Here is a 46,940-nt window from a genome sequence, read left to right on the forward strand (position 1 = left end):
AGCGCACGCTCGATCGCGCGAAGGCGGACGTTGGCGATGCGGTGTCTGCGCGTGGCGAGGCGCGCGAGGTACGTGAGTCGGCGGGGTCGATCGCCGCGGCGTTCGGACAGGATCACGCGTTCGGCGTGTTCGCGTCGGTTGCCTCGACCGTGAAGGGGATGAGCCGCGCGCGGGTCGCGGCGCTGCTGACGCGCGCGTGATGCCTTCGCGGCTTGCGCGTGTCGATCCCGTTCAGGGCGGCCCGCAACGACATGACGAATTTTTTTGTCGTTGCACTTAATCGATGGCGAGGTCGGGTCGTTCAGCTTTCTCGTAGCCGGTACGGAAACCGACGGCAACAGCGAGTCCACCCATCCTGACATCAAGGAACAATCATTATGTTGAGCCTGCACACCAACTCGGCAGCGATGTCGATCCAGAAGACCCTCGGCAACACGCAAACCGACCTCAGCACGTCGATGACGCGCCTCGGTACCGGCTATCGCATCAACTCGGCCAAGGACGACGCGGCCGGCCTGCAGATCGCCACGCGTCTGTCCGCGCAAACTCGCGGCATGAACGTCGCCATGCAGAACACGCAGAACGCATCGTCGATGCTGCAAACCGCCGACGGCGCATTCGGTGAAGTGTCCAACGTGCTGCTGCGCATGAAGGATCTCGCAACCCAGGCCGCCGATGCTTCCTCGAGCGACGACGACAAGACGGCGATGCAAGCCGAATACGACGCGCTCGGCAAGGAACTCGCGAACGTGATGGCGAACACCTCGTACGGCGGCTCGAAGCTGCTGAACGGCGGCAAGCTGGCCGCCGAACTGACGTTCCAGATCGGCGCGGCCTCGGCCGAAACCATGACGGTCGATTTCAGCACGCAACTGACGTCTGTCGATACCTCGCTGACGGCCGTCAGCGGCGCGTACAAGACCCCGGCCACGCCGGGCACCGAACTGACGACCGACGCGAACGCGCAGATCGACCTGCTCAGCAAAGCACTGAAGGATGTCGGCTCGCTGCGTTCGTCGCTGGGCGCGTCGGAAAACCGCCTCGAGCACGTGTTCAACAACCTCGGCAACATGTCGACCAACACCGGCGATGCGGAAGGCCGGATCATGGATGTCGACTACGCGTCGGAAAGCGCGAACATGACCTCGAAGCAGATCCTGATGCAGGCCGGCACGGCAATGCTCAAGCAAAGCTCGAGCATGACGCAGATGGTGATGTCGCTGATCCAGTAAGGGTCGCATCGCAACAATTTGCATCCCCGGCGGCTGCCGCGCTCTCCGCGCGGTGTTCCGGCCGGCCGGGGTCACCCACGTGCCACGTTGAGACTTCCTTGAGAGTACTCGCGTGGCCGTGTCTCCATCCCGAAAATGGCGTCATTCGCCTATCGGGACTCCATCTTGTCCACGCATTCCTCCTCAGCCCGTCGATCGACCGATAAGCGCCTGCCTGTTGTGCTGGATTCCTGCACGCTCGGCCGGCCGTTTCATTTGCTCGATACGTTTCATCAGGCCTTGCAGCGGCGGCTCGCTCGCTACCTGCATGCGCGTTTCAACCGTCGCCATGGTGCCGCGCTCGACGTAACCGGCGTCTCGGCCGTCGCGGCTGCGGCGATCTCGGACGATGCGCCGTGGCGAGCGTTCGTGGCGGCGCGCGATGCGCATGGGGGCCTGCCGGGCGGCACGTCTGGCGATGACGCGGGCGATGGCCGGATAGCGGTACGGATCGAACGCGGCCTGCTGACCGCGCTGCTCGCGTGGCATTACGGCGACCAGCCGGCCGCTGCGTCCGCCGGCTTGCCGGCGGAAACCGAAACCGAGCAGCGCTTCGGTGCCGCGCTCGCGCTCGCGCTGGCCGACGAATTCGCCGCGTGCGTCGCGCCGCTGGCGGCGCCGGGTTGCATGCCGTGTCCGTCGGCGCTGCCGGCGCGTCCCGCGCGCGGCGCGCATGTGGTGCGCGTGAACATCGTGAATCGCGCACACCAGCCGCCCGTGGCGCGCGAGGCAGGCACGCCGGAGGCGATGCCCAAGGTGCCCGATACCCTCGACAGCGCAGCAGGCGCCGACCGCTCGACCGATCCCGCCCCCGACCCCGTAGCCAAGCCTGCACCATCCGCCCCCATTGCCGGCGCGATCGAATTCGCGCTGGACGATCGCTGGCTCGCCCGGCTGTTCGCGTCCGTGGCACCGCGGCGCGGGCCGCCGGCGAAGGCCGCCGCGGCCGGCGCCGACACGGCGCTCGAGAGCCGTGTCCCGATCCGCGTGACCGCCCGGATGCTGACCCGCGATGTGTCGCTCGACGACGTGATGCGCCTTGCGCCCGGCGACGTGATGCCGGTGCGCCTACCCGATACCGCCGACGTGCTGGTCGAAGGCGTGTGCCTGTACCGGGCCGTCGTCGCGGAGCACGGCGGCACGCTTTGTCTCACCGCATTCGAAGAAATGGAGTAACCGATGAGCACGAACCCCGAACTCGATGTCGACGCGATGCTGGCCGATCTCGGCGACCACTCCGCCGGCCTGTCCCCCGACCCGGCTACCGCGCTCGCGCCGCGCCGCGCGTCGCCCGGCTTGTTGCGCAAGATCTCCGTGCGCCTGACGCTGGAGGTCGGCGGCGCGACGTTGCCGCTGTCCGAACTCGCCGCGCTCGGGCCGGGCTCGATCGTCGATCTCGACCGGCTGGCCGGCGAGCCGCTCGTGATGAAGGTGAACGGCGAGGCGATTGGCACCGCCGAGGTCGTGGTGGCCGGCGAGCACTATGGCCTGCGGATCGTCTCGCTCGACGATCTGACGGCGCTCGCGCGATGACGGGGGGGCGATCCCTCGCCGGCGTGCGTGCACGCGTGCTCGCGGCTGGCGTCGCGCTCGCGCTGTGCACGCTCGCGTCGCCCGCCTGGGCGGACGCGCTGACGCTGGTGAGCGGCGCCGCGAACGGCCAGCCGTTCACGGTGAAGACGCAGATCCTCGTACTGATGACGCTGCTCGGCCTGCTGCCGGCGCTGCTGATGACGATGACGAGTTTCCTGCGCTACGTGATCGTGCTGTCGCTGCTGCGGCAAGCGCTCGGGTTGCAGCAGGGCCTGCCTGCGAGAATCGTGACCGGCGTCGCCCTGGTGCTGACGATGCTGACCATGCGCCCGGTCGGCGAGGCCATCTGGAAGGACGCATTCGTGCCGTACGACCAGGATCGCATCTCGCTGCAGCAGGCGCTGCACAAGGCTGAGCAGCCGTTGTCGCGCTTCATGCTCGCGCAAACGAACAAGGCGTCGCTCGCGCAGATGGCGACGCTGTCCGGCTCCGCCGACGTCGCCAAGGCCGAGGATCAGCCGTTTGTCGTGAAGCTGTCCGCGTTCGTGCTGAGCGAGCTGAAAACAGCCTTCCAGATCGGCGCGATGCTGTTCATCCCGTTCCTCGTGATCGACATCATCGTGGCGTCGGTGCTGATGGCGATGGGCATGATGATGCTGTCGCCGCTGGTGATTTCGCTGCCGCTGAAGCTGCTGCTGTTCGTGCTGGTCGACGGCTGGGCGCTGACCGTGACGACCTTGATCACCAGCGTGAGGAGCGTCTGATGCTCACGCCCGACATCGCGGCCGATCTCGCAACCGATGCGCTGCGGCTCGTACTCGTCGTGCTGCTCGTGCTGATCACGCCGGGGCTGATCACCGGCATTCTGGTCGCGCTGTTTCAGGCCGCCACGCAGATCAACGAGCAGACCATGAGCTTCCTGCCGCGCCTGGTCGTCACGCTGGTCGCGCTCGCGCTGGCCGGCCCGTGGGTGGCGGATCGCGTGATGCACTACACGGTGGCGATCTTCCAGCGCGCGGCGCAGCTCGCCGGCTGAAATGGAGATCGTCCTCGACAGGCTGCTGCCGTTCGGCGTCGCGCTGCTCTGGCCGTTCTGCCGGATCTTCGCGGCGCTCGCGACCGCACCGGTGCTGGGCGAGGCCATGGTGCCGATGCGCGCCCGCGCGCTCGCCGCGCTGCTGCTCGCGTTGGTCGTGCAGCCCGCGCTGCCGCCGATGCCGACGCTCGATCCGTTTTCGTTCGCCGGCATCGGTGTGATCGCCGAGCAGATCCTGATCGGCGGCCTGCTCGGCTTCGTGCTGCATCTGGTGCTCGCGGCGATGCTGATGTTCGGCACGCTGCTGTCGTCGCAGATGGGCCTGTCGATGGCCGCGATCAACGACCCGGTAAGCGGCCAGACGGCGGACGTGCTGTCGAGCGTGATGATGGTCGTATTCATGCTGCTGTTCTTTTCGATCGATGGGCACCTGATGCTCGTGCAGGTGCTCGCGCGCAGCTTCACTGCGTGGCCGGTGGGCGCGTTCGCGTTCGATACGGACGCGCTCAGGCAGCTCGTGTTCGCGGTCGGCTGGATGTTTTCCGCCGCGCTCGCGCTGGCGCTGCCGGTGGTGTTCGCGACGCTCGTGGTGCAGGTCGGGCTGGGGCTGCTGAATCGCGCGGCGCCGTCGCTGAACCTGTTTTCGCTCGGTTTCTCGGTCACGACGATGTTCGGGCTGCTGCTCGTCACGTTGCTGATGCCGTCGCTGCCCGACCACTACGGCCGCATGATCGCCCACGCGCTCGACCTGTACGACCGGCTTGCGCCGGCCGCCGGAGCCGTGCGGTGAGCGCGCAGCCGGGCAGCGGCGACAAGACCGAGAAGGCCACCCCGCGCAAGCTCAGAAAGGCGAAGCAGGAAGGGCAGGCGGTGCGCTCGCGCGATCTCGCGACGGCGATCGGCGTGCTGGTGTCGATGAAGCTGATGATCGCGCTGCTGCCGGGATGGGTTGGCGACCTGCGTGCGCTGTTCGCGCTGTCGATGGCGGATCTGTCGCGGCCCGACGCGCTGCCCGATGCGGCATCGATGCTGTTCCCCGCCACGCTGCTGCTGATCGGCAAGATGCTTGCGCCGCTCGCGGCGGTGCCGGTCTGCATCGTGCTCGGCTCGCTGTTTCCCGGCGGCTGGGTGATCAGCGCGAAGAACGTGATGCCGAAGGCGAGCCGCTTGAGCCCGGCGGCCAACCTGAAGCGGCTCGTGTCCGGCCGCCATTACGTGCAGCTTGCCACCACGGTCGCGAAGGCCGCGGCGCTGATTGCCGTGCTGGTGCTCGTCTGCCGCGCGAATCTCGATCGCTTCCTGCAGTTGCGCGCGGCGCCGCTCGCGGATGTGCTGTCGAGCGGCGCCGCGATGTTCGTCGATTCGACGCTGACGCTGTGCGCGGTGCTCGCCGTGTTCGCGCTGATCGATGCGCCGCTGCAACGCATGCTGTTCCTGCGCGGCCAGCGGATGAGCAAGCGCGACATCAAGGACGAGATGAAGCAGACGGAAGGCAAGCCCGAGGTGAAGAGCCGCATCCGTCAACTGCAGCGGCAAATGGCGCGGCAGGGCATTCGCAAGACGGTGCCCGGCGCCGACGTGGTGATCGTCAACCCCACCCATTACGCGGTCGCGCTGAAATACGACGAAACGCGTGCACAGGCGCCGTTCGTCGTCGCGAAAGGCGTGGATGAAGCGGCGCTGTTCATCCGCGAGATCGCCAACCGGCACGGTATCGAGGTGCTGGAGCTGCCGCCGCTCGCCCGCGCGATCTATCGCACCAGCCAGGTCAATCAGCAGATTCCGGCCGCGCTGTATCGCGCGGTGGCGCAGGTGCTGACCTACGTATTGCAGATCCAGGCGTTTCGCCGCGGCGTGCGCCCATCGCGGCCCGCGCTGCCGGCCGGCCTCGACATTCCCGAGCCTCTGACGGAGATTCCATCGTGACGACTTCCCCCGCGCGGTTGCGCGCGAACCTGAAACGGATCCGGGTGGCCGCGCCGCTTGCGCTGCTGATGCTGCTCGTGATGATCATCCTGCCGCTGCCGCCGGTGGTGCTGGACATGCTGTTCACGTTCAACATCGTGCTGTCGATCGTGGTGATCATGGTGGCCGTCACGGTGAAGCGGCCGCTCGATTTCTCGGCGTTCCCCACGGTGATTCTCGCCGCGACGCTGATGCGGCTCACGCTGAACGTCGCCTCCACGCGCGTCGTGCTGCTCCACGGGCACACCGGCACGCATGCGGCCGGGCAAGTGGTCGAGGCGTTCGGCAACGTGGTGATCGGCGGCAATTTCGTGGTCGGGCTGGTGGTGTTCGTGATCCTGATGATCATCAACTTCGTGGTGGTCACGAAGGGCGCCGAACGGATCTCGGAAGTGTCCGCGCGCTTCACGCTCGATGCGCTGCCGGGCAAGCAGATGGCGATCGATGCCGACCTGAACGCGGGCGTGATCACGCAGGAACAGGCGCAGGTGCGGCGCCGCGAAGTTTCTTCCGAAGCCGACTTTTACGGCGCGATGGACGGCGCGTCGAAGTTCGTGCGCGGCGACGCGATCGCCGGCATTCTGGTGCTGGTGATCAACCTGATCGGTGGCCTGGCGATCGGCGTGATGATGCACGACCTGTCGATGGCCGATGCGCTGCATCAGTATGGATTGCTGACGATCGGCGACGGTCTGGTCGCGCAGATTCCCGGCCTGCTGCTGTCGGCGGCGGCGGCGGTGATCGTCACGCGGATCAGCGACGCACGCGATTTCCAGGAGCAGGTCGCGCAGCAGTTGCTGGCGTCGCCGGTGGTGCTGTACAGCGCCGCCGCGCTGATGGCGATGCTCGGCTTGATCCCCGGCATGCCTACCTTCACGTTCCTGTTGTTCGCCGCGATCCTCGGCTTTGCCGGCTGGCGGATGGCGCAGCGGCCGTCCGCCGCCGCGGCCGAGCAGATCCGCGAGGCGAACGAATCGGTGGGCGCCGCGCTGCTTGCCGCGCCGTCGGACGCGCTCGACTGGCGCAGCCTGCCGTATGTGGAGCCGCTGTCGGTGTCGCTCGGCTACAAGCTCGTCGCGATGGTCGACGAGAGCCAGGGGGCGCCGCTCGTGAAGCGGATTCGCGGCACGCGGCGCAGCCTGTCCGAGGCGCTCGGCTTTCTGGTGCCGCCGATCGGCACGCGCGACGATCTCGGCTTGCAGCCGTCGCAATACGCGATCGTGCTGAACGGCACCGCGGTCGCGCGCGCGCAGATCCACGCCGACCGGCTGATGGCGATTCCGTCGTCGACGGTGTACGGGGAACTCGACGGCATTCCGGGCGTCGATCCCGCGTACGACATGCTCGTCACGTGGATCGAGCCCGCGCAGAAGGCGCACGCGCTCGGCCTGGGTTACCAGGTGGTCGACGGCGCGACGGTGGTCGCGACCCACGTTGCGAAGGTGGTGCGCGACGCGCTGCCCGAGCTGTTCAGCTACGACAACGTGACCGCGCTGCTGGAGCGGCTGGCGGGGATCGCGCCGGTGGTGAGCGATGCGCTCGGCAAGAGCCTGACGCACGGCCAGTTGCGTCGCGTGTTTCGCCTGTTGCTGGCGGAGAGCGTATCGCTGAAGGATATCGAGACGATCGCCGCGACGCTCGTCGAGGCGGCGGACAGCACGAAGGATCCGATCCTGCTCGCGGCCGAAGTGCGCTGCGCGCTGCGTCGCCAGATCGTTGCGGATCTGACGGGCACGCAGCCCGAGATTCGCGGCTTCAGCCTGACGGGCGAGTTGGAAAGCCTGCTGCTCGGCTCGCTGGCCCGCTCCGAACAGGCCGGCGGCCGGGTGCCGCTCGACGATTTCGCGGTCGATCCGAACGTGCTCACGCAATTGCAGACGACGATGCCGGGCGTGCGCGATCAGATGAAGCAGGCGGGTGCGACGCCGGTGCTGCTGGTGATTCCGCGCTTGCGGCCGATTCTGGTGCGTTATGCGCGCTTGTTCGCGCCGGGGCTTGCGGTGTTGTCGTACAACGAGGTGCCGGAGGCGAGGGAGGTCAGTATCGTCGGCACGCTCGGATGAGCGTGGGCGTTGCGTGCCGCGCCCATTCAGTCGTCGACGATATCGATCGCGATCCGCTTCAGCCGGATGGTAAACCGGCTGCCGGCACCGGGCGTCGACTGCACGTCGATCGTGCCGCCGTGCCGCTCGACAACCGCCTTCACGAACGGCAGCCCGAGCCCCACGCCCTGGCTCGCGTCCTTCGCGTCGTTGCCGACCTGGAAGAACGGCTCGAACAGATGCGGCAACGCGGTGCGCTCGATGCCGATGCCGTGATCCTCGATGCGCACCGCCGCGCTGTCGTCGTCGGCATCGATCCAGACCTCCACCGACGTGCCCGGTGCCGAATACTTGATTGCGTTGTCGAGCAGGTTCACCAGCGCGCGCAGCAGCATGTCCTGATTGCCCAGCACGAACAGGTCCGGCCCTTCGTGATGCGGCCCGTTCAACTGTATCCGCTTCGCGGTCGCGCCGTGCCATACCTGATCGATCGCTTCCGCCGCCAGGTCGTTCAGCGACAGCGGCGTGCCCGCCTGCGGGTCGAAATGTTCGGCGCGCGAAAGCTGCATGAAATCCTGCGAGACGCGCAGGCTGTAGTTCACCAGCCGTTGCAGATCCGCGAGGAACGCGGGATCGGCTGTCGAGCTCGTGCGGCCGCGCGCCTCGACGAGTGCGAGGATCGACGAGAGCGGATTGCGCAAGTCGTGCGCCATGTGGCGCAGCGTCTGCCGATCGCTCGCCACCGCTTCCTTCAGCGCGTGGACATCGACGAAGCAGATCATGCTCGCGGTGCCCGCCGCGTCGTCGAACGGCGTGACCATCATCAGGTGATCGCGCTGCCGGAGCGTCATTTCGGCGGAGCGGATCTTGCCGGTGGCGTGCGCCTGCACGATCTCGTCATGCGCCAGGGCGAGGATGGCGGCGTCGCGCGCAGCGCCGTCCGGCTGCGGGTCGAGTGCCGCCAGCATCGCCGCGCCGCGCTCGTTGCGCAGGATCAGCCGGCCTTCGCGTTCCACGAAGACGGGGTACGGCAAGGTCTGGATCACGTCGACGTAGGTGGTCTGCCACGCGCGGATCTGACGCATCGCGTGCTGGAGCGTCGGCGGCCCGGCGCTGGCCTGCCCGACCAGCGGCGAGCTGGCGGATCGTTCGTTCAGCGAATGGAACTCGCCGAGCAGGAAGCCGCGAATGCGGTTCGCGTGCCGCCAGCCATACACCGCGAAGATGATCGCGCAGACCTGCACCGTCGGCCCGATCGGAACCAGGTAGTGCCGATCGATCAGCAGCAGCGTGGCGATGCCGATGTAGAGCGCGATCCAGGCGAGCGCGCAGCCGTACATGCGCCGGCCCGGCACGAATGCGCAGATCGCCAGCATGCCCAGCGCCGTTGCGAGACAGACGACGAGCTGCAGGCGTCGCGACGTGCGCTTGAGCACCTGGCCGTCGAGCAGGGCTTCCGCCACCAGCGCGTCGATCTGCACGCGCCGCAGCGGCTTGCTGACCGACGACAGGTTGAAGTCGCCCGACAGATCCGCCGTGATGTCGCCGACGAATACGATCCTGCCCGCGAATTCGGACGGGCTCACGCGGCCCTTCAGGACATCCACGTACGAGTACTGATCGAGATCGAAGTGCTGCGGGAACGCGAGCGCGAGGCTGTCCGGCACGATCCGGCCCATGGTCGCGACGTGATTCTGCAGATACGGGTGCAGATCGCCGACCGCCGGCTGCAGGCCGGCGACGCGCAGCGCCTCGAGCACCACGTGCGGGCGCCGCTCGCCGTGCGGACCGTCCGGGATGAACGGCACGATGCCGTACACCTGGTTATCCGCGCCGATCACGAAACTGCGCGGGCCGGTGGCGGCCGCCGCACTCGCGAGCGCGGGGGCGGGCGGAAGCTGGCTGCCCGGCGCGTAGCGCGCGTTCGATGCCGCCAGCGTCGGCAGCACCACGTGGCCCTGCTTGCGCATCGCCCGCGCCAGTACGGCATCGTCGGGCCGGCTGTCGGACAGCATGAAGTCGATCACCACTGCCGACGCCTCCGACAGCCGATCGAGCAGTTGCGCGTGCACCGTGCGCGAGAAGCTCGGGCCGGCGCCGAGTTCGGCCAGCGTGCGCTGGTCGACACCGATGACCGCGATTTCGTGATGGATGTGGTTGCGCGTTTGCTTCGCGACGAGATCGTCATACAGCCGGTCGAGCGGCGCGAATATCGATTCCGCCGTCGGCGTGGCCGCGAGCGCCGCGAGCACCAGCATGCCGGCGGCGAGCAGACTGCTGCGCCATTGCCGGACCGGCGCGGCGCTTCGGAGGGGCGTGAGCCATCGGCGCATGGTGGAGACAGGGTGAGGTCGGGACGGTCGGGGGTTCTGGCCGGCCCCGCTGCGCGAGACAGGCGCGGGGCGTGGTGTATCGCGTATCGGGAAGGGCCTGTCGATCATAGAGCAAGCGTGAGGCAGTCCGCCATCGGGGAATGGCGCCTTCAGGACTGCGATTTATCCGATTCGGCGGGCGGGCGTTGACAGTCTTTCAATAAGCTATCAATGCGGGATTCGCGTTGATCCTCTGTTGAGGAATATAGGTATGCTGACGAATTGGCGAATAATATTCGGCTTGCGGGGGACGCAGCCGATGGCTTGGCTGCGTGCCTGTTCTGATCACGCAATCAACCATGGATGGATCATGATCGTCGGAATACTCGAGGACGTCGTCGCGCAGGCGAACACGGTTGCCGGCTGGCTGGAGAAGGCGGGCTACGAGGCGCTCGTGCGCCATGACGGCGACAGCTTCATCGAGGCCGTTCAGGCGCAGCGTGTCGATGTGCTGCTGCTCGACTGGGACGTACCCGGCAAATCCGGGATCGAGGTGCTGCGCTGGGTACGCGAGACGTTCGCGGCTGCCCAGCCGGTCATCATGATGACGCAGCACGACGGCGAGAACGACATCGTGTTCGGGCTGAACAGCGGCGCCGACGATTATCTGGTGAAGCCGCTGCGCGAACGTGAGCTGCTTGCGCGGCTCGGTGCGCAGGTGCGCAAGTACTACCCCGAACTGCAAGCACCAAAAGTGATCCGCCTTGGCCGGGTCGTGCTGGATGTCGGCGCGCGTGCCGCGGCGGTGGACGATCGGCCGGTCGAGCTGTCGCAACGCGAATTCGATCTGGCGACGCTGCTGTTCGAGAACGTCGGGCGGATCGTGTCGAAGGACGTAATGAGCAAGCGGATTTGGGGCGCGGTGGATCGCAAGTACGACGCGACGCTCGCGACCTATGTGAGCAAGCTGCGAACGAATCTGGGGCTCAGGCCGAAGAACGGCGTGGTGATCTCGACGGTGTACAACTTCGGGTACCGGCTGGAGCGTAGCGGGGAGGAGTAAAGACGCTGGAGCGGTTGGCTGGCGGTGGCGAATGGGCTGAACCCGTCCACCTGCCATCCGGAGTTGCAAAAGGAAAAGCCCGCAACACTTTCGCGTTGCGGGCTTTTGAATTTGGTGGCGAATCAGGGATTCGAACCCCGGACCTGCGGATTATGATTCCGTCGCTCTAACCGACTGAGCTAATTCGCCAACAGAAAATCGATTATGAAGAAGTGGCCGAGGCCTGTCAACACCTTTCTGGAAAAATCTTCATCCGGCCCCGAACCACCCCTTCTCGCTTCGGCCTGCGCCGCCCGAGTCGTCGGTGCGCTCAGTCTTGCGCGTAGATATTCGTCCCCTTCGTCTCCTTGACGAACAGCAGCCCGATCACGAACGTCGCCAGCGCGATCACGATCGGATACCAGAGCCCCGAATAGATGTTGCCCTTCGCCGCCACGATCGCGAACGCAGTGGCCGGCAGGAAGCCGCCGAACCAGCCGTTGCCGATGTGATACGGCAGCGACATCGACGTGTAGCGGATTCGCGTCGGGAACATCTCCACCAGCATCGCGGCGATCGGCCCGTACACCATGGTCACGAAGATCACCAGGATCGTCAGCACCACGATCGTCATCGGCCAGTTGATCTGCGACGGATCGGCCTTGGCCGGGTAGCCCGCGCCTTTCAGCGTGGCCGCCAGCGTCTTGTCGAACGCGCCGCCCTTGGCCTTGGCATCGCCGGACTTGCCGTCGTAGGTGTCCACCGCCGTGTCGCCCACCTTGATCTGCGCGAGCGTGCCGGCCGGTGCCGCCACGTTCTCGTAGTTCAGGCCGGCCTTGGAGAGCGCCGCCTTGGCGATGTCGCACGAGGAGGTGAACTTCGCCGTGCCGACCGGGTTGAACTGGAACGAGCACTCGTCGGGGTTCGCGATCACCGTGATCGGCGCCTTCTGCGTGGCGGCTTCCATCGCCGGGTTGGCGTAGTGCGTCAGCGCCTTGAACAGCGGGAAGTAGGTCAGCGCCGCGATCAGGCAGCCGGCCAGGATGATCGGCTTGCGGCCGATCCGGTCCGACAGCGAGCCGAAGAACAGGAAGAACGGCGTGCCGATCAGCAGCGCCGCGGCGATCAGGATGTTGGCGGTGGTGCCGTCGACCTTCAGCGTCTGCGTCAGGAAGAACAGCGCGTAGAACTGCCCCGTGTACCAGACCACGGCCTGGCCGGCGGTCAGCCCGATCAGCGCGAGGATCACGATCTTCAGGTTCTTCCACTGGCCGAACGCTTCCGTGAGCGGCGCCTTCGAGGTCTTGCCCTCGGCCTTGATGCGCAGGAACACCGGCGATTCGTTCAACTGCATGCGAATCCACACCGACACGGCCAGCAACAGGATCGACGCGACGAACGGCACGCGCCAGCCCCAGGCGCCGAACGTTTCCTCGCCCACCGCGGTGCGCACGCCGACGATCACGAGCAGCGACAGGAACAGGCCGAGCGTGGCGGTGGTCTGGATCCAGGCGGTGTAGAAACCGCGCCGGTTGGCGGGGGCATGCTCGGCCACGTAGGTGGCCGCGCCGCCGTATTCGCCGCCGAGCGCGAGGCCCTGCAGCAGCCGCATCGCGATGAAGATCACCGGTGCCGCGATGCCGATCGTGGCGTAGCCGGGCAGGAAGCCCACCACGAACGTCGATACGCCCATGATCACGATCGTGACGAGGAACGTGTACTTGCGGCCGACCATGTCGCCGAGCCGCCCGAACACAATGGCACCGAACGGGCGCACCGCGAAGCCGGCGGCGAAGCCGAGCAGCGTGAAGATGAACGCTGCGGTGGGATTGACGCCCGAGAAGAAGCTCTTGCTGATGTAGGCCGCGAGCGAGCCGGCCAGATAAAAGTCGTACCACTCGAACACGGTGCCGAGCGAGGACGCGAAGATCACGCGTTTCTCGTCGCTCGTCATCGGCGAATGCGCGATGTGCCCGCCTACTGTCGCCATGAGTCGTCTCCAGTTCTTGATATCGGTATCAGTTCGCCATCCTGACGAACTTGCGACGATTATTGGCGGCCAAACTTACGGTGTTCTGACTGGAAAGCCGATCAGGGTTTATTGGGAGCGTCGGGCAAGAATGCAGTGAAATTGCGTCAATGTCGCCCATCGATACTCGATGTTCGCGTATTTCTGCGTATGGTTCGCAGCGCGGCCGTGCGGCTCAGGGTTATTCCGGGGCGGCCTGGCGCAGCGCGAAGCTGACGCGCACCAGCGTGCCGGCCAGGCGGGGGGCGGCCTGATAGACGTGGTCGTCGATCGCGATCTCGCCGCCGTGCTGCGTGACGATCTCGCGCACGATCGCCAGGCCCAGCCCGCTGCCCTCGCCATCGCGGCCGAGGATGCGATAGAAGCGTTCGAGCACGCGCCCGCGTTCGTGCGCGGGAATGCCGGGGCCGGTGTCTTCCACATCGATGTGCACCACGCCGGTGGCGGGGCGGTGGGCATGATGGGCGTCGTCGGCGAGCGTCGCGGTGGGGTCGATGGCCACGCGCACCGTGATCCGCCCGCCTTCCGGTGTGTAGCGGATCGCGTTGTCGATCAGGTTGCCGAGCATCTCGCGCAGCATCACGGGGTTGCCGTCGATGAGTGCAGGCGGCGAAGGCAGTGCGTTGCCGGCCGGTGGTTCGTCGGGCGGCTCGCTGTTTTCAGCGTCCGGCAGGTCGTCCGGCCCTTCGTAGCCGAGATCCATGCGTTTCGCGAACGCAGCCTGTACCCAGTCGCGCACGGTCACGCGCGCCAGCGCCAGCGGATCGACCGGCTCGAACGTCAGCCCGCTCGCGCGATTCTCGGCGCGCGCCAGCGCCAGCAATTGCGTGACGAGCCGCGCGGCCTGCTCGGAGCTGGCCGCGATCTGTTCGAGCGAGTGCCCGACCTCGGCCGAAACCTCGTGACGCAGTGCGAATTCGGCCTGGGTGCGCAACCCGGCCAGCGGCGTCTTCATCTGATGGGCGGCGTCGGCGATGAAGCGCTTTTGCAGCGCGATGTTCTGTTCGAGTCGGGCGAGCAGATCGTTGAACGAGGTGACGAGCGGCTCGATTTCGGGCGGCGCGCGTTGCGCATCGACGGGCGAGAGATCGTCGGGGCGGCGGTTGCGGATGTGCGCCTGCAGGGCGGTCAGCGGCGCGAGGCCGCGCGACAGCCCGAACCACACCAGCACGATTGCCAGCGGCAGGATCACGAACTGCGGCAGGATCACGCCCTTGATGATGTCGTTGGCGAGCGCGTTGCGCTTGTCGAGCGTCTCGCTGACCTGCACCAGCACCGGTTGCGCACCGCTCGCCCCGGGCAGCGCGACGGTGGTGTAGGCGACGCGGATGTCGTTGCCGCGCAGCAGGTCGTTGCGGAACAGCACGAGGCCGGGCGGCGGGCGGTCGTCGTCGCGCGGCAGCGGCAGGTCGGCCTCGCCGGCCACCAGTTCGCCGCGCGTGCCGAGCACCTGGAAGTAGACGCTGTCGACGTTGTCGGTGCGCAGCAGGTCGAGCGTGGCCTTGGGCAGCACCAGCTCGGCCACGCCGTTGACGGGCGTGATCTGCCGCGCGAGCACGTAGGCGTCGGTTTCGAGCGCACGGTCGAACGGGCCGTCGGCGATGGTTTTCGCCACCAGATAGGTGACGGCGATGCTCATCGGCCAGAGCAGCAAGAGCGGCGCCAGCATCCAGTCGAGGATTTCGCCGAACAGCGAGCGCGGCCGGCCGGTATCGGCGGATTCGCCCTCGTCGGGCGGCGCGAACGGGTTCTCGTAGCGCGCGTCGCGTTCGGCGTCGTGCGGATCTTGCGGCCGAGGCCTGGGCCGGGCGCGCGGCGGGCGGAACGGCGTGGCCATCGCGGGGCGCGGCGGCCCGTCAGCGCAGCGGCGGGAGCGCCGCCGGTGCTTCCGACGTGGCCGCGGTGGCCGTGGCCACACCTGCGGCCGGTTCGGCCGCCGCTTTCTCCATGCAGTAGCCGAGCCCGCGCACGGTCAGGATGCGCACGCCGCTCGGCTCGATCTTCTTGCGCAGCCGGTGCACATAGACCTCGATCGCGTTGTTGCTGACTTCCTCGCCCCATTCGCACAGGTGATCGACGAGCTGCTCCTTCGAGACGAGCCGGCCGATCCGTTGCAACAGCACTTCGAGCAGGCCGAGCTCGCGCGCCGACAAATCGAGCACGCGTTCGTTGGCGTAGGCGAGCCGGCCCACCTGGTCGAAGCTCAACGAGCCATGGCGGATCACCGTCGGGCCACCGCCGGCGCCGCGCCGCGTGAGGGCGCGTACGCGCGCTTCGAGTTCGTTCAGCGCGAAGGGCTTGGCCATGTAGTCGTCGGCGCCGAGGTCGAGGCCCTTGACGCGTTCGTCGACGCTGTCCGCGGCGGTCAGTATCAGCACCGGCAAGACCGAGTTGCGTGCGCGCAGGCGCCGCAACACGTCGAGGCCGGGCATTTTCGGCAGGCCGAGATCGAGAATCAGGAGGTCGAACGTCTGCATCGACAGCGCGGTATCGGCCTCGACGCCGTTCGCGACGTGATCGACGGCATAGCCCGATTGGCGGAGTGATCGGGTCAAACCGTCCGCGAGTATGCTGTCATCTTCGGCAATCAGGATTCGCATGGTGCGTGGCCGCGGCGCGCGAGGCGGCGTGCGGGCGCCTGCGCGGGTGTCTCCGGAGGGTCGGGATGAGTCGTGCGGAACCCGCAATTCGGGCTTGCACAAACTACTGTTTTTTTATACAGTGTCTGCATTCGTGCACCTAACGGCTTGTCGCCCGGTGTGCCCCAATCAGACGCTGCTCATCATAGCAAAGGACGATTCATGGAAGATAGTAAGAAAGGCGCCGGGCTGACCGCGGAAAAGAGCAAGGCGCTGGCGGCAGCGCTGGCCCAGATCGAGAAGCAGTTCGGCAAGGGCTCGATCATGAAGCTCGGCGATGCCGAGGCCATGGAAGACATCCAGGTCGTCTCCACCGGTTCGCTCGGTCTCGATATCGCGCTCGGCGTCGGTGGCTTGCCGCGCGGCCGCGTCGTCGAAATCTACGGCCCGGAATCGTCGGGTAAAACCACCCTCACGCTGCAAGTGATTGCCGAAATGCAAAAGCTCGGCGGCACGGCGGCATTCATCGACGCGGAACACGCGCTCGACGTCCAGTACGCCTCGAAGCTCGGCGTCAACGTGCCGGAGCTGCTGATCTCGCAGCCGGACACGGGCGAGCAGGCACTGGAAATCACCGATGCGCTGGTGCGTTCGGGCTCGATCGACATGATCGTGATCGACTCGGTCGCGGCGCTGGTGCCGAAGGCCGAAATCGAAGGCGAAATGGGCGATTCGCTGCCGGGCCTGCAGGCGCGCCTGATGTCGCAGGCGCTGCGCAAGCTCACGGGCACGATCAAGCGCACGAACTGCCTGGTGATTTTCATCAACCAGATCCGCATGAAGATCGGCGTGATGTTCGGCAACCCGGAAACCACCACGGGCGGCAATGCGCTGAAGTTCTACGCGTCGGTGCGTCTCGACATCCGCCGGATCGGCTCGATCAAGAAGAACGACGAGGTGATCGGCAACGAAACGCGCGTCAAGGTCGTCAAGAACAAGGTCGCGCCGCCGTTCCGCGAGTCGATCTTCGATATCTTGTATGGCGAAGGCATTTCGCGTCAGGGCGAAATCATCGATCTCGGCGTGCAGGCGAAGATCGTCGACAAGGCCGGCGCCTGGTACAGCTACAACGGCGAGAAGATCGGCCAGGGCAAGGACAACGCGCGTGAATTCCTGCGCGAGAACAGCGATGTCGCTCGCGAGATCGAGAATCGCATCCGCGAATCGCTCGGTGTGGTGGCCATGCCGCAAGGCGGCGTGGTCGCGGGCGCCGGCGCTGCCGAGGACGAGATCCTCGACGAAGAAGAGTGATGCGTCGCAGCCGGGAGCGCCCGGACGATTCGTCGGCCACGTCGTCGCGCGAGGATCGCGCGGCCGACGAACGGCAAACGAGCCACCCGGTGCGCTCCGGTGCTGCGCAATCGCAGGAGGGGCCGCCGGATGGCCGCTCCGCAACGAGGGCATCCGACGATGCCCTCGTTGCATTTCAGCGCGGGGTCGGCGCGCCCGGTGATCCTGCCGACCTGTTCGATCCCGACGAATCGTTCGACGCACACGATACGGCGCGCGGCATCCGCAGCCGTACCGTGCGCAACGGTGCAAGCCGGGCTGCCTCCACCGGCCTGTCGCGGGCGGGCGGCTCGTCCGCCCCGGCAAGCGGGGCATCACGACCGCAGGCGTCGCGTCGCGAAGCGCTGGCGTCCGAACCGTTCGAGCAGGCTGCCCGCGCTCCAGCCCGGCAGGGCCGCTTCGAAAATGCCGACGGCGATCAATATTCGCGCACCAGCGAGCAGGCCACGCGCCGCACGCGGCGGCGCACCAGCAGCCCGTTCGAGGCGCGAAGCGGCCGCGGCGAACGCGGCGAAGCCACGTCATCCGCCGATTCTTCCTCCGCTCGCGAAGCATCCGTGCCCGAGAACGACACGCGCCGCGCCGCGCCCGCGCGCCCGGCGCGCTCGCTGAAGGGCCGGGCGCTCGGCTATCTCTCGCGCCGCGAATACAGCCGCAGCGAACTGGCGCGCAAGCTCGCGCCGTACGTGGAGGAGGGCGACGATCCCGAGGCCTTGCTCGATGCGCTCGAGCGCGAGAACTGGCTGTCCGATGCCCGGTTTACCGAAAGCCTCGTGCATCGGCGCGCGTCGCGCCTCGGTACGGCCCGCATCCTGGGCGAACTGAAGCGTCATTCGGTCGATGGCGAACTGGTCGAATCGGTGACCGAGCAGCTTCGCGAAACCGAGTTCAGCCGTGCGCAGGCCGTCTGGCGCAAGAAGTTCGGCAGCCTGCCGGGCTCGCCGGCCGAGCGAGCCAAGCAGGCGCGCTTCCTGGCGTCGCGCGGCTTTTCCAGCAGCACGATCGTCAAGATCCTGAAGGGCGGCGAGGACGAGTTCGAGGGCGCCTAAGCCCTTGTTTCGTGCTCTCTTTTTAGCCGGGTCCGGCCCTCGATGCTGCACTGCATCCTGTTGCCAATAAGGGTCTAACCGGATATTCGTGGCGATGCGGCAAACCCTCGATAATGCTAAGATCGTGCGGTTTTCCTTATCGGCTTCAACCTTGCGCATGCCGTCATCCAAGCCCGTGTCACGCCCGTCGCGCTTCTGGCGCGCCGCTCCGGCGTTCACCGACCGACGGGGTGGCGTGTGGGGCAGCGTCATCGATCCATCGGTCCTGTCGCATTGCGCGGCGGCGATCAAGGTGATGCAGCCGAGTGGACAGCCGATCCATGAACCCAGGCCCAGCATGCGCTCCGATCGCGAACCCCGTGTCGCCGGCGCCGCCGCGTCGTCCGGCCGGAATTGCCGTTCCGATCGCAGCAGCCAAGCCGTCGTCCCCGCCTGCCGAGCACGCATCGCTCACCGCCTCTCCGCTTTTTCCGCTGTTCCCCGCCCCGTTTTCTCCCGCCGCTTCCCGCTTCGTTCCACCGTTCGATTCGCCGTTACCGGTTCGTGCCTTGCGCAACCGGCTGGGCGTCGTGCGGTGGAGTCGGGCGCCGCTGCGCGACGGCGCGGTGCGGCAGGGCGCGCGGTGCGATGCACGGCCGACCGGGTGCTCACTCCGACATGGCCCGGCGTGGGCCGCCTTGCGCCGGGTGGTGCGGGCGGCTCGCACGAATAATCGGAAACTATTAGTAGAAAGAAGCGACGGTCAATCGACTTTTAATCCAACTCTCCAGACTGAAGGAATCACGCATGAAGATTCACGAGTACCAGGGTAAGGAAATCCTGCGGAAATTCGGTGTCGCGGTCCCGCGCGGCAAGCCGGCGTTCTCGGTGGACGAGGCGCTGAAGGTGGCGGAAGAGCTGGGCGGCCCGGTATGGGTCGTCAAGGCGCAGATTCACGCAGGCGGCCGTGGCAAGGGCGGCGGCGTGAAGGTCGCCAAGTCGCTCGAGCAGGTTCGTGAATACGCCGAACAGATCCTCGGCATGCAGCTCGTCACGCACCAGACCGGTCCGGAAGGCCAGAAGGTCAACCGTCTGATGATCGAAGAAGGCGCGGACATCAAGCAGGAACTGTATGTCAGCCTCGTCGTCGATCGCGTGTCGCAAAAGATCGTTCTGATGGGTTCGAGCGAAGGCGGCATGGACATCGAGGAAGTGGCCGAAAAGCATCCGGAACTGATCCACCACGTCATCGTCGAGCCGTCGACGGGCCTGCTCGACGAACAGGCCGACGACCTCGCCGCGAAGATCGGCGTGCCGGCTGCTTCGATTCCGCAAGCACGCGCGATCCTGCAAGGCCTGTACAAGGCATTCTGGGAAACCGACGCATCGCTGGCCGAAATCAACCCGCTGAACGTGTCCGGCGACGGCAAGGTGATCGCGCTCGACGCCAAGTTCAACTTCGATTCGAACGCGCTGTTCCGCCATCCGGAAATCGTTGCGTATCGCGATCTGGCCGAAGAAGATCCGGCTGAAATCGAAGCGTCGAAGTTCGATCTGGCCTACATCTCGCTCGACGGCGACATCGGCTGTCTCGTGAACGGCGCCGGCCTGGCGATGGCCACGATGGACACCATCAAGCTGTTCGGCGGCGAACCGGCGAACTTCCTGGACGTCGGCGGTGGCGCGACGACCGAGAAGGTCACGGAAGCGTTCAAGCTGATGCTGAAGAACCCGGACCTGAAGGCGATCCTCGTCAACATCTTCGGCGGCATCATGCGTTGCGACGTGATCGCGGAAGGCGTGATCGCAGGCTCGAAGGCCGTGAACCTCGGCGTGCCGCTGGTGGTGCGCATGAAGGGCACGAACGAAGACCTGGGCAAGAAGATGCTCGCCGAATCCGGCCTGCCGATCATCTCGGCTGACAGCATGGAAGAAGCTGCGCAGAAGGTTGTTGCAGCGGCCGCCGGCAAGTAAGCATCGTTGCATTGAACACGCATGGCGGCGCGCAGACGCGACGCCGATCGAACAGAGGTCAATACATGTCGATTCTGATCAACAAAGATACGAAGGTCATCACGCAGGGCATCACCGGCAAGACTGGCCAGTTTCACACGCGCGCTTGCCGCGAGTACGCGAACGGCCGCGAAGCCTACGTCGCGGGCGTGAACCCGAAGAAGGCCGGCGAAGATTTCGAAGGCATTCCGATCTACGCCAGCGTCAAGGAAGCAAAGGCCGAAACGGGCGCAACCGTGTCGGTCATCTACGTGCCGCCGGCAGGCGCGGCGGCCGCGATCTGGGAAGCCGTCGAGGCCGACCTCGATCTCGCGATCTGCATCACGGAAGGCATTCCGGTTCGCGACATGATCGAAGTGAAGGACCGCATGCGTCGCGAAGGCCGCAAGACGCTGCTGCTCGGGCCGAACTGCCCGGGCACGATCACGCCGGACGAGCTGAAGATCGGCATCATGCCGGGCCACATCCACCGCAAGGGCCGCATCGGCGTCGTGTCGCGTTCGGGCACGCTGACGTATGAAGCCGTTGCACAGCTGACGGCGCTGGGCCTCGGCCAATCGTCGGCAGTCGGCATCGGCGGCGATCCGATCAACGGCCTGAAGCACATCGACGTCATGCAGATGTTCAACGACGATCCGGATACGGATGCGGTCGTCATGATCGGCGAAATCGGCGGCCCGGACGAAGCGACGGCAGCCGAGTGGATCAAGTCGAACATGAAGAAGCCGGTCGTCGGCTTTATCGCGGGCGTCACGGCGCCCCCGGGCAAGCGCATGGGCCACGCCGGCGCGCTGATCTCGGGCGGTGCCGATACGGCCGAAGCGAAGCTGGAAATCATGGATGCGTGCGGCATCAAGGTCACGCGCAATCCGTCGGAAATGGGTCGCCTGCTCAAGGCAGCGATCTAAGCGCGCTCGCGGGCTCGTCCCGCGGCATTGCGCGCTTCGCCAGAACGCCGGCCTCGTGCCGGCGTTTTTTTATGCGCGCGCGCAATGCGAACGTGCCGATGCGACGGGCCGCTACGCACCGCGCATAGGCCATCCGGCCGACTGTCCGGCGCGAGGCCTGCTGGCTACGATCGATCTGTCTGCCCTGTCGGCAGGCCTGTTTCGTTTCCGGAGCCCGTCATGTTCGAAGCGTTGTCCGTCACCCTGTTCCATCAATTCTCAAGGCGCCTGCGTCATGCGCCAGCCGGCATGTGCCGCTCGTGCCGCGTGCGTTTCGTGCCGCGTCTGCCTCGCGTGCGGCCGCGTGAGCCGTGCGGCTTCACGTTGATCGAACTGATGATCGTGCTGGCGATTGTCGGCGTGGTGGCGGCCTATGCGATTCCGGCCTATCAGGATTACCTCGCGCGCAGCCGGGTGGGCGAGGGCATGGCGCTGGCCGCATCGGCGCGGCTTGCGGTGGCCGAGAACGCCGCGAGCGGCACGGCCATGTCAGGCGGCTATGTGTCGCCGCCGGCCACGCGCAACGTCGAATCGATCACCGTGAACAACGATACCGGCCAGATCCGCATCGCCTACACCACGCGGGTCGCGCCGAGCGGCGCCAACACGCTGGTGCTGATGCCGTCGGCGCCCGACAACGCCGAAGCACCCACCGCGCGCGTGGCGCTCCAGCAGGGCCAACTGCAGGCCGGTTCGATCACCTGGGAATGTTTCGCGGCCGGCAAGACGGCCTCGTCGCTGCCGCCGCCCGGCTCCGGGCCGGTGCCGTCCGAAGCGCCGACGCTGGCCGGCAAGCTGTCGCCGCCCGAGTGCCGCACCTAGCCTGGCGTGGCGGCCACGAGCGCATGAATCGGGGGCAGACCGTGGCGTAACCGGCGATTTACTGTCGATGAGCCGACAGAACGGCACACGAGCGACTCAGCACCGGAAATTTTTTGTATAGTGCGCCGGTTGCTGACATCCGGTTCGCTCATGCCTTCTTCCGTTCTGCGTTCGTTATCGCTGATTGCGCTTGCTGTTGCCCTGATCCTGCCTTACGCGGTCACCAATCACACCTATCCGATCCCGACGTTCTATTCCGAATTCACGGCATTCGGCCTGTATGCGCTGCTCGGCGGGCTGGTGGTGCTGCTCGTGCGCGGCGAGCGAGCGGCGCAGCCGTTCGCCGCGCCGCTCGGCTGGGCCACCCCGCTCGCGTTCGGCGCGGTGCTGATCGTGCAGACGCTGGTGCTGCCGCTCGCGCAGCCCGCGATGAACTGGCTGGCCATCGGCTACCTGCTGGCGGCGCTGATCGCGATGCAGTCGGGCTATATGCTCGGCCGGGTGCATTCGGTCGAAACCGTCACGCGGATGATGGCGGGCGCGATGGTCGTCGGCGGCGTGTTCGCGGTGGCTTGCCAGGTCGTGCAGCTGCTGCATCTCGAACACACGTTCTCGCCGTTCGTCGTGAACTACGGCGTGACGGTCGAGCGCCGCCCGTACGGGAACATGGCGCAGGCGAATCACCTCGCCACCTACATCGCGTTTGCGCTTGCCAGCACGCTGTATCTGGCGCAGGCACGCCGGCTGCCCGTGTGGGGCTGGCTGCCGTTGTCGATCGTGTTGTCGGCGGGGCTGGCCTTCACCGTGTCGCGCGGCCCGTGGCTGCAGGTGGCGGTGATGGTCGTCGCCGGGCTCTGGACGGCGCTGGCCGCGGCGCGGCGCGGGCGCAGCCATCGCGCGGCATGGTTGTATCCGCTGGCGCTGGCGGTGGTGTTCGTCGTGGTCAATATCGTGGTGCGTTGGGCCAACCTGCGCTACCACCTCGGGCTGGCCGAATCGGCGGCCGAGCGCATGCGCGACGCCGGGCAGATCGCACCGCGCCTCGCGCTGTGGAAGTACGGGCTGACGATGTTCCGCGAGCATCCGTGGCTCGGCGTGGGCTGGGGCGAATTCCCGCTGCATCAGTTCGAGCTGGTGCGCGCGCTGGGCGGCGTGGAAATCGCCAACAACTCGCACGACATCTTCATCGACCTGCTCGCCAAGTCGGGCGTGCTGGGCCTGGGCGCGCTGCTGGTCACGCTGGCGTTCTGGTTCGTGCGCGTGTTGCGGGTGCCGCACACGGTCGAGCGCCTGTTCGGCCTGGCGCTGCTCGGCGTGCTGCTGATGCACGCGCTCGTCGAGTATCCGCAGCAGTACACGTTCTTCACGCTGCCGGCGATGTTCGTGATCGGGCTGCTCGAAACGCGGCCGATGCGCGTGCTGCCGGGGCGGATGGCCTATGGCGTGTTCGCGGTCGTGTCGGTCGCGGCGCTGCTGGCGCTGTATCCGATCCTGCGCGATTACCAGCGCGCCGAGGTGCTGTATTACGGTTCGAATCCGGCCGAGCAGTATCGCGAGTCGCCGTCGTTCCTGTTCGGCTCGTGGGGCGAATACGGTGCGGCCACGCTGATGCCGATCTCGCGAGACGACCTGCCGGCCAAGCTCGCCGCGCATCAGCATGCCATTGCGCTGCTGCCCGGCGAAACCGTGTTGCGTCGCTATGCCGTGCTCGAGGCGCTCGATGGCCGCGAGGGCGATGCGCTCGATACGGTCGCGCGCCTGAAGATCTTCGCGCAGGAGCTGCACGACTGGCCGGCGCAGCTTGCCGCGCTCTACAAGCTCCTGGATGCGCAGCCGTCGCTGGCCGGTTTCCGTCAATCGCTGGTGACGCGCTACGGCAAACCGGCCGGTGCGGCAAGCAGCGACGAAGACGACGACAGCGACGATTCCGACGACTGATCGGCTGGCTGTCTTGTCATGGCGCCGCGGCAGTCTCGCCGCGGTGCGTCGATGGCTGACGCAGTCACCCGCACCTACGCGCACCACGCCGGCGCGATGCAACGATCCGGTCGCCCAGCGCCCAGCGCCCAGCGCCCACCGCCCATTCCGTCAAACATCGTCAATCCCGGCCCCGATCCGCGACTCGCGACGCGGTTCGCCTCGGCGCTTCGGTTATGCTGGCTGCCGGCATTCCGGCACATCGTGAATGCCGCCGTCATCTCGTAACCTGGGAGGATCATGATGAAGATTCGTACTGGCCGGGCGATTGCAGCCGGCGCCCTGATCGGCCTGTCGCTAACGGCGACCGGTGCCTACGCCCAACTCGGCGACATGCTGAAACAAGCCGGCAGCGGCACCACGCAGAATTCCGGCGGCCTTGCCGGCAACCTCGGCGGCTTGAGTGGCCTGGGCGGCGCACTGGGCGGAGGCGGTTCGTCGTTGATGCCGTCGAGCCTCGGCAACGTCGCGGGCGTGCTGCAGTTCTGCATCCAGAACCAATACCTGGGCGGCGGCAGCGCCGGCTCGGTCAAGGATCAACTGTTGGGCAAGCTCGGCGGCAACCCGCAGTCGGACAGCGGGTTCACGAGCGGCAGCAGCGGCATCCTCGACGCCGGCAACGGCAAGACGCTCGACCTGAGCGGTGCGGGCGTCAAGCAACAACTGACCAAGCAGGTGTGCGACAAGGTGCTGACGCAGGCGAAGTCGCTGCTGTAAGCTGCGAGCTCGGCAGCACACGAAAAAATGCTCATTACCCGCCACGCGGCGCCGAGGCGCGCGATGCTCCGCCCAGCCGGGCGTCGTCGCGCTCCCCGGCGCCGTTTGGCCATCGCGCCTGACCAACGCGACGTTCATACCCTGGGGAAGCCTCGTCATGATTCGCCACGCGAAGTATTTCGCCTTGCCGCTCGTTGCCGCGCAACTGGCCGGTTGCGCCATGTTCCTGCCGCACGAAAATACCTTGTCCTGCAAGATTCCCGTGGCCATCTATCCCGACGATGCACGTCCGCTGGACCGTCAGGTCACGGTGCTGGTGCGCGCGCTGATCACCGCGGCGGGCGAACCCGAAAACGTGACGATCACGACCAGCAGCCGCAATCCCGCCGCCGACCGCGCGGCCGTGGCGGCGATGTCGCATGCCCATTGCACGCAGCAGGGCGCCTACGGTGCCACGCCCTCGCCGTTCACGCTGACGCAGCCGTTCGTGTTCGAGCCGAAAGGCGCGACGCAGAAATGACGCGACGCGCCGGGTTTGCGCCCGGCGCGTTGCCGTTCGATATTGCTGTGTATTTATCGATATTCGCTGCGTTAATCGATAAGCGTAGTCAATTTTCATTGTCGGGTTTTGCATTGAAAAGCTCCCGCGCCTTAAGCGCTCGGGTGCGGCAAGCCACGCCCTGAATCGCGTGATGAGTAAGCTGTTGCGCAACGGCGACACCGGTAATCGTGCCGAAAGCTCATTTCTCTAGAATCCCGTTCGCCATATTCATGAAGCGCGCCACCAAACCATTAACCATGCGTGCGCTTCACTCCTTGGGGAAATCATGAGAATCGCAAAATCGCTGATCCCGGCGTTACTGGCCGTTTTCGCCGGCACGGCGTATGCACAGAGCAGTGTCACGTTGTATGGCACGATCGATGAAGGTTTCGATTACATCAGTAATCAGGCAGGGCATTCGAATTACGTGCTCGCCAGCAATCTCCGGCAACTCGGCGACCGCTGGGGCATAAAGGGCAGCGAGGATCTCGGCAGCGGTCTGCACGCGATTTTCCGGCTCGAAAACAACTTCAGCGTCAGCACCGGCCAATTGGCGGATAGCGGCGAGATGTTCGGCCGCCAAGCCTACGTCGGGCTGTCGTCGGACCGCTTCGGCACGGTCACGCTCGGCCGCCAGTACGATTCGGTGGTCGACTATGTCGCGCCCCTGAGCGCGGCCGGCAGTTGGGGCGGCGGCCTGTTCGGCCATCCGTTCGACGCCGACAACCTCGACGAATCGTTCCGCATCAACAACGCGGTGAAATACACGAGCGCGGAAATCTCGGGCGTGCAGTTCGGCGGCCTGTACGGCTTCAGCAATCAGGCCGGCCAGTTCGCGACCAACCGCGCCTGGAGCGTCGGTGCGCGCTACAACGGCGGCCCGCTGACGGCTGCCGCGGCGTACATGAACGCGGGCGGCGAGGATCAGAACACCTCGGGCGCGGTGGTCGGCTCGCCTTATCACGCGGGCACGCAGCGCGTGGCGGCGGCCGGCGTGAGCTACGTGCTCGGCTCGGCCACGCTCGGCCTGGTCTACACGCACACGATCCTCGACGCGGCGCCGCTGGCCGGCGTCCCGCGCGACGTGAAGTTCGACAACGTCGAAGTCAACGCGAAGTACGACTTCACGTCGGCATTCTATGTTGGCGCGATGTATCTCTATACGAACTCGTCGGTGAAGATCGCGGGGCGCAGCAACGATCCGCATTACAACGAGATCGGCGCGACGGCCGGCTATCACCTGTCGCGCCGCACCGAGGTATATGCGCAGGCGCTGTATCAGCATACGTCGGGGAATCAGTTTGCCTCGATCGGAAGCCTGGGCGAGTCGTCCTCGCATAATCAGACGGTCACGCGCGTCGGGATTCGCACGGCGTTCTGATTGGCGCAGCGAGTGCTTGAAGAACCGGGCGGCATGTATCGCACATGCCGCCCGGTTTTATTTTGATATGAAAATTCGGCGTTGAACGATGGTGATTTTCAAATGAATTGGATAGGCCTCATGTAGCGAATGCGCTATCGCCGCACGAATATTCGCGCTGAATACGTTTTCAGTGCCTTGCCTTTCATTCCCGTCTGTGTAAAATCCGCGAACACATATTTACAACGGCACTACGGGGGGATTAATGGCGCATTCCGCAATCGTATTCAAGCATCCGACGTTCGGCTCGATCAAGAAAGCCCCGGTCGGCTTTTCCTGGACGACCTTGTTTTTCGGCTTCTTCCCGGCGCTGTTTCGCGGCGATTTCAAGTGGGCCGCCATCATCTTCGGCGCAACCTTCGCCATTTCGCTGGTTACGATGGGGATCGGCGCGATCGTCCCCGGCATCGTTTTCGCGGTGATTTACAACAAGATGTATATCCGCGATCTGGTGGCGAAGGGTTTTGAAGTGGAGCGCATCGAATCGTCGTTCACGATCGATCAACTGCAGTCGCAACTGGAAACCAAGCTCTCGTCGGCGCAAATCGCCTGAGTCGCGCAATACGGGTACGAGCCGCATCAAATAACAAGGCCGCTTCGGTATCGACGAAGCGGCCTTGGTTTTTTGTCAGGCGAGGCGGCGTTGTCTCACGCCTCGGCTTTCCAGTCGCCCGATTTTCCACCGCGCTTCTCGGCCACGCCCACGTCGGTGATGATCATCCCGCGATCCACCGCCTTGCACATGTCGTACACGGTCAGCAGCCCGACCTGCACGGCGGTCAGCGCTTCCATCTCCACGCCGGTGCGGCCAAGCGTCTCGACCTGTGCCGTGCAGCGCACGCCGGGCAGCGCGTCGTCGAACTCGAAATCCACGGCGACGCGCGTCAGGGCGAGCGGGTGGCAAAGCGGGATCAGGTCGGCGGTGCGCTTCGCGCCCTGGATCGCCGCGATGCGCGCGATGCCGATCACGTCGCCTTTCTTCGCACGGCCGTCGCGGATCAGCGCAAGCGTGTCGGGCAGCATGCGGATCGCGCCGCGCGCCACGGCGATGCGCCGCGTCTCCTGCTTGTCGCCGACGTCCACCATGTGCGCGTGGCCGGCCGCATCGAAGTGAGTAAGTCCTGACATGATTCGCTCCTGAGATGGGCGCTCATCATAGCAGCGCCCCGCCATTACAATGGCAGCCGTTGCCGCCAGCCGGGCCTCGGCGCGCTCTGCCCGAGGCTCGGCCGGCGTATCGATCGTTGCCGTTCGCTTCCGATCCGCTTCCGCGTCCGATGCCGCTCATGCGTATCTCGTCCCGTATCCCGTCGTCGCTGCTCGCCGTCTCGCTGTCGATCGCGATGGCCGTGCCGCCCGGCAGCCCGGCGCATGCGGCCACGTCCGACCCGCGCACGCCATCCACGCCCGGCGCGCCGCTGCCGCGCCTGCTCGACGGCCTCTCCAGTGCGCCCGAGATTCCCGACGCGATCGCCCCCGGCGTGTTCGGCACCTATGGCGGCGAGCGCGCGCGGCTGTCGGGCACGCCGGCCTCGACGCCGAGCCTGCGCCGCCCGTTGCAGACGCAGCAGTTGCCCGACCTCGGCGACGGCTCCGGCGGCGCGCTGACGCCGCAGGCCGAGCGCCGGCTCGGCGAGCGCGTGATGCGCGAGGTGCGGCGCGATCCCGACTATCTCGACGACTGGCTCGTGCGCGACTATCTCGACACGGTCGCGGCGAAGCTGTCGGCCGCCGCGGCCGCGCAGTTCATCGGCGGCGAGCGTCCCGATTTCGACCTGTTCCCGATGCGCGATCCGCAGATCAACGCGTTCTCGCTGCCCGGCGGTTTCATCGGCGTGAACAGCGGCCTGGTGATCATGACGCGCACCGAATCCGAGCTGGCCTCGGTGCTCGGCCACGAGATGGGCCACGTGTTGCAGCGGCATATCGCGCGGATGATCGGTGCGAACGAGAAATCCGGCTACGCGGCGCTGGCCTCGATGTTGGTGGGGGTGCTGGCCGGCGTGCTCGCGCGCAGCGGCGACCTCGGCAGCGCGATCGCGCTGGGCGGCCAGGCCTACCTCGTCGACAACCAACTGCGCTTCTCGCGCGGCGCGGAGCGCGAGGCCGATCGCGTCGGCTTCCAGTTGCTGGCCGGTGCGGGCTACGACCCGTACGGCATGCCCGGTTTCTTCGAGCGGCTTGACCGCTCGACGATGGGCGACGCCGGCGTGCCCGAATACGTGCGCACGCACCCGCTGACCACCGACCGCATCGCCGACATGGACGACCGCGCGCGTCGTGCGCCGTATCGGCAGCCGCGCCAGTCGGCCGAGTACGCGTTGGTGCGCGCGCGGCTGCGGATTTTGCAACCGCATACGCCGTCCGATATCGCCGCCGAGGTGCGTCGCATGCGTGGCGAGCTCGACGACCGCGTCGCGCCGAACGTGGCCGCGAACTGGTACGGCATCGCGCTGGGCCAGATGCTGCTCGGCAATCTCGACGAGGCCGACCGGGCGCTGGCGGCCGCGCGCGAGCGCTTCGAGACCGTACAGCGCGACGAGGGCGCGGTGGCGGCCGCTATGCCGAATGCATCAAGCGCATCGGGCGCCCCGAGCACTCCAAGCCTCGACGTGCTGGCCGCCGAGATCGCGCGCCGCGCGGGTCGCGCCGCCGACGCTGTGCGTCTCGCGCAACGCGCGCAGCAGCGCTGGCCGGGCTCGCACGCGGCGATCGTCGTGCATCTGCAGGCACTGGTGGCGGCGAAGCGGTTTGGCGAGGCGCAGGCGCTCGCGCAGCGGCAGGCCGATGCCGATCCGCGTCAGCCCGACTGGTGGGCCTGGCTCGCGCAGGCGGCGCAGGGCAACGGCGATGCGATCCTGCGGCGGCGCGCGCAGGCCGAAAAGCTCGCGCTGGACGGCGCCTGGCCGTCGGCGATCCGCCAACTGCGCGAGGCGCGCGACGACAAGGCAGTCAGTTTCTACGAGCAATCGATCATCACGGCGCGGCTGCACGATTTCGAGCGGCGCTACCAGGAAGAGCAGGACGACAAGGACGACGAGCGCGGCTGAGGCCGAGGCCGAGGCGATCGGCCGGGGACGAGATCAGCGCGCGGGCGGGGCGGCCTCGGCCTCGGCCTTGGCCTTTTCGGCCGGGCTGGCGACGAATGCGAAGTGCGCCGCCACCGCGTCGCGGCGAATTTCGGCGAGCGCGAGATCGACGCCGGGCCGCCAGTGGAAGCAGCCGCCGGTGCCGCCGTCGTCGAGCGTGGCGTGATCGGCGAACAGGTCGAGATCGTGGTCGTGCAGCGCGGCCACGCGCGGCGGCTCGGCCGCGTCGGAGAACAGCACGCCGCCCGCGTCGTCAAGCCACGCTCGGGTCGGCTCGAACGGCTGGCCGGCCTGATCGGTGAGCGTCAGCGCGCCGTCCACGGCCGCAAGCCGCACGATCCACGGCGTGTAGGCCAGCTCCACGTACACGCGCTGCGGGCCGTTCTGGAAATACCACTGGCCTTGCACGTCGCGCTCGTAGTTGCGCGCGATGAACGCGATCAGCGCCGTGTGGCGGATCGGCGTGCCCGGTTCATGGGCGGCCTGCGCGGCCTCGTCGCGCATGCGCCAGTCGCCGCGGCGGTCGAGCAGCAGCCAGCCGGTGCAGTGCGGGACGTTGGGCCACTTCGCGATGGCCTGGCGAACGATCTCATCCATGGTCGAGAAACCGGGAAACGAAGCCGAACACGCGCTGCGGCAGCCAGTCGTCCTGGCCGGGAAAGCGGCCGGACGTGAAGCCGACGTGGCCGCCGTGTTCGGGTTGATCGAGCTCGACGGCGGGCGACACGTCGCCGGGCCCCGGCAGGGCGGTGGCCGGCAGGAACGGGTCGTTGCGCGCGTTGAGGATCAGGGTGGGCGTGTCGATGGCGCGCAGCAGCGGGCGCACGGTCGCGCGGGTCCAGTAGTCGTCGGCGCTGCTGAAGCCGTGCAGCGGCGCGGTCACCACGTCGTCGTATTCATACATGTTGCGCGCGGCCAGCGCCGCGCGTTTGTCGAACAGGCCCGGGTGCTGTTCGAGCTTGACCAGCGCCTTGACCTTCAGCGTCTTGAGGAACGCGCGCGTGTAGACCATCGAAAAGCCGGTCGAGATCGCCCGGCCGCCCGCATGCACGTCGAGCGGGGTGGACACGGCCGCCGCGGCCGCGACGATGTCGCGCCCGCCGCGCTGCTGGCCGAGCCAGTGCAGCAGCACGTTGCCGCCGAGCGACACGCCGATCGCGAACACCGGCCCACGATGGCCGGCCGCGAGGCGGTGCAGGATCCAGTCGAGTTCGTCGGCGTCGGCCAGATGATAGAAGCGCGGCTGGCGGTTCATCTCTCCGCTGCAACTGCGGAAATGGGGCACCACGCCGTGCCAGCCCTGTGCCTGGGCCGCCGCCATCAGCAGGCGCGCGTAGCGCGAATCGGAGCTGCCTTCGAGGCCGTGGAACACCACCATCAGCGGTGCGTCGGGCGCCGGCGCCAGGCCGGGCGGCGGCGCGATCCAGTCGAGATCGATGAAATCGGCGTCGGGCGTGTCCCAGCGTTCGCGCCGGTAGCGCACCTCGGGCCGGCGGCCGAACAGCGCGGGGAAGATCGTCTGGGCGTGATTGGTCGGCAGCCAGCGCGGCGCCACGTAACGCAGCAGCTCGGCCGGCGTGGCCGGCACCACGGACGGCGAAGGCGATTGCGGCGGGGAGGGGCAGGCGGAACTCATGGCGCGTATCCGAGGCGAGGTGCCGAAGGCGCGAGGCCGTGTGTCAGTGCAGGGGCCCTTGGCCGTGGCGGATCTTGGCGGCGAACTGGCTGGCCGCCTGATCGGGAATCGGGCTGGCATGGATGTGTGCGACCCGCCATTCGCCGCGCTCGTGGATCATCACGTAGGTGGTGAACACCATGTCCGGCTCGGTGCCCGCATCGGCGTACTGATGGGCTTCCGCCACCGTGTAGACGACCGTGCCGAGGCTGTCGTACACGCGGATATCGAGCGGCTCGATGGTGACGGGGCGTGCGGTCATCCGTTGCGCGAAGCCGCTGCGGATCTGCTCCAGCCCGTGCAGGTGCGAGCCGTCGGACCAGATGCAGCTCGCGAAATCCTCGTCGATCCACAGGACCATCAGGGCGTCGAGGTTGGCGTCGGCGATCGACTGGTAATAGGCGTTCAGCGTGTCGGCGGCGGCTTCGAAGAGGCGGGCAAAACGTGGCATCGGGATTATCTCTCGCGCGCAAACGCGCTGTTACAAGGCAGCGGCCGCGAGGCCGCCTTCGCAAGTACCGCAATGTCGCACTCGATCGCACGCCGGGCCCGGCCCGCCGCGCTTCAGCGCTGTCCGACCAGCATCCCGCGCAAGTCGCCGAATACCTGTTCCGGGCCGAGCTCGCGCAGGCAGTTCAGATGGCCGAGCGGGCATTCGCGCTCAAAGCAGGGGCTGCATTCGAGGTGGAGCCATTGTACCTTTGCCTGCTCCGACAGCGGGGGGGTATGGCGCGGGTCGGTCGAACCGTAGAGCGCCACCAGCGGGCGGCGCAGCGCGGCCGCCACGTGCATCAGGCCGGAATCGTTGGTGACCACCGCGTTGGCGCGCGCGATCAGCGCGCACGCTTCGGACAACGAAGTCTGGCCGCAGAGGTTGCGCACGCCGGGCGCCGCGTCGGCGATCGCCTGCGCGACCGGCGCATCCTTCGGCGAACCGAGCGCGATGATCTGCGTATACGGGAACGACTGGTTGACGATGCGTGCGAGCGCCGCGAAATGCTCGGGCGGCCAGCGCTTGGCCGGGCCGTATTCGGCGCCGGGGCAGAACACGATCAGCGGCTTGCGGGTGTCGAGATGGAAGCGCGTGGACACGCGCGCCGTTTCGTTGAGGTCGGCGTCGAGGCGCGGCATCGGCAGCGCCTTGAGCTGCTCGTCGAGCTTCGCGCCGGGCGTATAGGCCAGCGACGCGTAGAACGGCACCATCGGCGGGCGCGCGTCGCGCGCCTTCGGCGGGTTCGCGTGGCGCACGTTCAGCAGCCCGTAGCGCGACTCGCCGGTATAGCCGATGCGCAGCGGAATGCCGGCCAGCCAGGGGATCAGCGCCGACTTGAACGAATTCGGCAGCACGTAGGCCGCGTCGTAGCCGACATCGCGCAGGTCGCTCGCCAGTTGCCAGCGGCGCACCATCTGCAGCTTGCCGTGCGCGAGGTCGGTCGCGTGCACGTCGTGGATTTCCGGCATCCGTTCGAGCACCGGCGCGACCCAGGTGGGCGCGACCGCGTCGATCACGATGCGCGGATGCAGTTTCTTCAGCAGCGCGAAAAGCGGCTGCGCCATCAATGCGTCACCGATCCAGTTCGGTGCGATTACCAACGCGCGACGCATCAGGTGGAGTCCGGTGTCGTAATGAAACGCGGCGCCAGGGCGCCGCGCTCGGGTTGCGGGGAATAAGGGGCGGTTCGCCGGCCTGTTTGCCGATCGCCATGGGCGGGGCCGGCTCGACCGGGGCCGGGCGGCAGGCCGCCCGATGCGCGCTCAGTGGCCGTGGACGACTTCGCCCGCGCGCAGCGTGTAACGCGTGCCGCAGTAGGGGCAGCGCGCCTCGCCGTGGGTGACGTCGATGAACACGCGCGGATGCGCGCTCCAGCGCGTCATCGCCGGGTTCGGGCAGTAGGCCGGCAGATCCTTGGCCGACAGTTCGACGAGCGGTCGTTCCTTGATTTCACTCATGGGGCGGTCTCTTGTTGCAATAGGGGGACGGCGGCGCTGTGTGCCGCCGTTGCCCGACACGATAACGAAAAACCTCGTTCGCGGCACGCTCGCGGCCGTGCACGCCTGTGCGCAGCAGCAGGCCGGGGCGGCATCGAGGCCCGCCGGGCGGCGCGCTGGCGCGCTGCACAGGCCGCGCCGGTCGTGCATTTTAGCGTCTTTTCCCGGTGCGACGATCTGTCCAGCGGGGTCCGGCGCTATAATCGCGCCACCATTTCAACGAAAACACGACGGGAGGCACTGCGCGAGGCGCGTCCGCCCGGTTTTCCGTGCCGCGCGGCCCCCTCCCATGCTCGCTCGTCTGTCCGCCACCGATCGCTTCGCCTTGATTCAAGGGGCGCGCGATTACGCGCCGACGCTCACCGCCATCCTGTCCTGGGGCCTCGTCACCGGCATCGCGATGAGCAAATCGGTGATGACCACCGACCAGGCGGTCTGGATGACGCTCCTCGTCTACGCCGGTTCTTCCCAGCTTGCCGTGCTGCCGCTGCTGGCGGCCAAGCTGCCGATCTGGACCATCCTGCTGACGGCCGCGATGGTCAACCTGCGCTTCGTGATCTTCAGCGCGGGGCTGGCCCCCCATTTCTCCTATCTGTCGCCGTGGCGGCGCATCGCGATCGGCTATTTCAACGGCGACGTGATCTACCTGCTGTTCATCAAGCAGGGCTTCGCGAACGGCTACGTACCGGGCAAGGAAGCCTATTTCTGGGGGATGGCGCTGGCGAGCTGGCTGTCGTGGCAGGTGTCGTCGCTGGCCGGCATCGCGTTGGCCAGCGTGGTGCCCGACCAATGGGGCCTCGGGCTTGCCGGCACGTTGGCGCTGATTCCGATCATGGTGTCGGCGGTGGCGAACCGCTCGACGCTGGCCGCCGTCGCGGTGGCCGGCATCGCGGCGCTGCTGGCCGTGGATCTGCCGTACCGGCTCGGGCTGCCGATCGCCGTGTTCGCGGCGCTCGCGGCCGGCACGCTGGCCGACCTGGTGATCGAGCGGGCCGACTGGCGCCGCCTGCGCGCCGAGCTCCGGCCGCGCGATGCGATCGATCCGGCCGACGCCGGGCGCGATGGCGAAGGCGGCGCGCGATGAGCGAGAACGCGACGATCTGGTGGACGATCGCCTGCATGACGGTGGTCACGGCGGTCACGCGCGCGCTGTTCCTGATCGGCGGCGAGCGCACCATCCTGCCCGAGCGCGCCCAGCGCGCGCTGCGTTACGCGCCGGCCGCCGCGCTGGTCGCGGTGGTGCTGCCCGACGTGCTCGATACCCCCACCGGCCTCTCGTTCGCCCTCTCCAATCACGATTTCTACGCCGCCGCGGCCGGCCTCGGCTGGTTTTTATGGCGACGCAGCATGATCGGCACGATCCTGATCGGGATGGTGGTGTTCACGCTGTTGCGCCTGATCACCTGAGCGTTCGCCGCCCCGCGCGGCGCGGGTTGGTCATGCTGCGTTGCAGCATCGAAAGCCTCGCGCCAAATAAAGGGAATTCGCCGCGCGGCGGGGCAGGCCGCGGGGCCGATCGGCTAGAATGAGTTTTTCCCGAAATTTCGTGCGCGTCGCACGGCCCAGCCCGGCCGTCCGGCGCCGTCGTCGGCAGCCCGCGCGCGATCTTTCCGCAACGCCTTCCTTCATCAACCTTCAATCTGTCCCATGAGCCAAGTTAAGCGTCTTACCGACCTGATCGCCGAGGGGAAAGTCTCCGGCAAACGTGTCTTTATCCGCGCCGACCTGAACGTGCCGCAGGACGATCACGGCAACATCACCGAAGACACCCGCGTGCGTGCGTCGGTCCCGGCGATCCGCGCGGCGCTCGACGCCGGCGCCGCCGTGATGGTTACCTCGCACCTGGGCCGTCCGACGGAAGGCGAATTCAAGCCCGAGGATTCGCTCGCTCCCGTCGCCGCGCGCCTGGCCGAGCTGCTGGGCCGTGAGGTGCCGCTGGTCGCGAACTGGGTCGAGAACGGCGTGAAGGTCGCGCCGGGCGACGTCGTGCTGCTCGAAAATTGCCGCGTCAACAAGGGCGAGAAGAAGAACGACGACGCGCTGGCGCAGAAAATGGCCGCCCTGTGCGACATCTACGTCAACGACGCGTTCGGCACTTCCCACCGCGCCGAAGCCACCACCCACGGCATCGCCAAGCACGCCGGCATCGCCTGCGCAGGCCCGCTGCTTGCTGCGGAACTCGACGCGCTCGGCAAGGCGCTCGGCAACCCGAAGCGCCCGCTGGTGGCGATCGTGGCCGGCTCGAAGGTCTCGACCAAGCTGACGATCCTGAAGTCGCTGGCCGAGAAGGTCGATCAACTGATCGTCGGCGGCGGCATCGCCAACACGTTCATGCTGGCTGCCGGCCTGTCGATCGGCAAGTCGCTGGCCGAGCCGGACCTGGTGGCCGAAGCCAAGGTCATCATCGACGCGGCCCGCGAGCGCGGCGCCTCGGTGCCGATCCCGTCGGACGTGGTGACGGCCAAGGAATTCGCGCCCACCGCCGTGGCGACGGTCAAGAAGGTCAGCGAGATCGAAGCCGACGACCTGATCCTCGACATCGGCCCGGACACCGCCCGCGCGCTGGCCGGCCAGCTCGAAAAGGCCGGCACGATCGTCTGGAACGGCCCGGTGGGCGTATTCGAGTTCGATCAGTTCGGCAACGGCACCAAGACGCTCGCCGAGGCGATCGCCAACTCGCCGGCGTTCTCGATCGCCGGTGGCGGCGACACGCTCGCGGCCATCGCCAAGTACGGCATTCACGACAAGATCAGCTACATCTCGACGGGCGGCGGCGCCTTCCTCGAATTCCTGGAAGGCAAGACGCTGCCGGCCGTGGAAGTGCTCGAGACGCGCGGCGCGGCCTGAGGATGACGCGCGGTCGCGCGTGGAGCGCGCCGGAAGGCGACGGGGCGGCGCGGGCACGCCCCGGTTCGCGCACCGGCGGGCGGCAAGGCCGAAAGGCCGGCCGCCCGGCCGCGATGCACACGGATTACAGACAGAACAAAGCGACGCAGGCCGACGATGCCCGCGCGCACACCGGAGCACCGGCCGCTGGGCCGGCGGGTTCCGGCTCTCGTAGCAGTCTCTCCAGCGCATTCAACCCGACCCTCAAGAGGAGTTTCATGTTTCGCGCCACCAAGATAGTCGCCACGATCGGCCCTGCCTCCAGCTCGCCCGAGATTTTGCTGCAGATGATTCAGGCGGGGCTCGACGTCGTACGACTCAATTTTTCGCACGGCACGGCTGACGATCACCGCCAGCGCGCCGAGATGGTTCGCGAGGCCGCTCGCAAGGTCGGCCGGGAAATCGCGATCATGGCCGACCTGCAGGGTCCGAAGATCCGCGTCGGCAAGTTCGAGAACGGCAAGATCCAGCTCGAACCGGGCCAGCCGTTCATCCTCGACGCCGGCTGCGAGCTCGGCAACGACGAGCGCGTGGGCCTCGACTACAAGGATCTGCCGCGCGACCTGAAAGCCGGCGACCTGCTGCTGCTCAACGACGGCCTGATCGTGCTGACCGTCGAGCGCGTGCTCGGCGAGGAGATCCACACGACGGTCAAGGTGGGCGGCGAGCTGTCGAACAACAAGGGCATCAATCGCCAGGGCGGCGGCCTGTCGGCACCGGCCTTGACCGCCAAGGACATGGAAGATATCCGCACGGCGATGTCGCTCGGCGCGGACATGGTGGCGGTGTCGTTCCCGAAGAACGCCACCGACATGGAAATGGCGCGCCAGCTCGCGAACATCGCGGGCGCGCCCTACGGCATCAAGCCGAAGATGATCGCCAAGATCGAGCGCGCGGAAGCGATTCCCGCGCTGCAGGACATCCTCGATGCCTCGGACGGCATCATGGTCGCGCGCGGCGACCTGGCCGTCGAAGTGGGCAACGCGGCCGTGCCGGCGCTGCAAAAGCGCATGATCCGCATGGCGCGCGAGTCGAACAAGCTCGTCATCACCGCCACCCAGATGATGGAATCGATGATCCACGCCCCGGTGCCCACCCGCGCCGAAGTGTCGGACGTCGCCAACGCCGTGCTCGACGGCACCGACGCGGTGATGCTGTCGGCCGAATCGGCGGCGGGCAAGTACCCGGTGGTCACGATCGAGACGATGGCGACGATCTGCGTCGAGGCCGAGAAATCGGAGGCCGTCGAGCTCGACAAGGATTTCCTCGATCGCACCTTCACGCGGATCGACCAGTCGATCGCGATGGGCGCGCTGTTTACGGCCCACCATCTCGGCGCGAAGGCCATCATCGCCCTGACCGAATCGGGCTCGACGGCGCTGTGGATGTCGCGTCACATCACCCACGTGCCGATCTTCGCGCTGACGCCGCGCGTGGGCAGCGAGCGCGCGATGGCGCTGTTCCGCAACGTCGTGCCGCTGCATGTCGACTTCAACAGCGACCGCGATGCGGCGCTCCAGGCAGCGCTCGAGATCGTGATCCGCCAGGGTTACGTGGTGCGCGGCGACATGGTGGTGCTCACCGTTGGCGAGCCGATGGGGCAGGCGGGCGGCACCAATACGTTGAAGATCGTGCGGGTCGGCGACGCATTCTGAACCGGCTCGGCCCGGTTCGCCGGGCCAACGAAAAGCCGCGTGGGGGTCGGATCACCCCGCGCGGCTTTTTTTCGTTTTTTTTCGTGGTACACCGAACGAAAGCGGTTGCGATTTCCGTGATACACGAGACGGAAGTCGTAACAAATTGCGGAATCCGCCCGTAATCCGGACTAAACGCGGGACGCTTCGCGATAAAATGGCGCCCATTCGACGCTCGGCCGCGTGCGCCGCCCCCATGATTGTCGCCGGGGCAGGCAGCGCGCCGCCAACCAGGGCGCGCCGGTTTTCATTCCATGGAGTACCACAATGCCTCTCGTATCAATGCGTCAACTGCTGGACCACGCAGCGGAACACGGCTACGGCCTGCCGGCATTCAACGTGAACAACCTGGAGCAGGTGCAGGCGATCATGGCGGCGGCCGACGAAGTCGGCGCGCCCGTGATCATGCAGGCCTCGGCCGGCGCCCGGAAGTACGCGGGCGAAGCGTTCCTGCGCCATCTGATCGAATCGGCGGTCGAATCGTATCCGCACATTCCGGTCGTGATGCACCAGGATCACGGCCAGTCGCCGGCGGTCTGCCTGGCGGCGATCCGCAGCGGCTTCACCAGCGTCATGATGGACGGTTCGCTGGAAGCCGACGGCAAGTCGGTGGCGTCGTACGAATACAACGTCGACGTGTCGCGTCGCGTGGTGGAAATGGCCCACTCGATCGGCGTGACGGTCGAGGCCGAACTCGGCGTGCTCGGCTCGCTCGAAACCATGAAGGGCGACAAGGAAGACGGCCACGGCGCCGACGGCACGATGACGCGCGAGCAGTTGCTGACCGATCCGGAGCAAGCCGCCGACTTCGTCAAGCAGACCCAGTGCGACGCGCTCGCCATCGCGATCGGCACCTCGCACGGCGCCTACAAGTTCTCGAAGAAGCCGACGGGCGATATCCTGTCGATCCAGCGCATCAAGGAAATCCACGCGCGCATCCCGAACACCCATCTGGTGATGCACGGCTCGTCGTCGGTGCCGCAGGAGCTGCTCGCGGAAATCCGCGAATTCGGCGGCGACATGAAGGAAACCTACGGCGTGCCGGTCGAGGAAATCCAGGAAGGCATCAAGCACGGCGTGCGCAAGATCAACATCGACACCGACCTGCGTCTGGCGATCACCGGCGCGATCCGCCGCTACTTCGTCGAGAACCCGGGCAAGTTCGATCCGCGCGACTACCTGAAGCCGGCGCGCGAAGCCGCGAAGAAGGTGTGCGTGGCGCGTTATCTCGCTTTTGGCTGCGAAGGTCAGGCCGGCAAGATCAAGCCGGTATCGCTCGACAAGATCGCCGAGCGATACAAGGCTGGCGAACTCGCCCAGCTCGTGCGCTAACATATCGGTTTTGCCGCCTGGTCGATCCGGGCGGCGCCGGCCGGAAATTCAGCCGCCGTTCCCGCCTGTCCGCGGGGAACGGCGTTTCCCTTTTTGTTTGGCCCCATTTTCTGCGAAGACGACGATGTCTACCCTTTACGAATCCACGCTCCGTTCGCTGCCGCTCCTCGGTCGCGGCAAGGTCCGCGACAACTACGCGGTCGGCACCGACAAGCTCCTGATCGTCACGACCGACCGCCTGTCGGCATTCGACGTGGTGATGGGCGAGCCGATTCCGAACAAGGGGCGCGTGCTGAACCAGATGGCGAATTTCTGGTTCGACAAGCTCGCGGGCATCGTCCCGAACCACCTGACGGGCGACACGCCGGAATCGGTGGTGGCCGCCGACGAAGCGGCGCAGGTCGAGGGTCGCGGCGTGGTGGTCAAGCGTCTCGAACCGATCATGATCGAGGCCGTGGTGCGCGGCTATCTGGCCGGCAGCGGCTGGAAGGACTACCAGGCGACCGGCGCGGTGTGCGGCGTGGAACTGCCGGCGGGCCTGCAAAATGCGCAGAAGCTGCCCGAGCCGATCTTCACGCCGGCCGCCAAGGCCGAAATGGGTCACCACGACGAGAACATCTCGTACGACGAATGCGAGCGCCGCATCGGCACCGAGTTGAGCGCGACGATCCGCGACATCTCGATCCGCCTGTACAAGGAAGCGGCCGATTACGCGGCCACGCGCGGCATCATCATCGCCGACACCAAGTTCGAATTCGGTCTCGACCAGCACGGCAAGCTGTTCCTGATGGACGAGGCGCTGACGGCCGATTCGTCGCGCTTCTGGCCGGCCGACCAGTACGAAGTGGGCACCAACCCGCCGTCGTTCGACAAGCAGTTCGTGCGCGACTGGCTCGAAACCCAGGATTGGGGCAAGACCGCGCCGGCGCCGAAGCTGCCGGACGACGTGGTCGCCCGCACCAGCGCCAAGTACCAGGAAGCGCTCGAGCGCATCACCGGCCAGACGCTCGCGTAAGCGGCGCCCCGCAGCGGATAACGAAGGAAACGTCGCACGATGAGTGAAGTCCAGATCGCCCACACGCACAGCGCGCCGCTGATCGGCGTGCTGATGGGTTCCAGTTCCGATTGGGACGTGATGAAGCAGGCCGTCGCGATCCTGCAGGAGTTCGACGTGCCTTACGAGGCCAAGGTCGTCTCCGCGCACCGGATGCCCGACGAGATGTTCGACTACGCCGAGAAGGCGCGCGAGCGCGGGCTGCGGGCGATCATCGCCGGCGCCGGCGGCGCGGCGCACCTGCCCGGCATGCTGGCTGCCAAGACCACCGTGCCGGTGCTCGGCGTGCCGGTCGCGAGCAAGTACCTGAAGGGCGTGGATTCGCTGCACTCGATCGTGCAGATGCCCAAGGGCGTGCCGGTCGCGACGTTCGCGATCGGCGAGGCCGGCGCGGCCAACGCGGCGCTGTTCGCCGTGTCGCTGCTGGCCGGCACCTCGGTCGAGTACGCGAACCGGCTCGCCGCATTCCGCGTGCGCCAGAACGAAGCCGCGCACGCGATGGTGCTGCCGCCGCTGTAAGCGGCGCGGCTCCGAACGACGTCCCCCCGGCGGCGCGCCATGCCTTCACGATGGCCGCCGCGACCGATCACTGACATGACTGCACACTCCACTCCGGTTTCATCGATCCTGCCCGGCGCCTGGCTCGGCATGGTCGGCGGCGGCCAGCTCGGCCGCATGTTCTGCTTCGCGGCCCAATCGATGGGCTATCGCGTCGCCGTGCTCGACCCCGACGCGGCGAGCCCCGCCGGCGCCGTGGCCGATCGCCACCTGCGCGCCGCCTACGACGACCAGGCCGCGCTGGCCGAACTCGCGGCGCTGTGCGAAGCCGTCTCGACCGAGTTCGAGAACGTGCCGGCCGCGAGCCTCGATTTCCTCGCGCAAACCACCTTCGTCGCGCCCGCCGGGCGCTGCGTGGCGATCGCGCAGGACCGGATCGCGGAGAAGCGCTTCATCGCCGCCTCGGGCGTGCCGGTCGCGCCGCATGTGGTGATCGAATCGGCCGAGGCGCTGACCGCGCTTGGCGACGCCGAGCTCGACGCCGTGCTGCCCGGCATCCTCAAGACGGCCCGCATGGGCTACGACGGCAAGGGCCAGGTGCGCGTGGCGAATGCCGCCGAGGCGCGCGCCGCGTTCGGCGCGCTGCGTGGCGTGCCCTGCGTGCTGGAAAAGCGCCTGCCGCTCAAATACGAAGTGTCGGCGCTGATCGCGCGCGGCGCGGATGGCCGGTCCGCCGTGTTCCCGCTCGCGCAGAACACCCATGTGGACGGCATCCTCGCGCTGACCGTAGTGCCCGCGCCGGCCGCCGACGCCGCGCTCGCGGCCACCGCGCAGCAGGCGGCGGTGCGCATCGCCGATTCGCTCGATTACGTCGGCGTGCTGTGCGTCGAATTCTTCGTGCTGGAAGACGGCTCGCTGGTGGCCAACGAAATGGCGCCGCGTCCGCACAATTCCGGCCATTACACCGTGGATGCCTGCGCGGCGAGCCAGTTCGAACAGCAGGTGCGCGCGATGGCGCGGCTGCCGCTCGGCAACCCGCGCCAGCATTCGCCGGCCACCATGGTCAACGTGCTCGGCGACGTGTGGTTCGCCGATGGCGCCGGGGCTGAGGCTGACGCGGTTACGCCGCCGTGGGATCAGGTTGCCGCGATGGCGTCGGCGCATCTGCATCTGTACGGCAAGGAAGAGGCGCGCGTCGGCCGCAAGATGGGCCACGTGAACTTCACGGCGGAAACGCTCGGCGAAGCGGTCGAGGCCGCCGAGGCGTGCGCGCGCCTGTTGCGCATTCCGCTCGCGTAAGGGGCGCGCCACGATGAGTTCCGACGCCCGTCCGACTTCCGCGTTGTCTTCGCTGCCTCACCTGCACGTGCCGCAGGCGGCGATCGACGAGGCCGCCGCGAAGCTCGCGGCGGGCGAACTCGTCGCGTTCCCGACCGAAACCGTCTACGGGCTCGGCGCCGATGCGGCCAGCCCCGAGGCGGTGGCACGGATCTACGCGGCGAAGGGCCGGCCGTCGAATCATCCGGTGATCGTCCATCTGCCGCCCGGCGGCGACCCCGCTTACTGGGTGCAGACGCTGCCCGGCGACGCACGCAAGCTGATCGAGGCGTTCTGGCCCGGCCCGCTCACGCTGATCCTCAAGCGCGCCGCGCATATTCCCGATGCGGTCAGTGGCGGCCAGGATTCGGTGGCGCTGCGCTGCCCGTCGCATCCGGTCGCGCAGGCCCTGCTGGCCGCGTTCAGCGCGTTGCGCGGCGGGCATGGCGGGGTGGCCGGGCCGTCCGCGAACCGCTTCGGCCACGTCAGCCCGACCACCGCGCAGCACGTGCGCGACGAGTTCGGCACGAGCGTGCATGTGCTCGATGGCGGGGCGGCCGAAGTCGGCATCGAATCGACGATTCTCGACCTGTCGCGCGGTTTTCCGGCGCTGCTGCGTCCGGGCCACGTCACGCCGCAGCAGATCGCGGACGTGCTCGGCACGGTGGTGCGCCTGCCCGACGGCAGCGACGCCAGTGCGCCGCGCGCCTCCGGCACGCTGAAGGCGCATTACGCGCCGCGCACGCCGCTCGCGCTGCTGCCGTTCGACCGGCTCGAATTGCTGCTCGACGCGGCCGCCGAGGCCGGCGAGCCGGTGGCGCTGGTGGCACGCGCTTCCAGCGCGCGCGATTGGGCCACCGCGCCCGGCGTGCATTTCGTGACAGCGCCCGAGGATCCGCAGGCCTACGCGCGCGAGCTATATAGCCTGCTGCGCGCGCTCGATCGCGCCGACGTGGCGCGCATCCTGGTCGAGCAATTGCCCGACACACCCGACTGGGTGGCCGTCAACGACCGGCTTGGCCGGGCCGCGGCGGCGTTCGAGCAGGGTGCCGACAGCGCGCACTGATGCGCGACGTGCCGCCGGTTCCTGGCGCACCCGAATAAAAAACGCCCGGCATTTGCCGGGCGTTGTCATTTCCGCTTCCGCATTCGGGCGAGGCCCGCCGGCTTACTTGCCGACGCCGGCCGCCGCGATCTGCTGCTCGACGAACTGCGCGAACAGCGCGTGCAGGTGCGTGGTCGGGTGGACCGTATCCGCGAACATGTAGGTCTGGTCGGCGTTCGCCACCGTGTAGGTTTGCGGCGAGCAGAACAGCGACGAGGCGAACCCGCTCGGGTTGGCCACGCCGGCCTTGGCGGCGGCGGTGGCCATCGCGGTCAGGTTGCAGGCCGTGCCGGTGTTGCCGACCGTGAAGCCGTTGGCCTGGAAATTCGCGCCGATGCCGTCCTGCCAGGTGAACGCGTCCATCACCTTGACCTTGGTGGTGTCGACCTGGAGCGCCGTGAGCGTGGCCGTCAGCGTCTGGTTGAACAGCGCCGAGAGCTGGGTCAGCGCGGCTTGCGTGGCGGCGCCGCCGGCCAGCGCGAGCGGCGTGGTGCCGATGTCGGGCATGTTCGAGACGAACACGTGGGTCGCGCCGTTGGCCGGGATCTGCGCGATCGCCGCGCCCAGTTGCTGCGCGGCGAGGCCCACGGCCTGCGCGGCGGCGAGCTGCGCGGCCGGCGTGTTGCCGGCGGCCTGCGCGACTTGCGCCTGGAACAGGATGTCGTTGGCGCCGCCGTTGATCAGCACGAGCTGGTTCGCGTTGAAGCTGCCGTGCGCCTGCAGGTATTGCTGGAGCTGGGTGGCGATCGGCGTGGTGGTGGCCTGCGCGTAGTCGGCGTTGGCGACCGACGCGTCGGCGTGGCCGATACCCGGCTGCAGCGTCACGCGCGAGCCGCCCTGCGCGTAGCCGAGGCCGCCGGTGGCCTGCAGCGGCACGCCGAACCCGCCTTCGTACGCGGGCTTCAGCGTATCGCCGTAGAACTCGGCGACCTTCTGCGTCCACACTTCGCCGGGGTTGGTCGTGAAGCGGCCGCCGCCGAAGCCGAGCAGGATCTGCGGCGAATAGGTGCCGACGTCGGACAGGCTGTCGCCGAACGACACCACCTGCATCTTCACGCTCGCCGAAGCGTTGGGCGCGGGGCTGTTGTCGTCACCGCCGCCGCAGGCGGCGAGCAGCGCCAGCGCCGCGCTCGCGATGGCGAGCTGGGCGGTGCGCTTCAGACCGCTGGGTGGACGGCGCGTCGCGGTGGTGTTCGGCTTCATGCAGTATCTCCTCGTTGATATGGCCAGATTGTTTATGCGTCGTCCGACGCGTGTTGCCCGATGTCCGGCGGCATGACGGCGGGTCGCCGCGTGTCGTCGGTTTCCCCTCGGGACGCGGCCGTTGCGGGTCGCAACGTGCCGGTAACTTGCAAATGATAAGCGCTCGCCCACTCGGGCGGCCCGAAAATCGCGCGCCACTTGTTGCGCGCGCCGTCGACGCGAAACGCGTCGGCGGCCATCGAGCGCCACTCGTGAAAGGTCGCGATCAGCGGGTTGTTCGAGCCGAGCGGCTCGACGATGCCGTAGACGGGCGGATCGCGCGGATCCTCCTCCACGAAGCTGCCGAACAGCCGATCCCAGATCACCAGCACGCCCGCGTAATTGCGGTCGATGTAGCGCGGGTTGCGTGCGTGATGCGCGCGGTGGATCGACGGCGTGTTGAGCACGTGTTCGAGCCAGCCGAGCTTCGGGATCGCCTGGGTATGCACGAAGAACTGGAACGCCAGGTTGATCAGCACGATGCCGACGATCTGCTGCGGCGGGAAGCCGAGAAACGCCAGCGGCAGCCAGAACGCCCACATGCCGGCGATCGGGTACATCAGGCTCTGGCGGAACGCGGTCGAGAAATTGAGCCGTTCGGACGAGTGATGCACCACGTGCGCGGCCCACAGCCAGCGCACGCGATGGCTCGCGCGATGAAACCCGTAATAGAGCAGATCCTGCGCGACGAACAGCACGAAGAACGCGACCCAGCTCGACGGCCAGGTGAACAGCCGATAGTGGTCGTAGCAGTACGCGTAGAGCGGAATCACCACCAGCCACGCGAGCTTGTCGGCGCCCTGGTGCATCAGCGCGAGCGCGGCGTTGCAGAGCGTGTCGCGCCAGGCATAGAGATGGTCCTGCGGGCGTGTGCGGGCGAGGTGCCACGCTTCCCAGCCGATGCAGAGCAGGAACACGGGCGCCAGCGCGAGCAACAGCAATTCGACATTGAATTGCATGGGCGTCTCCCCCTTTTTTCGAATCTGGCCAGCCATCGCCCCGGCGTCCTGGTCAGGCCGGGTGGGATGCGAAGCCAAAGCGTACGCAATCGCCGCGGGTGGCGCGACAAGTTCCGTAGAGGGAGTGTTCGGGGGAGGGTTTGCCCGCAAGGCGGGGCGGGCGACGGCGTCGCGCCGCCCGTTTCAAACGCCGCGGCGGCTCAGTGCGGGCCGTCGTAGACCCATTCGAGCAGCGCGTCGTGCGCGGCGCGCGCGGCGCTGGCGCGCGGGTCGTTGATGAAGCTGACCACCACGTAGCTGTTGCCGTCGGCCGAGGCCACGTAGCCGGCGATCGCGCGCACGTCGCGCAGCGTGCCCGTCTTGATGTGCGCGTTGCCGAGCACCGGCTGGTTGGTCAGGCGGCGCGCCATGGTGCCGTCCACGCCCACCACCGGCAGCGATTCGACGAACGGCTGCGCGACCGGGCTGGCGTTGGCCGCCTGCAGCAGCGCGGCGAGCGAACGCGCGCTGACGTGCTCGTCGCGCGACAGGCCCGAGCCGTTGTCGAGCGCGAGTTCCGGCATCGCGATGCCGCTGCGCTGCAAGAACGCATGGATCACGCTCGACGATTGTTCGGGCGTGGCCGGCGGCTTGCCCTGGATCGCGCCGATCGCCAGGAACAGGTTGCGCGCCATCGTGTTGTTGCTGTTCTTGTTGATGTCGTACACGACGCTCGACAGCACCGGCCCGCGATGGACGGCCACCGGGCGTGCCGTGGTCGGCACCTTGCCTTCGAGGATCTGGCCGTTGAACGTGCCGCCCGTCGAGCGCCACAGCGCGAGGAAGCCCTGCGAGAAGAACTGCGAGTGATCGAGCACCGCCACGTTGCTCGTGATCGGCCCGCAGTTGAGCGGGAAGCGGCCCGCGAAGGTGGCCGTCAGCGCGCCGTTCGGGCCGGTCGCCAGTTGCGGGCGCGCGGCGGCGGCGGCCGATGCGCACGAGGTGCCGCTCTCGCTGATTTCGTTATCGATCGTCAGGTTCGCGAGCGGCGGCAGCACGTCGATCGCGACGCTGCCGCCGTCGGTCGGCGTGACCGTAAACGACAGCGACTTGAACGCGTACAGCAGCGGATCGGGGCCGACGTTGTACGGCGCGAGTACGTCGTCGTCGAAGGCCGGCAGGTCGCGCGTGGACGGTGCGAAGAAGGTCTTGTCGAGCACCAGCGCGCCGTCGACGTTGACGATGCCGGCGCGGCGGATCTTGTCGACCAGGTCGATCAGTTCCTCGGGCACCAGCTTCGGATCGCCGGTGCCCTTGATGTACAGGTTGCCGTGCAGCGTGCCGGCGGGGTCGACCGTGCCGTCCGCGTAGGCGCTGGTGCGGAAGCGGTAGTCGGCGCCGAGCATCGCGAGGCCCGACCAGGTCGTGACGAGCTTCATGGTGGAAGCCGGCAGCATCGGCCGCTGGCCGTTCCAGTCGACGGTCGGCGCGCGCGCG

42 protein-coding genes, 1 tRNA gene and 1 pseudogene are annotated in these 46,940 nt (G+C 67.4%); 30 read left to right on the forward strand and 14 right to left on the reverse strand.

Features of this window, described 5'->3' with window-relative positions:
• From ACYP33_RS29890 to ACYP33_RS29930, 9 genes are all read left to right on the forward strand, one after another.
• The coding region (locus ACYP33_RS29890) for a hypothetical protein (RefSeq protein ID WP_459624924.1) at positions 1-200 on the forward strand (200 nt) is incomplete at its 5' end.
• 177 nt (positions 201-377) lie between these two features.
• On the forward strand, positions 378-1,232 hold the full coding sequence (locus ACYP33_RS29895; protein WP_414451077.1) for a flagellin N-terminal helical domain-containing protein: 855 nt from the start codon (positions 378-380) through the stop codon (positions 1,230-1,232).
• 165 nt (positions 1,233-1,397) lie between these two features.
• Positions 1,398-2,447, forward strand: coding sequence for a FliM/FliN family flagellar motor switch protein (locus tag ACYP33_RS29900; protein ID WP_459624925.1), 1,050 nt, complete (start codon positions 1,398-1,400; stop codon positions 2,445-2,447).
• Between the two features lie 3 nt (positions 2,448-2,450).
• Positions 2,451-2,804 carry a FliM/FliN family flagellar motor switch protein gene (locus tag ACYP33_RS29905; RefSeq protein WP_459624926.1) on the forward strand — a complete coding sequence of 118 codons (354 nt, stop codon included), beginning with the start codon at positions 2,451-2,453 and terminating at the stop codon, positions 2,802-2,804.
• Complete coding sequence (gene fliP / locus ACYP33_RS29910; RefSeq protein ID WP_459624927.1) at positions 2,801-3,568, forward strand: flagellar type III secretion system pore protein FliP; 768 nt, start codon at positions 2,801-2,803, stop codon at positions 3,566-3,568. Before ACYP33_RS29905 ends, fliP begins: the two co-directional genes overlap by 4 nt.
• Positions 3,568-3,840: a flagellar biosynthetic protein FliQ gene (locus tag ACYP33_RS29915; protein WP_459624928.1), complete on the forward strand. Its 273-nt coding sequence runs from the start codon at positions 3,568-3,570 to the stop codon at positions 3,838-3,840. Before fliP ends, ACYP33_RS29915 begins: the two co-directional genes overlap by 1 nt.
• A gap of 1 nt (position 3,841) precedes the next feature.
• Positions 3,842-4,630, forward strand: a complete 789-nt coding sequence (fliR, locus tag ACYP33_RS29920; protein WP_459624929.1) for a flagellar biosynthetic protein FliR — start codon at positions 3,842-3,844, stop codon at positions 4,628-4,630.
• Positions 4,627-5,766, forward strand: a complete 1,140-nt coding sequence (flhB, locus tag ACYP33_RS29925) for a flagellar type III secretion system protein FlhB (protein WP_459624930.1) — start codon at positions 4,627-4,629, stop codon at positions 5,764-5,766. Before fliR ends, flhB begins: the two co-directional genes overlap by 4 nt.
• 68 nt (positions 5,767-5,834) lie before the next feature.
• Positions 5,835-7,868, forward strand: a complete 2,034-nt coding sequence (locus ACYP33_RS29930) for a flagellar biosynthesis protein FlhA (protein ID WP_459624955.1) — start codon at positions 5,835-5,837, stop codon at positions 7,866-7,868.
• Between the two features lie 26 nt (positions 7,869-7,894).
• Here ACYP33_RS29930 and ACYP33_RS29935 read toward each other — a convergent pair whose 3' ends face one another.
• Positions 7,895-10,180 (reverse strand): ATP-binding protein, encoded by a 2,286-nt coding sequence (locus ACYP33_RS29935; RefSeq protein WP_459624931.1) that lies wholly within the window; start codon positions 10,178-10,180, stop codon positions 7,895-7,897.
• Positions 10,181-10,529: 349 nt separating this feature from the next.
• On the opposite strand from ACYP33_RS29935, the gene ACYP33_RS29940 reads away from it, so the two are divergent.
• Positions 10,530-11,222, forward strand: a complete 693-nt coding sequence (locus ACYP33_RS29940; RefSeq protein ID WP_414451892.1) for a response regulator transcription factor — start codon at positions 10,530-10,532, stop codon at positions 11,220-11,222.
• Between the two features lie 112 nt (positions 11,223-11,334).
• On the opposite strand, the gene ACYP33_RS29945 is transcribed toward ACYP33_RS29940, so the two are convergent.
• The 4 genes from ACYP33_RS29945 to ACYP33_RS29960 all read right to left on the reverse strand — a co-directional run bounded on the left by ACYP33_RS29945 (position 11,335) and on the right by ACYP33_RS29960 (position 15,830).
• Positions 11,335-11,411, reverse strand: a tRNA-Met gene (locus ACYP33_RS29945).
• A 121-nt stretch (positions 11,412-11,532) separates the two neighbouring features.
• Positions 11,533-13,191 carry an MFS transporter gene (locus ACYP33_RS29950; RefSeq protein WP_414451085.1) on the reverse strand — a complete coding sequence of 553 codons (1,659 nt, stop codon included), beginning with the start codon at positions 13,189-13,191 and terminating at the stop codon, positions 11,533-11,535.
• A gap of 220 nt (positions 13,192-13,411) precedes the next feature.
• Positions 13,412-15,067 carry a sensor histidine kinase gene (locus ACYP33_RS29955; protein WP_459624932.1) on the reverse strand — a complete coding sequence of 552 codons (1,656 nt, stop codon included), beginning with the start codon at positions 15,065-15,067 and terminating at the stop codon, positions 13,412-13,414.
• A 19-nt stretch (positions 15,068-15,086) separates the two neighbouring features.
• Positions 15,087-15,830: a response regulator gene (locus ACYP33_RS29960; protein WP_459624933.1), complete on the reverse strand. Its 744-nt coding sequence runs from the start codon at positions 15,828-15,830 to the stop codon at positions 15,087-15,089.
• 201 nt (positions 15,831-16,031) lie between these two features.
• Between ACYP33_RS29960 and recA the strand changes: the two genes are divergently transcribed.
• From recA to ACYP33_RS30010, 10 genes are all read left to right on the forward strand, one after another.
• Positions 16,032-17,120 carry a recombinase RecA gene (recA, locus tag ACYP33_RS29965; protein WP_459624934.1) on the forward strand — a complete coding sequence of 363 codons (1,089 nt, stop codon included), beginning with the start codon at positions 16,032-16,034 and terminating at the stop codon, positions 17,118-17,120.
• Positions 17,120-18,208 (forward strand): recombination regulator RecX, encoded by a 1,089-nt coding sequence (recX, locus tag ACYP33_RS29970; RefSeq protein ID WP_459624935.1) that lies wholly within the window; start codon positions 17,120-17,122, stop codon positions 18,206-18,208. The genes recA and recX overlap by 1 nt, the downstream gene beginning before the upstream one ends.
• 771 nt (positions 18,209-18,979) lie before the next feature.
• Entirely contained in the window at positions 18,980-20,161 is a 1,182-nt protein-coding gene (gene sucC / locus ACYP33_RS29975) for an ADP-forming succinate--CoA ligase subunit beta (RefSeq protein ID WP_414451893.1), read from the forward strand.
• A gap of 65 nt (positions 20,162-20,226) precedes the next feature.
• Complete coding sequence (sucD, locus tag ACYP33_RS29980) at positions 20,227-21,108, forward strand: succinate--CoA ligase subunit alpha (RefSeq protein ID WP_206129369.1); 882 nt, start codon at positions 20,227-20,229, stop codon at positions 21,106-21,108.
• A 219-nt stretch (positions 21,109-21,327) separates the two neighbouring features.
• Positions 21,328-21,969 (forward strand): pilin, encoded by a 642-nt coding sequence (locus ACYP33_RS29985; protein WP_414451091.1) that lies wholly within the window; start codon positions 21,328-21,330, stop codon positions 21,967-21,969.
• A 150-nt stretch (positions 21,970-22,119) separates the two neighbouring features.
• A complete protein-coding gene (locus tag ACYP33_RS29990) occupies positions 22,120-23,907 on the forward strand; it encodes a PglL family O-oligosaccharyltransferase (RefSeq protein ID WP_459624936.1) in 1,788 nt (595 codons plus the stop codon).
• Between the two features lie 282 nt (positions 23,908-24,189).
• Positions 24,190-24,663, forward strand: coding sequence for a YjjA family protein (locus ACYP33_RS29995; protein ID WP_459624937.1), 474 nt, complete (start codon positions 24,190-24,192; stop codon positions 24,661-24,663).
• 157 nt (positions 24,664-24,820) lie between these two features.
• The gene (locus ACYP33_RS30000; protein ID WP_459624938.1) at positions 24,821-25,183 is read left to right on the forward strand and encodes a TonB family protein; all 363 of its coding nucleotides are present in this window, start codon (positions 24,821-24,823) and stop codon (positions 25,181-25,183) included.
• Between the two features lie 307 nt (positions 25,184-25,490).
• The gene (locus ACYP33_RS30005; RefSeq protein ID WP_459624939.1) at positions 25,491-26,585 is read left to right on the forward strand and encodes a porin; all 1,095 of its coding nucleotides are present in this window, start codon (positions 25,491-25,493) and stop codon (positions 26,583-26,585) included.
• A gap of 244 nt (positions 26,586-26,829) precedes the next feature.
• Positions 26,830-27,177, forward strand: coding sequence for a hypothetical protein (locus ACYP33_RS30010; protein WP_459624940.1), 348 nt, complete (start codon positions 26,830-26,832; stop codon positions 27,175-27,177).
• A gap of 95 nt (positions 27,178-27,272) precedes the next feature.
• On the opposite strand, the gene moaC is transcribed toward ACYP33_RS30010, so the two are convergent.
• Positions 27,273-27,752 carry a cyclic pyranopterin monophosphate synthase MoaC gene (moaC, locus tag ACYP33_RS30015; RefSeq protein WP_414451095.1) on the reverse strand — a complete coding sequence of 160 codons (480 nt, stop codon included), beginning with the start codon at positions 27,750-27,752 and terminating at the stop codon, positions 27,273-27,275.
• A gap of 332 nt (positions 27,753-28,084) precedes the next feature.
• On the opposite strand from moaC, the pseudogene ACYP33_RS30020 reads away from it, so the two are divergent.
• Positions 28,085-29,674, forward strand: a pseudogene (locus tag ACYP33_RS30020) (M48 family metalloprotease); the annotation flags it as partial.
• 33 nt (positions 29,675-29,707) lie between these two features.
• On the opposite strand, the gene ACYP33_RS30025 reads toward ACYP33_RS30020, so the two are convergent.
• The 5 genes from ACYP33_RS30025 to ACYP33_RS30045 form a co-directional block, all read right to left on the reverse strand.
• Positions 29,708-30,310 carry a DUF2946 family protein gene (locus ACYP33_RS30025; protein ID WP_459624941.1) on the reverse strand — a complete coding sequence of 201 codons (603 nt, stop codon included), beginning with the start codon at positions 30,308-30,310 and terminating at the stop codon, positions 29,708-29,710.
• Positions 30,303-31,349 (reverse strand): hydrolase, encoded by a 1,047-nt coding sequence (locus ACYP33_RS30030; RefSeq protein WP_459624942.1) that lies wholly within the window; start codon positions 31,347-31,349, stop codon positions 30,303-30,305. The genes ACYP33_RS30025 and ACYP33_RS30030 overlap by 8 nt, the downstream gene beginning before the upstream one ends.
• Before the next feature lie 43 nt (positions 31,350-31,392).
• Positions 31,393-31,839: a nuclear transport factor 2 family protein gene (locus tag ACYP33_RS30035; protein ID WP_414442983.1), complete on the reverse strand. Its 447-nt coding sequence runs from the start codon at positions 31,837-31,839 to the stop codon at positions 31,393-31,395.
• Between the two features lie 113 nt (positions 31,840-31,952).
• Complete coding sequence (gene waaF / locus ACYP33_RS30040) at positions 31,953-32,993, reverse strand: lipopolysaccharide heptosyltransferase II (RefSeq protein WP_414442982.1); 1,041 nt, start codon at positions 32,991-32,993, stop codon at positions 31,953-31,955.
• Positions 32,994-33,143: 150 nt separating this feature from the next.
• Positions 33,144-33,338, reverse strand: coding sequence for a zinc-finger domain-containing protein (locus ACYP33_RS30045; protein WP_414442981.1), 195 nt, complete (start codon positions 33,336-33,338; stop codon positions 33,144-33,146).
• Between the two features lie 328 nt (positions 33,339-33,666).
• On the opposite strand from ACYP33_RS30045, the gene ACYP33_RS30050 reads away from it, so the two are divergent.
• From ACYP33_RS30050 to ACYP33_RS30090, 9 genes are all read left to right on the forward strand, one after another.
• Positions 33,667-34,461: an AzlC family ABC transporter permease gene (locus ACYP33_RS30050; RefSeq protein WP_459624943.1), complete on the forward strand. Its 795-nt coding sequence runs from the start codon at positions 33,667-33,669 to the stop codon at positions 34,459-34,461.
• Positions 34,458-34,784 carry an AzlD domain-containing protein gene (locus ACYP33_RS30055; protein WP_459624944.1) on the forward strand — a complete coding sequence of 109 codons (327 nt, stop codon included), beginning with the start codon at positions 34,458-34,460 and terminating at the stop codon, positions 34,782-34,784. The genes ACYP33_RS30050 and ACYP33_RS30055 overlap by 4 nt, the downstream gene beginning before the upstream one ends.
• 240 nt (positions 34,785-35,024) lie before the next feature.
• Positions 35,025-36,224 carry a phosphoglycerate kinase gene (locus tag ACYP33_RS30060; RefSeq protein ID WP_414442978.1) on the forward strand — a complete coding sequence of 400 codons (1,200 nt, stop codon included), beginning with the start codon at positions 35,025-35,027 and terminating at the stop codon, positions 36,222-36,224.
• Positions 36,225-36,481: 257 nt separating this feature from the next.
• Positions 36,482-37,918: a pyruvate kinase gene (pyk, locus tag ACYP33_RS30065; protein WP_414442977.1), complete on the forward strand. Its 1,437-nt coding sequence runs from the start codon at positions 36,482-36,484 to the stop codon at positions 37,916-37,918.
• Positions 37,919-38,224: 306 nt separating this feature from the next.
• Positions 38,225-39,289: a class II fructose-bisphosphate aldolase gene (gene fba / locus ACYP33_RS30070; protein ID WP_414442976.1), complete on the forward strand. Its 1,065-nt coding sequence runs from the start codon at positions 38,225-38,227 to the stop codon at positions 39,287-39,289.
• A gap of 124 nt (positions 39,290-39,413) precedes the next feature.
• Positions 39,414-40,304: a phosphoribosylaminoimidazolesuccinocarboxamide synthase gene (locus ACYP33_RS30075; RefSeq protein ID WP_459624945.1), complete on the forward strand. Its 891-nt coding sequence runs from the start codon at positions 39,414-39,416 to the stop codon at positions 40,302-40,304.
• Positions 40,305-40,343: 39 nt separating this feature from the next.
• On the forward strand, positions 40,344-40,862 hold the full coding sequence (purE, locus tag ACYP33_RS30080; protein ID WP_414451100.1) for a 5-(carboxyamino)imidazole ribonucleotide mutase: 519 nt from the start codon (positions 40,344-40,346) through the stop codon (positions 40,860-40,862).
• A gap of 75 nt (positions 40,863-40,937) precedes the next feature.
• Positions 40,938-42,140 (forward strand): 5-(carboxyamino)imidazole ribonucleotide synthase, encoded by a 1,203-nt coding sequence (locus tag ACYP33_RS30085; RefSeq protein WP_459624946.1) that lies wholly within the window; start codon positions 40,938-40,940, stop codon positions 42,138-42,140.
• A gap of 13 nt (positions 42,141-42,153) precedes the next feature.
• Entirely contained in the window at positions 42,154-43,224 is a 1,071-nt protein-coding gene (locus ACYP33_RS30090; RefSeq protein WP_459624947.1) for an L-threonylcarbamoyladenylate synthase, read from the forward strand.
• A gap of 102 nt (positions 43,225-43,326) precedes the next feature.
• Here ACYP33_RS30090 and ACYP33_RS30095 read toward each other — a convergent pair whose 3' ends face one another.
• The 3 genes from ACYP33_RS30095 to dacB form a co-directional block, all read right to left on the reverse strand.
• Positions 43,327-44,466: an SGNH/GDSL hydrolase family protein gene (locus tag ACYP33_RS30095; RefSeq protein WP_414451103.1), complete on the reverse strand. Its 1,140-nt coding sequence runs from the start codon at positions 44,464-44,466 to the stop codon at positions 43,327-43,329.
• A gap of 32 nt (positions 44,467-44,498) precedes the next feature.
• On the reverse strand, positions 44,499-45,464 hold the full coding sequence (locus ACYP33_RS30100) for a sterol desaturase family protein (protein ID WP_459624948.1): 966 nt from the start codon (positions 45,462-45,464) through the stop codon (positions 44,499-44,501).
• Positions 45,465-45,664: 200 nt separating this feature from the next.
• Positions 45,665-46,940 (reverse strand): D-alanyl-D-alanine carboxypeptidase/D-alanyl-D-alanine endopeptidase (gene dacB, locus ACYP33_RS30105; RefSeq protein ID WP_459624949.1); only part of this gene is annotated, 1,276 nt, incomplete at its 5' end.

The organism is Burkholderia sp. 3C, assembly GCF_054589155.1.

What these genes read in the sequence shown, in the direction of transcription:
- ACYP33_RS29895 (WP_414451077.1), top strand. Translation starts at nt 378, where the DNA reads ATGTTGAGCCTGCACACCAACTCGGCAGCGATGTCGATCCAGAAGACC.
- ACYP33_RS29905 (WP_459624926.1), top strand. Translation starts at nt 2,451, where the DNA reads ATGAGCACGAACCCCGAACTCGATGTCGACGCGATGCTGGCCGATCTC.
- fliP (WP_459624927.1), top strand. Translation starts at nt 2,801, where the DNA reads ATGACGGGGGGGCGATCCCTCGCCGGCGTGCGTGCACGCGTGCTCGCG.
- ACYP33_RS29915 (WP_459624928.1), top strand. Translation starts at nt 3,568, where the DNA reads ATGCTCACGCCCGACATCGCGGCCGATCTCGCAACCGATGCGCTGCGG.
- fliR (WP_459624929.1), top strand. Translation starts at nt 3,842, where the DNA reads ATGGAGATCGTCCTCGACAGGCTGCTGCCGTTCGGCGTCGCGCTGCTC.
- ACYP33_RS29930 (WP_459624955.1), top strand. Translation starts at nt 5,835, where the DNA reads ATGCTGCTCGTGATGATCATCCTGCCGCTGCCGCCGGTGGTGCTGGAC.
- ACYP33_RS29935 (WP_459624931.1), bottom strand. Translation starts at nt 10,180, where the DNA reads ATGCGCCGATGGCTCACGCCCCTCCGAAGCGCCGCGCCGGTCCGGCAA.
- ACYP33_RS29940 (WP_414451892.1), top strand. Translation starts at nt 10,530, where the DNA reads ATGATCGTCGGAATACTCGAGGACGTCGTCGCGCAGGCGAACACGGTT.
- ACYP33_RS29950 (WP_414451085.1), bottom strand. Translation starts at nt 13,191, where the DNA reads ATGGCGACAGTAGGCGGGCACATCGCGCATTCGCCGATGACGAGCGAC.
- ACYP33_RS29955 (WP_459624932.1), bottom strand. Translation starts at nt 15,067, where the DNA reads ATGGCCACGCCGTTCCGCCCGCCGCGCGCCCGGCCCAGGCCTCGGCCG.
- ACYP33_RS29960 (WP_459624933.1), bottom strand. Translation starts at nt 15,830, where the DNA reads ATGCGAATCCTGATTGCCGAAGATGACAGCATACTCGCGGACGGTTTG.
- recA (WP_459624934.1), top strand. Translation starts at nt 16,032, where the DNA reads ATGGAAGATAGTAAGAAAGGCGCCGGGCTGACCGCGGAAAAGAGCAAG.
- recX (WP_459624935.1), top strand. Translation starts at nt 17,120, where the DNA reads ATGCGTCGCAGCCGGGAGCGCCCGGACGATTCGTCGGCCACGTCGTCG.
- sucD (WP_206129369.1), top strand. Translation starts at nt 20,227, where the DNA reads ATGTCGATTCTGATCAACAAAGATACGAAGGTCATCACGCAGGGCATC.
- ACYP33_RS29985 (WP_414451091.1), top strand. Translation starts at nt 21,328, where the DNA reads ATGTTCGAAGCGTTGTCCGTCACCCTGTTCCATCAATTCTCAAGGCGC.
- ACYP33_RS29990 (WP_459624936.1), top strand. Translation starts at nt 22,120, where the DNA reads ATGCCTTCTTCCGTTCTGCGTTCGTTATCGCTGATTGCGCTTGCTGTT.
- ACYP33_RS29995 (WP_459624937.1), top strand. Translation starts at nt 24,190, where the DNA reads ATGAAGATTCGTACTGGCCGGGCGATTGCAGCCGGCGCCCTGATCGGC.
- ACYP33_RS30000 (WP_459624938.1), top strand. Translation starts at nt 24,821, where the DNA reads ATGATTCGCCACGCGAAGTATTTCGCCTTGCCGCTCGTTGCCGCGCAA.
- ACYP33_RS30005 (WP_459624939.1), top strand. Translation starts at nt 25,491, where the DNA reads ATGAGAATCGCAAAATCGCTGATCCCGGCGTTACTGGCCGTTTTCGCC.
- ACYP33_RS30010 (WP_459624940.1), top strand. Translation starts at nt 26,830, where the DNA reads ATGGCGCATTCCGCAATCGTATTCAAGCATCCGACGTTCGGCTCGATC.
- moaC (WP_414451095.1), bottom strand. Translation starts at nt 27,752, where the DNA reads ATGTCAGGACTTACTCACTTCGATGCGGCCGGCCACGCGCACATGGTG.
- ACYP33_RS30025 (WP_459624941.1), bottom strand. Translation starts at nt 30,310, where the DNA reads ATGGATGAGATCGTTCGCCAGGCCATCGCGAAGTGGCCCAACGTCCCG.
- ACYP33_RS30030 (WP_459624942.1), bottom strand. Translation starts at nt 31,349, where the DNA reads ATGAGTTCCGCCTGCCCCTCCCCGCCGCAATCGCCTTCGCCGTCCGTG.
- ACYP33_RS30035 (WP_414442983.1), bottom strand. Translation starts at nt 31,839, where the DNA reads ATGCCACGTTTTGCCCGCCTCTTCGAAGCCGCCGCCGACACGCTGAAC.
- waaF (WP_414442982.1), bottom strand. Translation starts at nt 32,993, where the DNA reads ATGCGTCGCGCGTTGGTAATCGCACCGAACTGGATCGGTGACGCATTG.
- ACYP33_RS30045 (WP_414442981.1), bottom strand. Translation starts at nt 33,338, where the DNA reads ATGAGTGAAATCAAGGAACGACCGCTCGTCGAACTGTCGGCCAAGGAT.
- ACYP33_RS30050 (WP_459624943.1), top strand. Translation starts at nt 33,667, where the DNA reads ATGCTCGCTCGTCTGTCCGCCACCGATCGCTTCGCCTTGATTCAAGGG.
- ACYP33_RS30055 (WP_459624944.1), top strand. Translation starts at nt 34,458, where the DNA reads ATGAGCGAGAACGCGACGATCTGGTGGACGATCGCCTGCATGACGGTG.
- ACYP33_RS30060 (WP_414442978.1), top strand. Translation starts at nt 35,025, where the DNA reads ATGAGCCAAGTTAAGCGTCTTACCGACCTGATCGCCGAGGGGAAAGTC.
- pyk (WP_414442977.1), top strand. Translation starts at nt 36,482, where the DNA reads ATGTTTCGCGCCACCAAGATAGTCGCCACGATCGGCCCTGCCTCCAGC.
- fba (WP_414442976.1), top strand. Translation starts at nt 38,225, where the DNA reads ATGCCTCTCGTATCAATGCGTCAACTGCTGGACCACGCAGCGGAACAC.
- ACYP33_RS30075 (WP_459624945.1), top strand. Translation starts at nt 39,414, where the DNA reads ATGTCTACCCTTTACGAATCCACGCTCCGTTCGCTGCCGCTCCTCGGT.
- purE (WP_414451100.1), top strand. Translation starts at nt 40,344, where the DNA reads ATGAGTGAAGTCCAGATCGCCCACACGCACAGCGCGCCGCTGATCGGC.
- ACYP33_RS30085 (WP_459624946.1), top strand. Translation starts at nt 40,938, where the DNA reads ATGACTGCACACTCCACTCCGGTTTCATCGATCCTGCCCGGCGCCTGG.
- ACYP33_RS30090 (WP_459624947.1), top strand. Translation starts at nt 42,154, where the DNA reads ATGAGTTCCGACGCCCGTCCGACTTCCGCGTTGTCTTCGCTGCCTCAC.
- ACYP33_RS30095 (WP_414451103.1), bottom strand. Translation starts at nt 44,466, where the DNA reads ATGAAGCCGAACACCACCGCGACGCGCCGTCCACCCAGCGGTCTGAAG.
- ACYP33_RS30100 (WP_459624948.1), bottom strand. Translation starts at nt 45,464, where the DNA reads ATGCAATTCAATGTCGAATTGCTGTTGCTCGCGCTGGCGCCCGTGTTC.